The sequence below is a fragment of the Paenibacillus sp. sgz302190 genome (assembly GCF_059820445.1).
This window is the reverse complement of the sequence record NZ_JBZYAO010000026.1, coordinates 1-57671: the sequence shown is the minus strand read 5'-3', so window position 1 is coordinate 57671 and position 57671 is coordinate 1. Positions and strand designations below refer to the sequence as shown.

General features: G+C 52.9%; 45 protein-coding genes, 1 pseudogene and 1 riboswitch (1 of these 47 running past the window's edge). Of the genes and pseudogenes, 14 read left to right on the top strand and 32 right to left on the bottom strand.

Translation table 11 applies throughout. From position 1 onward, the window contains the following. Nucleotides 1–1443, top strand: partial view of a sensor histidine kinase gene (locus tag AC6RNO_RS24675; protein ID WP_474680296.1) — the 3' portion only. Its footprint begins 300 nt before the window's first position; 1443 of the gene's 1743 nt are visible here — the last part of the coding sequence; the start codon falls outside the window, past its left edge; its stop codon occupies nucleotides 1441–1443. Between the two features lie 112 nt (nucleotides 1444–1555). Here AC6RNO_RS24675 and AC6RNO_RS24670 read toward each other — a convergent pair whose 3' ends face one another. The 6 genes from AC6RNO_RS24670 to AC6RNO_RS24645 all read right to left on the bottom strand — a co-directional run bounded on the left by AC6RNO_RS24670 (nucleotide 1556) and on the right by AC6RNO_RS24645 (nucleotide 8524). Further along, nucleotides 1556–3100, bottom strand: a complete 1545-nt coding sequence (locus AC6RNO_RS24670; RefSeq protein ID WP_488434525.1) for a right-handed parallel beta-helix repeat-containing protein — start codon at nucleotides 3098–3100, stop codon at nucleotides 1556–1558. A 181-nt stretch (nucleotides 3101–3281) separates the two neighbouring features. Then, entirely contained in the window at nucleotides 3282–4235 is a 954-nt protein-coding gene (locus AC6RNO_RS24665; RefSeq protein ID WP_497107095.1) for a PfkB family carbohydrate kinase, read from the bottom strand. After that, entirely contained in the window at nucleotides 4232–5533 is a 1302-nt protein-coding gene (gene melA / locus AC6RNO_RS24660) for an alpha-galactosidase (RefSeq protein WP_497107094.1), read from the bottom strand. Before melA ends, AC6RNO_RS24665 begins: the two co-directional genes overlap by 4 nt. Nucleotides 5534–5553: 20 nt before the next feature. Then, nucleotides 5554–6378 carry a carbohydrate ABC transporter permease gene (locus AC6RNO_RS24655; protein WP_474680300.1) on the bottom strand — a complete coding sequence of 275 codons (825 nt, stop codon included), beginning with the start codon at nucleotides 6376–6378 and terminating at the stop codon, nucleotides 5554–5556. A gap of 16 nt (nucleotides 6379–6394) precedes the next feature. Continuing rightward, on the bottom strand, nucleotides 6395–7333 hold the full coding sequence (locus tag AC6RNO_RS24650; RefSeq protein WP_497107093.1) for an ABC transporter permease subunit: 939 nt from the start codon (nucleotides 7331–7333) through the stop codon (nucleotides 6395–6397). 15 nt (nucleotides 7334–7348) lie between these two features. Continuing rightward, nucleotides 7349–8524, bottom strand: coding sequence for an ABC transporter substrate-binding protein (locus tag AC6RNO_RS24645; RefSeq protein WP_488434529.1), 1176 nt, complete (start codon nucleotides 8522–8524; stop codon nucleotides 7349–7351). 361 nt (nucleotides 8525–8885) lie between these two features. Between AC6RNO_RS24645 and AC6RNO_RS24640 the strand changes: the two genes are divergently transcribed. Further along, nucleotides 8886–9917, top strand: coding sequence for a substrate-binding domain-containing protein (locus AC6RNO_RS24640; RefSeq protein ID WP_497107092.1), 1032 nt, complete (start codon nucleotides 8886–8888; stop codon nucleotides 9915–9917). Between the two features lie 1425 nt (nucleotides 9918–11342). On the opposite strand, the gene AC6RNO_RS24635 is transcribed toward AC6RNO_RS24640, so the two are convergent. The 5 genes from AC6RNO_RS24635 to AC6RNO_RS24615 all read right to left on the bottom strand — a co-directional run bounded on the left by AC6RNO_RS24635 (nucleotide 11343) and on the right by AC6RNO_RS24615 (nucleotide 16245). Then, nucleotides 11343–12146, bottom strand: a complete 804-nt coding sequence (locus AC6RNO_RS24635) for a DeoR/GlpR family DNA-binding transcription regulator (RefSeq protein ID WP_488434530.1) — start codon at nucleotides 12144–12146, stop codon at nucleotides 11343–11345. A 66-nt stretch (nucleotides 12147–12212) separates the two neighbouring features. Continuing rightward, nucleotides 12213–13373: a Gfo/Idh/MocA family protein gene (locus AC6RNO_RS24630; protein ID WP_497107091.1), complete on the bottom strand. Its 1161-nt coding sequence runs from the start codon at nucleotides 13371–13373 to the stop codon at nucleotides 12213–12215. Nucleotides 13374–13444: 71 nt separating this feature from the next. Next, a complete protein-coding gene (locus AC6RNO_RS24625; RefSeq protein ID WP_488434532.1) occupies nucleotides 13445–14383 on the bottom strand; it encodes a 1-phosphofructokinase family hexose kinase in 939 nt (312 codons plus the stop codon). Then, on the bottom strand, nucleotides 14380–15246 hold the full coding sequence (gene fba / locus AC6RNO_RS24620) for a class II fructose-1,6-bisphosphate aldolase (protein WP_474680307.1): 867 nt from the start codon (nucleotides 15244–15246) through the stop codon (nucleotides 14380–14382). The genes AC6RNO_RS24625 and fba overlap by 4 nt, the downstream gene beginning before the upstream one ends. Nucleotides 15247–15258: 12 nt before the next feature. Then, a complete protein-coding gene (locus tag AC6RNO_RS24615) occupies nucleotides 15259–16245 on the bottom strand; it encodes an ROK family protein (protein ID WP_488434534.1) in 987 nt (328 codons plus the stop codon). A 472-nt stretch (nucleotides 16246–16717) separates the two neighbouring features. On the opposite strand from AC6RNO_RS24615, the gene AC6RNO_RS24610 reads away from it, so the two are divergent. The 3 genes from AC6RNO_RS24610 to AC6RNO_RS24600 all read left to right on the top strand — a co-directional run bounded on the left by AC6RNO_RS24610 (nucleotide 16718) and on the right by AC6RNO_RS24600 (nucleotide 20006). Beyond that, complete coding sequence (locus AC6RNO_RS24610; RefSeq protein WP_474680309.1) at nucleotides 16718–17761, top strand: SIS domain-containing protein; 1044 nt, start codon at nucleotides 16718–16720, stop codon at nucleotides 17759–17761. A 152-nt stretch (nucleotides 17762–17913) separates the two neighbouring features. Beyond that, nucleotides 17914–18012: riboswitch (purine riboswitch) on the top strand. Nucleotides 18013–18082: 70 nt separating this feature from the next. Further along, nucleotides 18083–19519 carry an NAD(P)/FAD-dependent oxidoreductase gene (locus AC6RNO_RS24605; protein WP_488434535.1) on the top strand — a complete coding sequence of 479 codons (1437 nt, stop codon included), beginning with the start codon at nucleotides 18083–18085 and terminating at the stop codon, nucleotides 19517–19519. 139 nt (nucleotides 19520–19658) lie between these two features. Next, nucleotides 19659–20006 (top strand): LytTR family transcriptional regulator DNA-binding domain-containing protein, encoded by a 348-nt coding sequence (locus tag AC6RNO_RS24600; protein WP_488434536.1) that lies wholly within the window; start codon nucleotides 19659–19661, stop codon nucleotides 20004–20006. Nucleotides 20007–20056: 50 nt separating this feature from the next. On the opposite strand, the gene AC6RNO_RS24595 is transcribed toward AC6RNO_RS24600, so the two are convergent. The 5 genes from AC6RNO_RS24595 to AC6RNO_RS24575 form a co-directional block, all read right to left on the bottom strand. Then, nucleotides 20057–20455, bottom strand: coding sequence for a hypothetical protein (locus tag AC6RNO_RS24595; RefSeq protein WP_474680312.1), 399 nt, complete (start codon nucleotides 20453–20455; stop codon nucleotides 20057–20059). 156 nt (nucleotides 20456–20611) lie between these two features. Then, nucleotides 20612–21880, bottom strand: coding sequence for an MFS transporter (locus AC6RNO_RS24590; RefSeq protein WP_474680313.1), 1269 nt, complete (start codon nucleotides 21878–21880; stop codon nucleotides 20612–20614). Between the two features lie 17 nt (nucleotides 21881–21897). Further along, nucleotides 21898–22368 (bottom strand): MarR family winged helix-turn-helix transcriptional regulator, encoded by a 471-nt coding sequence (locus tag AC6RNO_RS24585; protein WP_474680314.1) that lies wholly within the window; start codon nucleotides 22366–22368, stop codon nucleotides 21898–21900. 597 nt (nucleotides 22369–22965) lie between these two features. Further along, nucleotides 22966–24051, bottom strand: a complete 1086-nt coding sequence (locus AC6RNO_RS24580) for a beta-propeller fold lactonase family protein (RefSeq protein WP_497107090.1) — start codon at nucleotides 24049–24051, stop codon at nucleotides 22966–22968. Between the two features lie 87 nt (nucleotides 24052–24138). Continuing rightward, nucleotides 24139–24813, bottom strand: a complete 675-nt coding sequence (locus tag AC6RNO_RS24575) for a DUF2238 domain-containing protein (RefSeq protein ID WP_497107116.1) — start codon at nucleotides 24811–24813, stop codon at nucleotides 24139–24141. 274 nt (nucleotides 24814–25087) lie between these two features. On the opposite strand from AC6RNO_RS24575, the gene AC6RNO_RS24570 reads away from it, so the two are divergent. Beyond that, nucleotides 25088–25903: a glycosyltransferase gene (locus tag AC6RNO_RS24570; RefSeq protein WP_497107089.1), complete on the top strand. Its 816-nt coding sequence runs from the start codon at nucleotides 25088–25090 to the stop codon at nucleotides 25901–25903. Here the strand turns inward: AC6RNO_RS24570 and AC6RNO_RS24565 are convergent. Further along, nucleotides 25898–26740 (bottom strand): helix-turn-helix transcriptional regulator, encoded by an 843-nt coding sequence (locus AC6RNO_RS24565; RefSeq protein ID WP_474680318.1) that lies wholly within the window; start codon nucleotides 26738–26740, stop codon nucleotides 25898–25900. The genes AC6RNO_RS24570 and AC6RNO_RS24565 overlap by 6 nt on opposite strands. Nucleotides 26741–26860: 120 nt before the next feature. Here AC6RNO_RS24565 and AC6RNO_RS24560 point away from each other — a divergent pair, with 120 nt between their 5' ends. Together AC6RNO_RS24560 and AC6RNO_RS24555 are read left to right on the top strand one after the other, a co-directional pair. Next, nucleotides 26861–27865 carry a Gfo/Idh/MocA family protein gene (locus AC6RNO_RS24560; RefSeq protein WP_497107088.1) on the top strand — a complete coding sequence of 335 codons (1005 nt, stop codon included), beginning with the start codon at nucleotides 26861–26863 and terminating at the stop codon, nucleotides 27863–27865. Between the two features lie 21 nt (nucleotides 27866–27886). Next, complete coding sequence (locus tag AC6RNO_RS24555; RefSeq protein WP_497107087.1) at nucleotides 27887–28831, top strand: aldo/keto reductase; 945 nt, start codon at nucleotides 27887–27889, stop codon at nucleotides 28829–28831. Between the two features lie 51 nt (nucleotides 28832–28882). On the opposite strand, the gene AC6RNO_RS24550 is transcribed toward AC6RNO_RS24555, so the two are convergent. After that, nucleotides 28883–29647 carry a TIM barrel protein gene (locus AC6RNO_RS24550; RefSeq protein WP_497107086.1) on the bottom strand — a complete coding sequence of 255 codons (765 nt, stop codon included), beginning with the start codon at nucleotides 29645–29647 and terminating at the stop codon, nucleotides 28883–28885. 126 nt (nucleotides 29648–29773) lie between these two features. Between AC6RNO_RS24550 and AC6RNO_RS24545 the strand changes: the two genes are divergently transcribed. Further along, nucleotides 29774–30529: a DeoR/GlpR family DNA-binding transcription regulator gene (locus AC6RNO_RS24545; RefSeq protein ID WP_474680322.1), complete on the top strand. Its 756-nt coding sequence runs from the start codon at nucleotides 29774–29776 to the stop codon at nucleotides 30527–30529. Between the two features lie 58 nt (nucleotides 30530–30587). On the opposite strand, the gene AC6RNO_RS24540 is transcribed toward AC6RNO_RS24545, so the two are convergent. The 11 genes from AC6RNO_RS24540 to AC6RNO_RS24490 form a co-directional block, all read right to left on the bottom strand. Then, complete coding sequence (locus AC6RNO_RS24540) at nucleotides 30588–31826, bottom strand: MFS transporter (RefSeq protein WP_497107085.1); 1239 nt, start codon at nucleotides 31824–31826, stop codon at nucleotides 30588–30590. A gap of 112 nt (nucleotides 31827–31938) precedes the next feature. Continuing rightward, entirely contained in the window at nucleotides 31939–32376 is a 438-nt protein-coding gene (locus tag AC6RNO_RS24535; protein ID WP_474680324.1) for an OsmC family protein, read from the bottom strand. A 30-nt stretch (nucleotides 32377–32406) separates the two neighbouring features. Continuing rightward, nucleotides 32407–34128: a methyl-accepting chemotaxis protein gene (locus tag AC6RNO_RS24530; protein WP_497107084.1), complete on the bottom strand. Its 1722-nt coding sequence runs from the start codon at nucleotides 34126–34128 to the stop codon at nucleotides 32407–32409. A gap of 46 nt (nucleotides 34129–34174) precedes the next feature. Then, the gene (locus tag AC6RNO_RS24525) at nucleotides 34175–34369 is read right to left on the bottom strand and encodes a hypothetical protein (protein ID WP_474680326.1); all 195 of its coding nucleotides are present in this window, start codon (nucleotides 34367–34369) and stop codon (nucleotides 34175–34177) included. Between the two features lie 255 nt (nucleotides 34370–34624). Further along, the gene (locus AC6RNO_RS24520) at nucleotides 34625–39820 is read right to left on the bottom strand and encodes a glycoside hydrolase family 78 protein (protein ID WP_497107083.1); all 5196 of its coding nucleotides are present in this window, start codon (nucleotides 39818–39820) and stop codon (nucleotides 34625–34627) included. Nucleotides 39821–40684: 864 nt separating this feature from the next. Further along, nucleotides 40685–41893: an S-layer homology domain-containing protein gene (locus AC6RNO_RS24515; RefSeq protein ID WP_497107082.1), complete on the bottom strand. Its 1209-nt coding sequence runs from the start codon at nucleotides 41891–41893 to the stop codon at nucleotides 40685–40687. Between the two features lie 256 nt (nucleotides 41894–42149). Further along, a complete protein-coding gene (locus tag AC6RNO_RS24510) occupies nucleotides 42150–43904 on the bottom strand; it encodes a methyl-accepting chemotaxis protein (protein ID WP_497107081.1) in 1755 nt (584 codons plus the stop codon). A gap of 136 nt (nucleotides 43905–44040) precedes the next feature. Beyond that, nucleotides 44041–45234, bottom strand: a complete 1194-nt coding sequence (lplT, locus tag AC6RNO_RS24505; protein WP_497107080.1) for a lysophospholipid transporter LplT — start codon at nucleotides 45232–45234, stop codon at nucleotides 44041–44043. A gap of 31 nt (nucleotides 45235–45265) precedes the next feature. Then, nucleotides 45266–47404 carry an AMP-binding protein gene (locus tag AC6RNO_RS24500; RefSeq protein ID WP_497107079.1) on the bottom strand — a complete coding sequence of 713 codons (2139 nt, stop codon included), beginning with the start codon at nucleotides 47402–47404 and terminating at the stop codon, nucleotides 45266–45268. Nucleotides 47405–48238: 834 nt separating this feature from the next. After that, complete coding sequence (locus AC6RNO_RS24495) at nucleotides 48239–48874, bottom strand: stalk domain-containing protein (protein WP_497107078.1); 636 nt, start codon at nucleotides 48872–48874, stop codon at nucleotides 48239–48241. Nucleotides 48875–49026: 152 nt separating this feature from the next. After that, a complete protein-coding gene (locus tag AC6RNO_RS24490) occupies nucleotides 49027–49767 on the bottom strand; it encodes a glycerophosphodiester phosphodiesterase family protein (protein WP_497107077.1) in 741 nt (246 codons plus the stop codon). A gap of 226 nt (nucleotides 49768–49993) precedes the next feature. On the opposite strand from AC6RNO_RS24490, the gene AC6RNO_RS24485 reads away from it, so the two are divergent. Both AC6RNO_RS24485 and AC6RNO_RS24480 read left to right on the top strand, forming a co-directional pair. Continuing rightward, complete coding sequence (locus AC6RNO_RS24485) at nucleotides 49994–50944, top strand: ABC transporter permease subunit (protein ID WP_497107076.1); 951 nt, start codon at nucleotides 49994–49996, stop codon at nucleotides 50942–50944. Continuing rightward, nucleotides 50941–51228: a hypothetical protein gene (locus AC6RNO_RS24480; RefSeq protein WP_497107075.1), complete on the top strand. Its 288-nt coding sequence runs from the start codon at nucleotides 50941–50943 to the stop codon at nucleotides 51226–51228. Before AC6RNO_RS24485 ends, AC6RNO_RS24480 begins: the two co-directional genes overlap by 4 nt. 180 nt (nucleotides 51229–51408) lie before the next feature. Here AC6RNO_RS24480 and AC6RNO_RS24475 read toward each other — a convergent pair whose 3' ends face one another. From AC6RNO_RS24475 to AC6RNO_RS24465, 3 genes are all read right to left on the bottom strand, one after another. Next, nucleotides 51409–51840, bottom strand: a complete 432-nt coding sequence (locus AC6RNO_RS24475; RefSeq protein ID WP_474679233.1) for a universal stress protein — start codon at nucleotides 51838–51840, stop codon at nucleotides 51409–51411. Between the two features lie 5 nt (nucleotides 51841–51845). Next, nucleotides 51846–53078, bottom strand: coding sequence for a CynX/NimT family MFS transporter (locus AC6RNO_RS24470; protein ID WP_474679232.1), 1233 nt, complete (start codon nucleotides 53076–53078; stop codon nucleotides 51846–51848). 216 nt (nucleotides 53079–53294) lie between these two features. Then, a complete protein-coding gene (locus AC6RNO_RS24465; protein ID WP_159881278.1) occupies nucleotides 53295–53855 on the bottom strand; it encodes a helix-turn-helix domain-containing protein in 561 nt (186 codons plus the stop codon). A 205-nt stretch (nucleotides 53856–54060) separates the two neighbouring features. Here AC6RNO_RS24465 and AC6RNO_RS24460 point away from each other — a divergent pair. The 3 genes and pseudogenes from AC6RNO_RS24460 to AC6RNO_RS24450 all read left to right on the top strand — a co-directional run. Next, nucleotides 54061–54402, top strand: a pseudogene (locus AC6RNO_RS24460) (carbohydrate ABC transporter permease); the annotation flags it as partial. A gap of 103 nt (nucleotides 54403–54505) precedes the next feature. Next, entirely contained in the window at nucleotides 54506–55909 is a 1404-nt protein-coding gene (locus AC6RNO_RS24455; RefSeq protein WP_497107074.1) for an extracellular solute-binding protein, read from the top strand. Nucleotides 55910–56049: 140 nt separating this feature from the next. Next, nucleotides 56050–57096, top strand: a complete 1047-nt coding sequence (locus AC6RNO_RS24450; protein WP_497107073.1) for a transposase — start codon at nucleotides 56050–56052, stop codon at nucleotides 57094–57096. The last annotated feature ends 575 nt before the right edge of the window (nucleotides 57097–57671 follow it).

Sequence of the window (57671 nt, the reverse complement as noted above, 5' to 3'; positions counted from 1 at the left end):
GAGCTGGCCGAGATCAGCAAAGATTTGATGGTCGATCACATCACACTTATGAAACGCAGCGGCGACGACATTATCGGCTACAAATCCTCCGATCCCAAGGAAATCGGCATGAGCACCAAGGGATGGGGCGACGACTGGTTCATAGCTTTCAACGAGCTGCTGGATACCGGGAATACGCAGGTAAAATCGGGACAAGCCCTGCCGCATTATTGGTCCGGACCGATCAACACCTCCATGACCAATCCGAAGTATGTCGACAAATGGGGATATTACTACGACGGACGGACGAACTATATCCTCGACCCTTTCGTGCACGATACCTTTTTCCGCGATTACCAGCGGGATACCGGCATTGACGCTTTCATCAACGAAGTTATTCATAGCGAATCGGTCAACGGGGCCAAGGAAATTACGGTGTACAACCCGCCGATTTTTTTGAAGCAGCAAGCGCAGTATAAAAAAGGAGGCTACGTCTGGTTTTCCGACCGCGAAATTTTGTTCGGGTCGTATTTGATGCAGGACGGCCGGGATGCCGAGTATGTGGGCAAAGTGATGCAATCCAAGCAGCGGCAGCAGTTTTTGACAACCGTGGACGGGAAGCCTTATCTGAAAATGTTTATCCCGCTGCAGCTTGATTTTCCGGTGGTGATCGGACTTACCGCCGATTATGAAAAAGTGCAGCAATGGCTTCAACATCAGCAGTCCAACCTGCTTCTGCTCATAGGTTCCACCGCCATGATCGCCTTCTTGATCATTGTCATTGCGATCCGTTTTGTGAACCGCAACCGCGAGGCGACGGCGGAAAGCATTCAGGAAGTGTACGTCGATAACATCGACTCTCTCTTCCGCTCCATGAAGGAGCAGCGGCACGATTTTAACAACCATGTCGCGACGATCCACTCGCTCGTTCACCTGAAGGAGTACGACGAGCTGCAGCGGTACACGAAAGAAATTATCGGCGAGACGAGCGCTCTCAACGATATTATCCAAATCAACGTTCCGTCCTTAAGCGCGATTGTGCAGTCCAAAGTCATACAATCGCTCGAACGAAAAATCAATTTCCACCACGAAGTTGATAACCTGGGCGGCATTCAGCTGGGGGCTCTGAAAGCGACGGATATGGTCAAAATCGTCAGCAACCTGATCGATAATGCGTTCGAAGCCGTTGCCGAGTCGAATAAAAACGCCGATAAAGAAGTCCGGCTGATCGGCCGGATCGAGGGCAATCAGCTGACTTTCGAAATCATCAACAACGGAGAGCCGATCGCTGCGGGGATAGAGCAAAAAATATTCGAACCCGGCTTCACGACCAAGCCGACAGGCGGCAAAAACTCCGGTTTGGGTTTGAATATCGTGAAAAAAATCGTCTCGACGTACAACGGCATCATTCAGGTAAAAAGCAGCGAAACCGAAACCCGGTTCAAAGTTTACATTCCGATCTGATGCGGAATCAACGTCAAAAAAAGCGAATACCGGGACTTCCCCGGCCATTCGCTTTTTTGTTTGCAAAGCACGTCGCGGCTTCGCGGCTTGGGCGCTTTCAGTTGCTTGACCCTTATTCGTCTGCGCCGATGTTAACCGCCGCTCCCTGAACTCTGGCCTGGCCGTCGATATCGTAATTCCCGATGATCGCCGTATCCGTCGATCCGGCATCAATCGCCGGGGATGTCGCTTGAAGGTGGAAATTATTGGCCGACGCATTGACAAATAAAGGATCGGCGAACAAAGAGTGCGCATCGTTGCCGGTTCCTGTTTTGTAAGCGGAAAAACCGGTGTACGCTTTGTTTTTCCACGTCCAGGTCGCATTCGAGCTGCCCCCCGGGGCAAAGTACAAATTGTAGTCGACGACATTGCCCGAGTTTTTCGTGTACTCGTTATAGATCAAGACATCGGACGAGCTGGCTACCATAATATTGTTTTTAATAACGTTGTTTTTCGTGTCGTACTGCACGTACAGTTGGCCGCTGCCGTCGCCGAGCGTATCGTTTTTGTACAGCGTGTTGTTGACGATTTTGCAATTTTCGGTCGAGCCGCGCTTGGTGTCGTAACCGCCCATGGCGATGCCCGTCAAACGGTTGTTGTACACCATGTTGCTGCGGATCGTAATGTTGCTCGTCGACTTGCCGGCGTGTTCGGAAGCGATTTCGATGCCGATGTCGTTATTGTAGCTGTAGTTCTGCTCGATCACGCTGTCTTTGCCGCCGTCGACGTAGATGCCGTCAGCCGCGTTGCTGTTGTTCGGCAGCGTTTTGCCGTAGGACGGATTATTGTTGGACGTAATGTTGTAAACCTTGTTGCCCTTGACCAAGCCGTTGCGGGCCTGATCGTAGGCAGTATTGGGAGATTTGCCCTCAAAGCCGATTATATCAATGCCGATGTTGTCATTGTCGTGAATAACGTTGTTGGTGACGGCGAACGTATCGACATTGCCGTTCAATACAAGCGTCTCGCTGGAGCCGAGCACGTTATTGTACAGCTCATTGCCGTCGATGGTGATGTCATGAATCGAATCGGGCGCCTTCGTGCCGTACACGGCGATGCCGTGCGCATCTCTGCCGCTCAAGGCGCTGCCTGTCGGAGTCGCCGTATTTTTGATATCATGCACTTTGTTGTTCAGCAAGCTGATGAAGCTCCCGGAACCGTGCACGTAAATGCCGACCGGCATGACGCCGTTCGTCGTCGTCGTATAATTGCGGATTTCGAAACCTTTGATCGTTATGTAGTTGGCGTCTGTAAGATCGACGATTCCTTCCGCACCGCTGACGGAAAGTCCCGTTCCGTCAATAATCGGAACCTCGGAAGCATAATTGGTGAACGTGATCGGTCCTTGCGCAGCGGAACCGGAGCGCGTTATTTTCAGCTTCTGGTTGTAGACGCCTCCCCGCACATAGATCGTGCTCCCCGGATCGGCTGCGTCCGCCGCATGCTGCAGCGTTTTCCACGGCGCGCTGCTGGTGCCGGCATTCGAATCGCTGCCTGTCGCGGATACGTAATACTCCGGCCCGGAGGCGGAAGCCGACGACGGACGAACCTCTCCGATTATAAGGCTTAATGCGGCGATACTCATGCCTATAATAGCACTTTTCCCAATTTTCAACACGAACCATCATCTCCCTGATCAAGTATTTGGCCTTGCGCTTTCAAATCAAGCGAATTTCTTGAGGCTGCAGTACCCGAAACCTTCTCGCATCACCCCCTTTCCGAAGCGGAACCGTCATTCCAGGAGTCTGTCACAGGCAAAATGAAAGATGCTGTACCGTTTGTGCAATCCGGATGGGCGCTCAGTCAGCCGCCTGCAAACCGGCTACGCCTTCCGCCGTCGGCAGACTGCCCGTGCCGCCGGACCCCTGAGTCGATAAAGCGCCGCAAGCGTTCGCGTATTGAAGCAGCTGCCCGGCTCTATAGCCTTGCAGATAGCCATAGATCAGACCCGCGTTAAAGCAATCCCCCGCTCCGGTCGTATCGACAGGCATTACGCGGTATGGTCTCGCTGTTAACGGCGCTTTTCCAGGCTCGCGCAGCGTCGCCCCTCTGGAGCCCTGCTTGACGGCGACGAGCCCTGCGTCAGGCGGCAGCTTCGCGAACAAGCCGTCGATCGAATCGGTTTCGAAAATACGGAAAACTTCCTCTTCGCTCGGGATAAACAAATCGGTATGCGCGAGCAGTGCGCAAATCCCTTCGCGGTCCCACGCATTGCGCACATCCCATCCCGTGTCGAACGAGGTGCTGACGCCCTGGCTGCGCGCGTTCCCGAAAAGCGCCTTCCAATGCGGCCTCATCCCGTCCTGCAAATAGTACGAGCCGAAGTGAAGGTGGTCCGCTTCCTGCAGCAGCTGCTCCGGGAAGTGCTCCGGCGCGAGCAGCGGGATGCAGCCCGGGTACGTCAGCAGCCCGCGGTCCGACGGCGTCGAGAACGACAGCGTCACGCCGGTCTTCACACCGGACAGCGGCTTGATATGCTCGGTGTCTACGCCCATGCGGCGCAGCTCAGCCGTGCAAAACGCTCCGAAGTCATCGTCGCCGACTACGCTGACGAACCGGACATCCAGGCCAAGACTCGCCAGCGCGCACGCCGTAATGGCCGAGGAAGAGCCCAAGACGACGTGGAAGCCGTCGATTATTTTTTCGCGGTTCCATTCCGGCACGACGTCGCTGCCGGACAGGATGATGTCTACGTTCAGCTCGCCGGCGACAATAACGGTACGGGGCCGGGCCCCTTGGCCGGCGCGCATCATCGGAGAGCCGGGATGTAATCCCGCTCCGCTTCGTACAATTGCTCGAACATGTCGCTGATTTCGGCCAGCGAGCAGACGGCCGCAGAGAGCGGATCGACCATGAGCGCATGGCGGGCCATTTCCTTGTCGTTGTTCAACACGGCGCCCACGGCCAGCTCGAAGAAGGCCATATTGCTGCGGCACAGCGCCGCCAGATGCTCCGGCAGCTCGCCGAAGCGGCAAGGGTTGACGCCGTTGCGGTCAACCATGCAGGCGACTTCGACGACGCCGTTTTGCGGCAAATTATGAATAAGTCCTTGATTCGGCACGTTGCCGTAGATCACCTTCGTCTCGTTTTTGAGCATCGCTTCGATAATGACCGCAGCGTATTCGTTGCTGGATTGCAGCTCAAGTGGCGCCGTACCCTCCAACTGCTGCAAGATTTTCTCGTCGTTTTCCTTGCGCCAAATCGGCCAATTCTCGGCATAGTAGCCGGTAGCGCCATTGTAGCCGGAATTGCAGTGCAGATCAATCAGCTCCTGCCGCTTGCGGTAGTACGGAATGTACTCCGAGAAATGGCCGCTCGATTCGGAGACGAAAGCGCCCAAATATTTCATCGCGTCGAAGCGCACGGGATCTTTGTGCAGCAGGTCCGGATTTTGGATTTTTTCCCGCAGCACCGGATACAGATCTTGCCCTTGATGCGTCAGCTCCACGAACCAGGACATGTGATTGATCCCCCCGGCTCTCCACTGAAGCTCGTCGTACGGAACGCCGGCGTATTTCGCCAACTGGCGGGACGTGTTCTGAATCGAGTGGCACAGCCCGACGACCGGAATGTCCGTAATGCGGGAGGTCAGCAAAGTTACCGCCGACATCGGATTCGTGTAGTTGAGAATGATGCTGTCCGGACATAAGTCCTCGATGTCTTTGACGATGTCCATCCAGCTGGGGAGCGTGCGCAGCGTTTTGAACAAACCGCCGGGGCCCAAGGTGTCCCCGATGCATTGGTTGACGCCGAATTTCAGCGGAATTTCGTATTCGTATCTGACGGTTTGCAGCCCGCCAACTTCAATCTGATTGATCACGAACTGCGAGCCCGCGAGTACGTCCCTGCGCTCGACAGATGCGATAACGTCCCACTTTTTGCCCGTCATCTCTACGATTTTGAGCACCAGCCGTCTGGCGATATCCAACCGGCCCGCATCAATATCTACAAGGGCAATCGTGCCGCCGTCCACTCCTGCAATATTCAAAATGTCCATTGCAATCTCCTGCGTGAATGCGCTGCCTGCGCCAATGATCGTAATTTTCGTCATATGCTTCTCCTTATATGCATTTATTTCATGCCCGTCATCGTCAAGCCTTTGATGAACTGCTTTTGGAAAATAAGGAACACGATAATAACCGGAATCGTAATGAGCACGGCCGCCGACATGACGACGTTGTAGTTGACGACATGCGTACCGTTGAAATAGACCAGTGCGAGCGGAACCGTCATTTTGTTCATATCGTTGAGCACAATGAGCGGCCACAAATAATTGTTCCACGAATTCATGAAGGTGAAAATGCCCAGCGCCGACAGCATCGGCAATATGAGCGGAGCAACGATGCGAACCATCAGCTTCAGCTCGCCCGTACCGTCGATCCTGGCCGCATCCAGCAAGTCCTCGGGAATATCCTCAATGAACTGTTTGGCCAAAAATACGCCGTAGGAGCTGACCAGATTCGGTAAAATGACTGCCATCAAGTGGTTGATAAGTCCGAGCTTCGCCGTAATCAAATAAGTCGGAATCATCACAACCTGAAACGGAATCATCATCGTCGCCAAAATGAGCAGAAACATAAGGCGCTTGCCCTTGAATTGGTGCTTGGCGAAAACGTATCCGGCAAGCGCGCTGGTGAACAGCGTCGCCGCCGTGATGATGACGGAAGTCAGGGCGCTGTTGAACAGCCATTTGCCGAAAGGAGCGTCCCGCAGCACGGTGCGGTAGCCGTCCAGGCTCGGATGCTTCGGCCAAAAGCCGCTTGAGCCCGAAATGATGTCCATGTTGCTCTTGAGCGAAGAGAGCGCCATCCAAAGATAGGGCGTAAGCATGACGGCAGCAGCCGCTATGAGGACGACGATGACGAACGTATCGATCCAGACACTTTTGCGATGCATAAGCTCCAGCCTCCTGTCAATATTCCCATTGCGTGCGGCCCCATCTCAGCTGCAGCAAAGTGACCAATAAGATGATGACGAGGAACACGGCGGCCATCGCCGACGCATAACCCATATTCGAGTTGGAAAACGCCTGGTCGTAAATGTGCAGCGCAAGCACTCTCGTCTCGTTGAACGGCTCGCCTTTGGTCATGATCTGGAACTGCGGGAACGCCTGGAAGTACGAGATCACGGTCGTGATCGTCACGAACAGCGTCGTTCTTCTTAGAAGCGGCAGCGTGACGTGTCTAAACAGTTCCCACCTGTTCGCGCCGTCCAGAATGGCGGCCTCGTAATACATATCCGGTATCGAATCCAGCCCTGCCATGAACAGCACGATATTGTAGCCGATATCGGCCCACAGCGTCATCATGATGACGGAGAGCAGGGCGTAACGCGGGTCGCTCAGCCATTGAACCGGCGCAACATGCAGCTGGCCGAGCAGCATATTGAACAGGCCGTTCTGGTAATTGAACATCGTGCTCCACACGATGGCGGTTCCGGCCAGCGGTGCGATCGTCGGCAAAAAGAACAGCGTGCGGAACAAATCTTTCAGCCAGCGCACCCGCACCCGTTGAATCGCCATGGCAATGAGCAGTGTAACGACGATGTTGACAGCGACGGTAATGATGACGAATTTGAACGTTATCCAGAGCGATTTGAGAAAAACCGCGTCCCCCAGCATACGGACATAATTATCCGCGCCGGTGAAGATCGCATGATCGCTGAGCGGATTATATTTGAACAATGACAAAATCAAGCTCCAGGCAATCGGAAGAAAGGCGAATATCCCGAACAGGAGCAGCACAGGCGTAAGTGAAATGAATACAAATCGTTTCCCGCTGCGGTATCGGACAGGCGCTGCTTCCGCTGTCTGCATGCGCCTATTCTCGCTAGTTATCGTACGGTTGCTCATGTCCTAACACTCCGATCACTTATGTTGATCCTGGCTATCGTTAATCGCTTTCTCGATTTTTTTAAGCCCGTCTTCTACGCTCTCCTGCCCCGTCGCCATCAGTTGGAAATGGTCGTTGACTTGTTTGAAGAAAAAATCGCGGTCGGCTACCGGTCCGATCCACTGACCGTACGGCAGAACGCCGATCGGCGTTTTCATATACGGATTTTGCTTCAAAAATTCCGGGTCTTCAGCCACTTCCTTTTTGGCAGGAACCGTAAACGTGGCGAGATTCCATGTGCGCAGGTTGTCTTTGGAAGCCATGAACTGAACAAAGTCGAGCGCTTCCTTCTGCGCTTTGCTCTTTTGTGCCACAATCGTTCCCCAGCCGGATTCCGCTGCGAAGTACGGTTTTTCCGAAGTGAAGGAAGGCATGGGCACGTATTCAAAATCTTTCGCCTTGTAATTGTTCAGGCCGGCGGCGATCGTCCACGGACCGCGGTAAGTCATCGCGGAATTGCCGCGGAAAAAATAATCGGACGTATCCAGCTCGCCGCCAAACGTTGTCAGGTCTGCGACCTTGTCGTCGGCGACCAGCGTTTTAAGCGCCGTCATCGCTTTAACCGCTTCCGGAGTCTGGAAGTTTACGTGGCCGTTGTCGCCCCAAATTTTGCCCTTTTGCTGCAAAATGAACGAAAGGAACGTGAACGTAATATTGTCGCCGGAAACGAAATCGAAGCCTTTCACCTTAATTCCGCCGCCATCGCGGACCGTCAGTTTTTTCGCCGCATCGACAAGCTCCGGCCATGTCGCCGGTGGGCCGGCAATGCCTTTGTCCTTCAGCATTTGCGGATGAATCAGCATGCCCCCGTTCTCGATGTTGTACTCCATCGGCAAACCATACAATTTATTGTCCCATGTGTATCCGCCGAGCGGAGCTTCATAGTACTCCTTGCGCAGTGCGTCGCCGTTCGGCAGCTCGGCAAGCAGGCCGTTCTTGGAATACTCCGGCACCCACGTACCGAAAACTTCGGCAATATCCGGCGGATTTTTGGCTGAGAAGGAAGCTTTCAATTTCTGGTTATAAACGTCGTAGGGAAAAGTTTGATAGTCGATCTCTACGCCCGGATGCACGGTTTGGTAGGCTTCGATCATCTTTTTGTAGGCGTTTATAAAAGCGTCTTCCTGGTGGCTCCAAAAAACGAGCTTCACTTTCCCTTGCGCTGCGGACGATCCGGCCGCCGTCGGTTGAGAATTTGCATCGCTGGAACAGCCAACTATTGCAAAAATTACGCAAACAGATGCAAAAACAGCAAAAAACTTCGAGAATCGCATAAAAATAACCCCTTCCGAACGTATGTATAAGTTCATTTTTATTGCCGATATGAAAAATATACCGCAAAAAATAGGTGCAGTCAATGCATTTTTCTCGTTATTTTGCCGCAAATTTTACAATCATTTTGCAATATTTTCACCCAAATTCAAGTTGACCTTGCGCTGCTTTTTACTTAACATAAAGAGTGAGATTTTGCGGCAAAAAAAATAAGAATGTTGAAAAAGGCAGGTTATCGTCATGACCACTTTAAGAGATATCGCTGTTCGCGTCGGCGTCTCCATCTCCACCGTATCCCGCGTGCTGGCTAATGAAGCCAACCGCACCGTGAACAGCGAGACGAAGCAAAAAATTTGGGATACCGCGCGCGATCTCGGTTATCATATCAAGACCCCTGGCCTGGTAACGGCAGCGGCGGCCAAAAGCATCGGATGCATTGTGTCGACGATGCAAAACCGTCATTACCATCCTTATTTCTCCGTCATTTTCGACGGAATTGAGAAGGAATTGTCCAGAAACGGCTATAAAATCGCTTTCACGTATACGCAGGAAGATTTGAAAAAAGCGGAAATTTTGCGCCAAGTTACGCTTGAGGATCAGATCGAAGGGATGATCGTAGTCGAAGGCATCGATCCCAAAATATACAACTCCTTGAAAAAGCACACCAAACATATCGTCGGCATCGACGTGTCCGACCCGGACATTCCCACCATTTCCTACGACCGCGTAGAAGCGGCGCGCATCGCCGTCAAACACCTGGTCGACCAGGGCCACCGCGACATTTTGTTCATCGGCGGCACCGGCTTGTCCGGCGAATTCGACCGGGAAAAAAGGTACCGCGGCTACAAGCAGGCGCTGGAGCAAGCCGGTCTGCCCGTATCGCCGCACCATGTGATCAACGCCGAATGGGAGCCGGATCATGCCTACAGGCTGATGCTGAAATACTTGGACGAGCACCGCGGGCAGCTGCCGACAGCCGTGTTCGCCGCCAGCGACATCATGGCGATGGCCGCCATGCGCGCCATTGCGGAGAAAGGCTTCCGCATGCCGCAAGACTTCGCGATCGTCGGCTTCGACGACAACGAACCTTCGCGCTACACGGTGCCGCCGCTGTCGACGATCCACATCCCGACATTCGAAATCGGCATCGTCGCCGCGAAAACGATTTTGCAATGCATCCACTCGCCCTACCCGCTGCCGATCAAAATCGTGCTGCCGTTCGAGCCGATCTTCCGGCAATCGAGCGATTGGCCGGTCACACGGCCGCAGTGAACGCCCACGGCGGCGGGGCGCAGCGCGACGGCGGGTGTCGCACGATAGAGCCGGCGCGGCGCTGTGACGCCTGGGGCGAGACGCGGCGCGATGGCGCGGGCGGGTGCTGCGCGCTCCCGCCTCCGCTGCGATGCGGCGTGTACGCACGCTGGAGCCGGCGCGGCGCTGTGACGCCAGGGCGAGACGCGGCGCGATGGCGCGGGCGGGTGCTGCGCGCTCCCGCCTCCGCTGCGATGCAGTGAGTCCGCTGGCTGGAGGCGGCGCATTGCCAGTAAACCCGCACGCCAAATGACAGCACATCCCCGTGCAGCGCGTAAAAAGCCTGCAAAAGTGCAGCTTTTTGCGCTTTAATGCGCTGCCTTTGAGAAATTCCTGCAAATGTGCAGGTTTTTCATCGAACACATCGGCTCTTGCTCATTTTCCTCGAAAATTCCTGCACAATCGCAGGCTTTTCCCAAAAATGAGCCACTTTCACGGAAAAAGCCTGCACTTTCGCAGGTTTTTGCCCCTTGCCGATGCCAAGTCGCTTTACAAACCGCGCACCTGCTTTAGGCGGAATTAGCACGAAATTGCGATCAACCGTTCAAATCACCGTAGCATCTGTTGGCTTGGCATCCAGTTGCTTGTCCGAGACTTTTGAATCAATTTGCGGCGACGTAAGAGCTGCAAGGTTTTCGCCACGCAGCTCCCACCTCCGCTTCGACGCGGCGAGCCCGCATGCTGGAACCGGTGCGGCGCGGTGAACGCCCGGGCGAGACGCGGCGCGATGGCGCGGGCGGATGCCGCACGCTCCCGCCTCTGCGGCGATGCGGTTAGCCTGCACGCTGGAGCGGTGCATTACAGTGACGCCCGGGCACGCCACGGCGCGCTGGTGGATTCCGCACGCAGCGCGTAAAAAGCCTGCAAAAGTGCAGCTTTTTGCGCTTTAAAGCGCCGGCTTCAAGAACTTCCTGCAAATGTGCAGGTTTTTCATCGAACACGTCGGCGCAGACTCATTTTCCTCGAAAATTCCTGTACAATCGCAGGCTTTTCCCAAAAATGAGCTACTTTCGCGGAAAAAGCCTGCACTTTCGCAGGTTTTTGCCGACTGCTGATGCCAAGTCGCTTAAAGAACCGTGCACCAACTATAATAGGCGGCAGGAGCACGAAACCAGCCGTTCAAATCGGCGCAGCATCTGTTGGCTTGGCATCCGATTACTTGTCCGAGCCGCTTACGATTTGCGGCGGCATAAGCGCCGCAGAGTTTTCGCCGCGCCGCGCTAGCGCTGGCGCTGGCGGATGCCGCACGCTCCCGGCTCCGCAGCTCTGGCGGCGAGGCCGCCCACTGGAGCCGGCGCGCCGCGTGCCCCGCCCGCAAAAAAAGCGCCTCCGGAACCGCGGAGGCGCTTTTCGCATGTCCGCAGGCGCTGCGGCCAGGCCAGAGCCCTACAAAGGCAGCGCGGCATCGTCCGCTGCGAGATGCACGGCGACTTGCCGCTCCCGGCAAGCCTGCTCGAACCAGCTCTCCGGCTGCTTGTTCGTAATCACTCCCGTCGCCCGGCTCAGCGGGATAATCGTGAACAGCGCCGCTTTTTGCAGCTTGCTGTGGTCAAAAACTGCATACACTTGCCCGGAACGCTCGATCAGCAGCTGCGCGATGCGCGCTTCCAGCTCCGAATGCATCGTAAACCCGTGCTCCAGCGAAACGCCGTCGACGCCGAGAAACATTTTGGTGACGTTGATTTTGTCGATCACACTTTCGGCCAGAGGACCGATCAGCTCGTAGCTTTTGGCGCGCATGACGCCGCCGATGACGACGACCTGCACGCCTTCGGCATCCGCCAGCTCCGCCGCGATATTGACCGCATTGGTCACAATCGTAATGTTGCGATGCTGTTTCAGCGCTCTGGCGATAAAAAACGTCGTCGTCCCCCCCGTCAGGCAGACGACATCGCCCTCTTCGACAAGCTCGGCCGCCACTTTGGCGATGCGCTCCTTGCTTTGGCGCTGAAAAAAACGCTTGTCGGCAAAAGGAAGCTCCGACGAGGTCTGCATCAGCGCTCCCTCATAAATTGCGCCGCCGATGGTGCGAATGATTTGGCCCGATTTTTCCAGCATATCGAGATCGCGTCTGGCCGTAGCTTCCGAGCAGCCGATGGCCTCGACGATTTCCTGTACCGTGATTTTGCCGTGCAGCTTGATCAGCTCCAGCGCCCTCATTCTCCGCAGCTCGCTCTTTGAATGTTCCATAACTCTCTCCTTTTGAGGAATCCGCATCCGTCTTCCGTGGTATTCCTAATTTTGGAGGATAAAAGACTAGATTGCAAGCGGGCGTGGAGGAATGGTTATCTTCTGAAAAGAGGACGTCGCCGCCGACTCGCGCGCCCTGAGGCACATTGCTGCGCTGACGATGCCCGCTTCAAGCGGCGCCTCGGATTTCGCCCGCCCGGCGATCACATCGACAAAATTCGCGGCCAGCGCGGTGTCGCCGCCGCTATGATTCAAATTCCCCGTGCTCAGATCGTACGTCTCCACCCGCGCCGTGTGATGCATGAAAACTTTGACCGCGTTCGTATAAAAATCGAACTCCAGCGTGCCCTTGTAGCCGAGCAGCCTGGCACCTCGGGCAGCGGCAGCGCCGCGGGCGAAAAAATTTTGCGAATACGCGGCATGCATGCCCGTTTCGTAGCGGATCAGGGCAGAACCGGAGTCTTCATTGCCGGTATCGACTGCGAAACAGCACTGCTCGCCCTCGGGCTCCCGCCCTTCCCTGCGCTTCCGCACAGCGCTCTCCGGGCATGTCGCATGATCCGCGCAGTCGGGGCAAATCAGTCCGGCCGGCTTGTCGCCTTTAAAAATTTGCTTCGAGGTCATCGCGCAAATTTCCGTCGGAGCAATGTCCAGAATCGCATTCAAATAATCGAAATCATGCGTCGCTTTTTGGAGAAACAATCCGCCCGTTTCTTCTTCGTCCCGGTACCAATTTTGGTAATAAACGCTGCCGTAGGGCACATTGTTGACCAGTTGCGCGTGTTCGACGCGCCCGATTTTGCCGGACTGGACGATCTCCTTCGCAAGCTTGACGAGCGGCGAGAGCCGCAGCGGAAAGCTGACGACGACCGTACTGCCGCGCTTGCCGCCGGCCGCTTGCAGCAGAGCCAGATCATGATCGCTGGTAGCGACCGGCTTTTCGAGAAATAAGGGCAAATTCGTCGGCAGCACTTGCAGCGCCATTGGCGTGTGCAGCGAGCAGCGCGTCCCGATCATAACGCCGTCCAGCGAATCCGACGCAGCAAGCATTTGTTCCACGGTGTCAAACAAAGCGGGAACAGGCCGCCCCGCTCCTTCGAACCGCTCGCGAACCCGCTCCGCCTGCGGATCGCAAACGCTTGCAATCTGCGTATCGGGAGCAATTTGCATAATCTCGTTGATCATGGAGCGTATTCTTGTCCCATATCCGACAACACCAAGTTTCATAACCATTCCCCCTCTCCCGGCAAAAAGGAGCACCCTCGCCGCGCGGTGTGGCGGCGCATGACGGCGATCCTTTACAGGGCCGTGACCCGTACCTGCTCCATATACGATTGAAATAGCGCGTAGTCGATGTGACCCGCTTTTTCCGACATCGCATTGGCTGCAGCGGCCGCTGCGGCAATGCGCAGCTTTTCCTCGGCGGACGCGCCGCGCTCCTCGGCAAAAGCCATCCCGGCCACGAACGAATCGCCGCAGCCGACCGTATTGACCGCCGCCGGGATGACCGGCGGGATAACCCGATAGCCGCGGCCGTCGATGACAGCTATCGCACCGCGACCGCCCATCGTCACGCACACTTGGGCGATGCCTTCGTCCGCAAGCTTGGCGGCGGCCTCCGCCCCGTCGGTCTCGCCGATGGCGCTGGCGTCAACCCCGAGCCATTGCGCAAGCTCCTGCTCGTTGGGCTTTACAAAATGCGGCCGCGCTCGCAGGCCGCTGCCGAGCGCCGCACCGCTGGTGTCCAGGAAAGCGCGCGCGCCCGCAGCCCGAATGATGCCGATGAGGTCGGCATACAGATCGGCGGGCGCGCCCGGCGGCAAGCTGCCGGACAGCACGACGACGCCCGATTGCAGGGCGAGCCTGCGAATCGTTTGCTTCATCTCCCCGATGTGCGCTTCGCTTACGGCGGGGCCTTGCTCCAGCAGTTCCGTCGATGTGCCGCTGGACTCGTCGATGATGTTCAGGCATACGCGCGACTCGCCCGGCACGCGGACGAACGCTGTCGCGATGCCGCGTTCCTCAAGCCGCTCCGCGATGAAAGAGCCGCTGCTTCCCGCGATGAAGCCGGATGCCGTTACGTCGCCGCCCAGGAGCCGGGCTACTTTGGCGACGTTGTTGCCCTTGCCGCCGGGCTCGGCGATTTGCCGGGCGACGCGCTGCACGACGCCCAAGCCGAATTGCGTGACATAATATGTCTTGTCAATGGCCGCGTTCAGCGTGACCGTCGTAATCATCGCAGATCGCCGGCTTTGCCGATGCAGCCGCACAGATACATTTTTTCAATCGCCAGACGTTTGACCGCTTCTTTGGCCGGAACCATATATTTGCGCGGGTCGTTCTCGTCCGGATGCGCGGCAAATACGTCTTTGATCGCATTCGAGAAAGCGATGCGCAGTTCGGTCGCCACGTTCATTTTCGCCATGCCGAGCGACACCGCCCGCTTCACCTGCTCGGCCGGAATGCCCGAACCGCCGTGCAGCACGAGCGGAGCTGCGACGCGCGACGCGATTTGCTCGATCCGTGCAAAATCGATGTTCGGCTCGCCCTTGTAAATGCCGTGCGCGGTTCCGATAGCCGGAGCCAGCGTGTCGACGCCGGTCCGCTCGATAAACAGGCTGCACTCCTCCGGATCGGCCAGCAGCGCGTCGCGCTCGTCGACGACGATATCGTCCTCGACGCCGCCGACTTTGCCCAGCTCGGCCTCGACGTTCACGCCCGCTGCCGACGCCACTTCCATCACGCTGCGCGTGCGGCTCACGTTTTCTTCGAACGGGTGCATCGAAGCATCGATCATGACCGATGTATAGCCCGCGCGGATGCACTGAACGATGAGTGCAAAATCGGTGCAATGATCGAGGTGCAGCGCAATCGGCACTCCCGTGCGGTTCGCGGCGACCGTCGCGGCCGCAGCAATGTAGTCCGGGCCCAGATGTTTAACCGTGCCGACCGTAGACTGAATAATTAGCGGGGAATGCGTCTCCGCCGCCGCCTCAACGACGGCTTGCAGCATTTCCAGCGTGTGGACGTTGAAAGCACCGACGGCGTATTTGTTCTTTCTGGCGGTTTGCAGCATTTCTGTGGATGAAATAAGCGGCATATAAGTTCCTCCCTAATGGTTTGTAATCATCGTTGACTTCGGCCAACCGCCGCGGTGCAGCGCCCGGAGCGCGCTGCCGACAAGGCCCGCATCGTCGTTCAATTCGGCGGTTTTGACGGCATACTGGCCGCGGTAGTCATGAAGCAATGCGCCGTCCAGTTCGCGCTTCATCGGCTCTATGAGCAGGCCGGCCGCCAAAGCACCCCCGCCGCCGATCACGATCGCATCCGGTGACAAAAGCGGCACGACCGACGAAAGGGCGCGGCCGAGCGTTTTTCCGGTATGCGCGAGAACGTCCAGCGAAAGGGCGTCTCCTTCGGCGCCGGCGCGCGAAACGTCGACAGCCCGAATCGCGGCAAGGTCCGGGAACCGGGCCAACAGGATGCTCTGCTCCCCTTTGGCCAGCCGTTCTCTGGCTTGACGGGCGATGCCCGTTGCCGATACGATCGTCTCCAGACAGCCGATCCTGCCGCAATTGCACATCGCATGTCCGCCCTCCGCTTTGACATGCCCGATCTCTCCGGCCATAAAGCGGTGGCCGCTATACGGCTCGCCGCACTGCACGAGCGCGGCGGCCAACCCTGTGCCGATCGTAATGCCGTACACGTAACGATAGCCGCGCCCTGCGCCGGCAACCGCTTCGCCATAAGCGTACATGCGCACGTCATTGTCGATAAAAACAGGCCTTCTTAACAAGCGCTGCATCTCCGCGGCAACGGAAACCTGCTCCCAGCGCAAATTGACCGCTCTGCGGCTCACTCCCGCTTCCGGGTCGACCAAGCCAGGGATGCCCAGCCCGGCGGCAACCAACTCGTCTGCGGCAATTTCGGCTTCCTCTCGCATGTCTTCAATTTGTCCGGCAATTGTTTCCAGAATGGAAGCCGGGCCTTTCTCGGGAGCTGTCGCAAATTTGCGTTTGATCAGTATCCGGCCCCTCTCGTCCAGCAAGCCGCAGACGATATTCGTACCGCCAACGTCAACCCCTGCCGCATACTTCACAAGCATCTTCCTCCTAAAAAGCTTCGTTTGGAGCAAATCCGCATCAGGCGGCTCCCGCCGAACAGTACGGAGTCCCGTCTTCGTAAGCTGCGGTCTCCGGCAAAAGTCAGGCAATCTTGTATCGCTTTGTTCACTACTAATGAAACCGGCAGCCAGCGGCGCACGGTGTTCCGATGCATGGCGGCGGTCGGTCGACCACATGGCCGAGCACGCACCCGCCATCCGGACATCCGGCCGCGCATATGCTGTTTCATTTGATTTTTTATTTCATCTTTGTGATTATGATAATCCCATTAAATGATTTTTTCAATCTTTTTTTGATCAAAATTAATCGATATTCGACAATAATCACTAATTATAGATTTTCAAATTCCATATATTGATCATAAAAATCATTTTTTGATTGAAAAAATCATATCTATGCTTTAAACTATGTTTACGATACATCTTCATATTCGGGAGGTCATCATTTATGAGCTTGACTTATAACGAAATTGTTGCGCAGTACTCCGCCTTGCGGCAAACCTACGACTACTTGCTGTCCAAAAGAGAACAAATCACAGCGTTCGCCCGCGCCGGGTCCGCCGCATCGGTCACCTTCGTCGGGTGCGGCTCCAGCTACTGCCTGAGCGAGTCCGCCGCTTTCTCCGTGCGGCTGCGCGCAGGCTTGCCGGCCAGCGCACTTGCCGGAGGCGACCTGCTGCTGAACCTGGATCGCTACCGCCCGCTTATCGCGAGCACGCTGCTGGTCGCGCCATCGCGCTCCGGCTCCACCACAGAGGTGGTGGAAGCCGTCCGCTTGATTCAAACCGGCCAACGCATTCCCGTTATCGCGCTGTCCTGCGTAACGGATTCTCCGTTGTCGAAAATAGCCGACCTGTCGCTTGAGCTGCCTTGGGCGTTCGACAACAGCGTCTGCCAGACGAGAACCGTGACGAACCTGTACGCTGCGAACCTGCTGCTGGCGGCCTTCATAGGCGGCGACGAGAAGCTGATCGCCGACATCGGGAAGGCGATCGAGCAGGGCGAAGCTTATATGGCCCGCGTAGAAAGCGGAATACGCCAAGCGGCCGGCTTCGCCTGGACGAATGCCGTCGTGCTCGCCGACGGCGAACTGCAAGGGCTTGCTTCCGAAGGCGCAATCGCCCTGACGGAAATCGCCAACGTGCAGGCTCGCTCCTTCCATCTGCTGGACGTGCGCCACGGCCCGATGGTGACGATCGGCGCAGATACGCTCGTCATCGCGGCGCTGTCCGGCGAAGGCACGGAGCATCAGCGCAACCTGATGCGCGATATTAAAGCCAGAGGCGCGCGGATCATCGCCTTCGCCGACCGCGCCGAAGCGATCCCGGCCGAGCACGTCGATCTGGCCGTCGTTTCCGAGAGCGAGCTCGACATTGCGGCGCAGGGCATTCCTTTCATTTTCATCCCGCAAATCGTTGCCTTGAGCAGCGCCGAGCGGCAAGGCATCAACCCCGACCAGCCGGATGGCCTGGTTGCTTGGGTCAAACTGTAGCGGCATGCCAACCACTCTGTTCATAGGCTCCCGCTGGGGGGGGGCGATGACAGAGTGGTTTTCTTTCGTGCATTTTTCCGCTAATTTACGAACATTCTTTTATTGACACATTTCAATCATACGTATTATGATATTTATGAAACGAAATAACAGTCATCACTTCAAATAACGTTCGTATATCCTTAAGAATCGGCTTGAGGGTCTCTAGAGGGAGCCATAACTTCCTAGCTACGATCGGGTACTGCTTTCGCATACCCGGGTGGCTGGGATTTTTTGTGTTCAATTAGCCCAGCGGGGCATAACGCACAAAGGAGACTGAACATGAGCGAATATGATTTCATTGCGGTCGGCGCAGGCCCGGCCGGAATTTTTGCCTGCTACGAGATGACCCTTCGCAAGCCCGGGGCAAGAGTGCTGCTCGTGGACAAAGGCCACGATATTTACCGCCGCAGCTGCCCGATTTTGGAAAATAAAATCAAGCTGTGCCCGCCCCCGGCGGGGAAAAAAGATTTCTCCGGCTGCCTGCCGGCCTGCTCCATTACGGCAGGATTCGGCGGCGCCGGCGCTTACAGCGACGGCAAATTCAACATCACCACCGAGTTCGGCGGGTGGATGACCGATTATTTGGCTCCGTCCCAGGTGCTGGAGCTCATCCATTACGTCGACGGGATCAATTTGCAGCACGGTGCGGCGCCGGGCATTACGGATCCGACGACCGAGGCCGTCAGAAACATCGAGCAGCGCTCCTATGCCGCAGGGCTCAAGCTGCTGCGCGCACAGGTCCGGCATCTCGGCACCGAGCAGAATTTGCTCATCCTGCAGTCCATTTATGAATATTTGAAACCGCGCATCGACATGCAGTTCAAAACCGAAGTGGAAGACATCATTACGGTCAAAAGCGGCAGCAAGCACGAAGTCCGGGGCATTCGCCTGAAAGACGGTACGGAAATACACGGCAGCCACGTCATGCTCGCCCCGGGCAGAGACGGTTCCGCCTGGCTGACGCAGGTGTTCAAGCAGCGCCGCCTGAGCATGCACAACAATCAGGTCGACGTCGGCGTGCGCGTCGAAACTTCCGATGTCGTCATGCGCGAAATCAACGAGCATTTGTACGAGGGCAAATTTATTTTCAACACGTCCGTCGGTACGCGCGTCCGCACGTTTTGCAGCAACCCGTCCGGTCACGTCGTCGTCGAAAATCACAGCGGCGTCATGGCCGCTAACGGCCACTCGTTCAAAGATCCGGCGCTCGGGTCGGGCAATACGAACTTCGCGCTGCTCGTCTCGCACAAATTTACCGAGCCGTTCGATAAGCCGAACGAGTACGCCCGGGAAATTTGCAAGCGTGCCAACGATTTGTCCGGCGGCGGTGTCATCGTGCAAAAGTTCGGCGACATCCTGCGCGGCCGCAGATCGACCGTCGATCGCATCCGCGAAGGCTTCCTCGAGCCGACTCTCAAGGAGGCCGTTCCCGGCGACCTGGGGCTGGTGCTGCCCTACAACACCATGAAAAGCCTGATCGAAATGATTCATGCGCTGGAAAAGGTCACGCCCGGCATCGCCGCGGAGCATACGCTGTTCTATGGCGTCGAGGCGAAATTTTACTCGGCGCGTCCGCGATTAAGCGAGGAATTCGAGACCGAGATTCAAGGTTTATTTTGCGGAGGGGACGGCGCAGGAATTACGCGGGGATTGGCCCAAGCAGGCGCAGCAGGCGTCTGGATCGCACGGAATGTGCTGAAGCGATTTTCGGCATAAGCAGTTTCGTAAAACGACAAAGCCTTCCTCACGGAGGGCTTTTATATTAGGTGAAAAGCCCTTTTACATTACTGAAAAATGTGCTAAAATGAAAGCGTTAACATTTGAGTCGTTCACATTAAAATGAGGGGGAATACACATGAATGTAGCGCTCAGTTCAAGAAACAGTTATGAAGACTTTGTTCTGGAAAAAGATATTATGTTTTTCCGCGTCGGAGAACACGGTCTCGTCAGCTTTCACGGCAAAAACTATAACATAAAAAAACGCATGTCCACCGAGCAGCTCAGCGCGCTGATCGGGAACGCCGCATTTTTCAAAGCGAACACAGACTGTTACGTGAATATTAAAAAAATCGCCGTCGTTCAGGAAGGCAAAGTATTTTTCGAAATGAAAGGCGCGGATTCCAAGTACGCTCCCATCACGAAGCTGCGGCAGCACCGTTTAAAAGAAATATTGCAAAGAAATGCGGAGCCCCTCAATTTGTAAAAAAGCGAAGGAGCCGGCGAACTAGCGCCGACTCCTTTTTGCTATCTATTTTATGAGATTTTCGCCATTGTTTCGTGCTTGTGCTCGCGCAAAAGGAACCTGACGTATTCCACGGTCGTATCCTTGACTTTCCTCGCTTCTTCGATCGTCGCAAAGCCGTACTCCGCATGGTCGGTCGCCCCGTATTTGCGCAGTTCCTCGGGATTCATGCCAAGTGTGGAAAAATTGTTCACCAGCTCAAATTGCGTGTTCGCATCCGCATGTTTCACGAAGATGTCCTTCGTAAAAAACGAGCCCTGCTTTTCCACCTTAAAGATGACGCGAAAAGGCTTCTCCTTGTCCGAAACGAAACATTTAATGACAACGTCGATTTCCATCGTTCTGTAATCATCCGCCGCCGCAGGTTCCTGCTTCGATGGTTGAAACATTTTCTTCAAAAAATCAAACATGGTCTTTCCTCCGTTTCCGACATGAATCTACAGCCTATTGTAGAGGATTCGGACAAATTTGACAACCCAAAAAATGGATCGGTCGCAAAAAACTTATTGACCGCTTCTCTTGCCCGTTCAGTCTGAAAACGCCAGCAGGCTTGCTTGCAGCTTCTTCTAGGCGTGCTTCGCTTCCTCAATCAGCGGCTGGACGCCGCTTTTTCCGCGGTATTTCAAAATAATTACCAAGCTCAGCACCGCGCTCAAAATGCCGCAGCAAAGAAACGCGCCGCCCGCGCCGAATCGGTCCGCCACATACCCTGCGATCAAATTGCCGATAGGCGTCGATCCGGCGAATACGAGGGCATAGACGCTCATCACCCGCGCCCTGAACTCATCTTTGGCATGCATTTGCAGCGCGGAATTGCTGTTGGTCGAAAACAAAATATTGAAAAATCCCGTCATCGCCAGCGCGATCCCGCACAACACGACGGATTTGCTGAGCCCGTTCAGCACGAGACAGCCCGCTACAACCATGCTGCAAATAATGCTGAGCGTAAGACGCGGCCCTTTTTTGCTGCGCAGCGACATCGTAAGCGCCCCGATGAAAGAGCCTGCTCCGAGACAGGACATCAAAGTTCCGTACGTCGTCTCCCCGAGGTGCAGCACATCTTTCGTAAATACGGGAATGAGCACATTGAAGTTAAAAGCAAGCGTTCCGATTACGGTAACGAGCAGAAGCGTCTGCGACAGCAGCGGGTCCTTCGCGATGTAGCGGAGACCGTCTTTAATTTCTTTAAGCACGTTTTCGCTTGATTTCTTTTCGCGCACATAAGGGGTCGCCTTAATTTGCAGCAAACCGTACAAAACGGCAAGAAAGCTGAGCCCGTTGAGCAAAAAACACCAGCCCGCCCCGAAGAAAGCCATCATGACCGCGCCGATCGAAGGGCCGACGATTCTGGCCATATTAAACGTAGTGGAATTCAGGGCGATTGCGTTCATCAAATCTTCCTTACCGACAATTTCGATGTTGAACGCCTGCCGCGTCGGCATATCGAACGTGTTGTTCAGACCCAGCAGCAGCGCAAGCACCAGGATGTAGCTGTACCGCACGGTATCGGTAAATACGAGGATCGCCAGCGTAAAAGCAAGCAGCATCGAGATCGTCTGCGTCACGATCAAAATGTTTTTCTTCGGGAACTTGTCGATGACAACGCCCGCGAACAAGGAAAACAAAAGAATCGGAGTGAATTGAAAAGCGCCCACAAACCCGAGCAGCAGAGGGGAGCCGGTCAAGGTCAGCACGAGCCACGACTGTCCGATATTTTGCATCCAGGTGCCGATCAGCGAAACGCATTGTCCGAGCCACAAGTAACGGTAATTCCGGTGAGTCAAAGCATGAAAATGCCGGTCAATAATCGAAGCCCCGGTAAGCCGAATATTCATTGCGAACACCTGCCCTGCTAGCTTGATGTTGATTTTTCGGGGGAATCCGAACATTCCGCGGCAAACCGCGCCGCATTGTTCCCCATTTTTTCCAAAATCGTAAGAGCGAGCTGCTTCTCTTCTTCCGTCAGGCCGAAAGTCAACCTCTCCCTCCAATCCGTCAAGACGTTTCGCACGTCTTCCTTAATGCCGAGCGCCTTCTCGGTCAGGTGGACATGATTGCACCTTTTATCCTTTTCGCTGACGCTCCGGGTGATGTATCCCTGCTCTTCCAGCTTTTTGAGCGCTTTCGCCGTTGTACCTTTGTCGATCTTCAAGTAATCGGAAATCTCTTCCTGCGTCAGGCCGTCTTCCTTGTAGAGCGCGTTGAGAAAAATATGCTGCCCTCTGCCGATGTCGTAATCTTTCAGGCGATCGCCTATATACATTTGGCCGTAGCGGTACAACAGCGATACCCATCGCGGTATCGAATTTTTGGCGTCAATCATACGTTCCCTCCTTTCACCGATTAGTTGCACTTGCCACTAATTCAGCATACGCCTGATTAGTTGTAAATGCAACAGATATTTTTACAAAAAAATAACATTTGGGCGTTTTAAATGACGGTTATGCTAGTCTGAGCCTATGTATACGATGAAAAACCTGCATTTTTGCAGGAATGTTTCGCTGCCAGTGTATCGACGAGCAAAAAACTCACTTTCCAGGCAGCCCAAAAACCCCGCGTCAGAGGCGATAACCAGAAACTGCCTGGCTGCACGAAGAAAACCTGCAAAAATACATGAATTTGCGTCCTTGATCGCTGGCCACGAACAATTCCTGCAATTGTGCAGGTTTTTCAGCGGGGATAGGGGTTCAGGCTCAACTTTCAGCGAAAATCCCTGTACTTTTGCAGGCTTTTCGTCCAAATAAGCCATTTTCAGAGGAAAAACCTGCGCTTTCGCAGGTTTTTCCCTACCACGAGTTACCACGGTTTCAGTCGGTTTACCACAATATAGGGGCGTCTCGGTTCGTTACATGCAGAAAAGCCTCTGAGGAGCACGTTTAAGACTTGAACGGTTCTTTACAGTTTGAGTCGCATCCGCGCGCTACAAAAACTTGATGCATACCGGGTGCGAAATGCCGAGCGACTGACCGGTATCGGTCAGCCGGCCTGTTGCCGCATCGACGCGGAACACCGTGATGCGGTCCGAGTCCTGATTCGCCGCGAGCAGGTAATCCCCCTGCGGCGTCAAAGCAAAATTGCGCGGCGTCCGCCCCAGCGTCGCCTGCACCTGGACGAGCGACAGCGCGCCCTGCCGCTCGTCCACCGCGAACACCGCGATGCTGTCATGCCCGCGGTTGGACGCATAAAGAAAGCGGCCATCCGGTGACAGATGGATGTCCGCGCATATGTTCTTGCCGGAGAAACCGGCCGGCAATGTCGAAACGCTCTGCAGCGGGATCAGCGTGCCCGCTGCCGCATCGTATTGCAGCGTCGTCACGGTGCAATCCAGCTCATTTACCGCATACGCGAAACGGCTGTCTGCGCTGAAAACGAGGTGCCGCGGCCCGGCGCCGGGCGTCAATGCCGCTTCGCCGTGCGGCTCCAGCTTGTGCCCTGCCGCGTCGACGGCCGAGATCACGAGCCTGTCGAGGCCCAGGTCGGCCGAGATCGCGTAGCGGTTGTCCGAGTCCACTATGATCGAGTGGGCGTGCGGCGCTTCCTGACGCTCGGCGTTCGGCCCGAGCTCGCCCGCGTGCTTGTGCAGCTGGCTGTGGGCCATCAGGCTGCCGTCTTCCGCAACCGGGAACACGGTAACGCTGCCTCCCAAATAGTTGGCGACGTACACGTTCCGGCTCGTCCGGTCCACGCTGACGTAGCACGGCGCCGCGCCATGCGCCGGCTGCTCGTTCAGCTTCGTCAGCCTGCCGGTCCCGACGTCGATCTTGTAAGCGGCGGCAGCTCCTCCGTACATGCCGTTGTACGTTTCCGTTTCGCTGACCGCATACAGCCTCGACCGGCGATGATCGACCGCCAAAAAAGAAGCGTTCGGCAAATCGTCATAAGTCTCCAAAATGCCAAGCTCGCCGGTACCGGCATCAAACGAACACAACGTAATTCCGATCCTGCTGCCGGCATCCGTATAGGAGCCCGCGTACCATTTATACACGTTTTCATTCGATTCTGCCATAAAGCAGCCTCCCAGCCTTTGTTCCATTTTGTCCCAATCATACAAACCTGTCACTCATTATATCCGATATCGCTCATAAATGCTTCTTTACAGCCTAGGCCGTTTCTTATCGTATCCGCCCTGTATTTTCCGCCCGATTCGTCCGCACATTGCCGTAATGAGCATCGCTGCGATCGAGCCGTACAAGGCCAATTCCATATCGTGCTGAGCGTCCCACGGGTCGCCTTGGGTTCCCAGGAACAAGGTCCCGATTTCCGGCGCGACGATGTTCGCCACCCACATCTCGATCAACTCATAAAATGCCCCGCTGGCCAGCACGATCGTACAAGTCAGCGTATACAGCCATTCTTTGCCGAGTCCTGTCCGCGCTTTCAACACTTCCCGAATCGGATAAGCCAGCAGCAGCCCATAGCTAAAATGAACCAACCGGTCGTAGTGGTTGCGTTCCGTATGAAACCACTCTTTCATCCATGCGCCGGCCAGCGTTTCATTATAAGCATAATGGGCGCCCCACACATGAAGAAACAAAAACAAGGCGATCAACACATAGGACAAATTGGAAAAAACGAACCGACGGTAAGTGCCTGCGAGCAGCAGCAGTGCGGCCCAGACCAACAAATTTTCCAAAAACCAGTCAAACCTGCTGGAAGGCTCCGCGGCCAGCCATGTCCATACTGAGACAAATACAACGATGACAGCATGCAGCATCCAGTTTACTCTAAACGGAATTTCCCGGTTCAGCCATACTCCGCGCTTCGGCATCTGTTTCACGGTTCGGTCCCCCCCTGCTCTGAAGTTCTTAAGACAAGGGTACCCCGCCGGTCCGGGTTGCCGGAAGTACTAACTTTTAGTAGTACTAAACAGGAAGCTGCAGCTTATCCATGCCAAACAGCCTGCGGCCGTTTGGGCCAGGCTGCTTGCCGATCCTTATGGAACCTCTGTCTATCCACGGTTTCGCTGGCATATTGCAAAAGCGTTGACTATAATGAAACTGAACCGCTTCACAACCAAAGCCCTAACAGGAGGTGCTCCGCTTTTGCCGTCCGCAGAACCGTTAGTTTCCGTCATAATACCAACTTACAACCGGCCCCTGGAGCTGGCTGAACTGATCGAATCGTTATCTGCGCAAACTTATTCGAACCTGCAAATCATCGTTGTCAACGACTGCGGGGAGCCGGTCGATTTCATTCAAGGCTTGTACCCGGAGCTGCACATTGAAGTTGTCAACATGCCCCGCAATCTCAAGCACGTCCATGCCCGTAACCGCGGGCTGCAGGAAGCGCGCGGCGATTACATCATGCTTTGCGATGACGACGACGTGCTGCTGCCCGTTCACGTAGAGCGAATGCTGCAGGAAATCGCGGATTGCGATCTTGTATACACAGATGTCGAGATTTTCGACTATGTAATCGAAGACGGAATCCGCCGGCCGACCAGCCGGTTCGTATTCGCCTACGAGTTCGATGTGCCGGCGATGCGCAGGTTTTCCACCTTTTTCTCGTCAGGCTGCCTGTTCCGCCCGCAGTTGATCGACGCCCTGGGCCCTTTTGACACCGAAATGTTTCATTACTGGGACTGGGACTTTTTCCTGCGCGCCGTAGAGCGGTTCCGCGTCAAGCGGGCGCCTGTCGCCAGCGTTCTCTATGCCTTCTCCCAGCAGGGCGGCAACATGTCCGGCCAGCTTGACAATATGCGGCCTTACCTGGACAAGCTGTCCGCCAAGCATGGGCTCGGCGAGCTCCCGACCAAAAACTTTTTCCTGCTGCTCGAAGAGCCGGAAGTCAAGAGCCGCCAAGCGGCGACGGAACTGCTTTGGGACGGCCGGCCGATCCGGTCTCGCCTCCGCTCATAGCCGCTTCGGATACAAACTTCGAAATTCGCTGGGCGTCATCCCCTCATGCTCGTGAAAGCGCTGGTTAAAATAACTGGCGCTGGGATACCCCGCTTCTCTGGCGATATCCTTGACGCTGCAATGCTCCTGCTCGATCAGCCGCTGCTTCGCGTACTGCATGCGGCAGAGCGTAATGAACGAAAGCGGCGTCATCGAAGTCGCCTTGCGGAACAGCTTGCAAAAATAGTGCGGACTGACTCCCGCACGCTCCGACCATTCCTCCAGCACAAACGGCTCGCACGCTTTTTGCTGCATCTCGGACAGCAGCGCCAAAATCCGGTCGATCGACTCCGTTCCTCTATTCGCTCCCGTAAGCGGCGCGGCATAGCTCATAAATTCGGCGAGAATCGTATACGTGAGCGAAGTCAGCTTCGTCGTCCGCAAAATGCTGTTCGCCTCCGCTTCCAGCAGCAGTTCATCCATCGCCTCCTCCAGCTCGCTCCACCGCTTCAACGTCCAAAGATTGCGAAAAAAACCTTTCTCCAGCAAAAACTCCTTCAAATGATCCCCGTAAAAATGCACCCAGCGCACGTCCCACGGGTCTTCCTTGCTGCTGTAATAGTTCTGCTTCTGCAGCGGATAAAACAAAAAGGCGTCGCCCCTTTGCAGCGTATGCGCCGTACCGTCCAGTACTACGTATCCTTTGCCGGCGGTCACGAAGTGCAGGCTGTAGCTGGCCCACGCGCCTTCAGCACGATCCACGATATGATTCGGCACATTTCTGTACCATCCGACGGATTCGGGAAAAATAAAGTATGGCGAGTTTTGCAGCGTTGGCAGCATCACATGTCTGGACATACATCCTCCTGATGACAATATTACGCTATCTAATGCAATATATTATTATATTCATTTTAATCAACTGCTTTTATAATGACAATATAACGCTATCAAAAAAAGAATGGAGTGTTGTTTTTCATGTCAAAACTACGCTGGGGCATTTTGGGCTGCGCCAACATCGCCATCCGGGCTTGCATTCCGGGCATCCGCCAGTCGGAAACGGGCGAAGTAGCTGCGATCGCAAGCCGCGATTTGGACAAATCGCAAAAAAACGCCGAGTCTTTAAACATCCCGAAAGCTTACGGCAGTTACGAAGAGCTCATCGCCGATCCCGATATCGACGCCGTGTACATACCGCTGCCGAATCATTTGCATAAAGAATGGACCATTCGCGCCGCCGAAGCCGGCAAGCATGTGCTTTGCGAGAAGCCTGCCTCGCTTACGGCCGCTGAAACGGAAGAAATGATCGCCGCCTGCGCCAAAGCCGGCGTACATTTCGCCGAAGCGTTCATGTACCGGCACCATCCGCGCTACGAACGGATCCGCGAAATTATCGCATCCGGCGAAATCGGCGAGGTCCGGGGCATTCACGGCACTTTCACGTTCAACAACCCCGGAGCCACAGGGAACGTCCGCTTTGACAAGCAAATGGGCGGCGGCTCGCTGTACGATGTCGGCTGCTATCCGATCAGCGCGGCAAGACTCATTCTCGGACGAGAGCCGGAAGCGGTTACAGCTCACGCCTTTTTCTCGCCGCAGCATGACGACGTCGACATGGTCATGTCCGGGCTCGTCGAGTTCAGCGGCGGCGTCGCGCTGACGTTCGATTGCGGCATGTGGGCGAATTTCCGCAACACCGTGGAAGTGCTGGGAACGACAGGCCGCATCGAGGTTCCGTCCGCCTTTATTACGCCTACGGAGGAGAGCGGGCATTTCATCGTATGGAATGCCGACGGCCGCCGCGAAGAGAAAGCCCCGTTCCTGAACCAATACGCGCTCCAAGCCGACGATATGGCCTATGCGGTATGGGGCAAAAAGCCTCAGCGCTTTGCTCCTTCCGATGCGGTCCTGAATATGAAAGTGATCGATGCTTGTCTGCAATCAGCCAGGGAGCGAAGCCGAATCGTTCTCTCTCACTCATAATCGGAAAGGTTGGGAAACGCGATGAAACATATCCAAATCAACGGGCTGAACAAGCCTGTCTCCCAGCTCATCATGGGCTCGGATTTTTTCAGGCTGGACAATGGCGACGAAGTGAGTCAAATTTTGGAGCATTATTTGGCGATCGGCGGAAATACGATCGATACGGCCTTTATCTACTGCGGAGGGGAAAGCGAGCAAGCCCTCGGCATTTGGCTGGACGCGATGAACAACCGCGAACAGATCAATATTTTTACAAAAGGCGCGCATCATGACCAGAACGGCCCGCGCGTGAACCGCGAGGCGATTCGCAGCGATTTGCTGACGAGCCTGGAGCGGCTGCGCACCCCTTACGTCGATTTGTACGCTCTGCACCGCGACGATCCAGCGACTCCGGTCGGCGCGATTATCGAAGCGCTGAACGAACAGGTGGAAGCCGGAACGATCCGCGCATTCGGCGGTTCCAACTGGACGCACCAGCGCATTCAGGAAGCCAACGAATATGCCGCACAGCACGGTCTGATCGGCTTCAGCTTCAGCAGCCCCAACCTCAGCCTCGCCAAGGCGAACGAGCCGTTCTGGGCAGGCTGCGTGTCGGCCGACGAGCACACCTTGCAGTGGCATGCGGCGAATCAGTTTCCGCTGCTCTCCTGGTCTGCGCAAGCGCGGGGCTTTTTCAGCGGCAGGTTCACGCCCGACATCCGGGACAATGCCGATCTCGTGCGCGTATTTTACAGCGATGCCAACTGGGAACGGCTTCACCGCGCCGAGCAGCTGGCTGCCGAGAAAGGCGTTACTACGATTCAAATCGCGCTCGCTTACGTGCTGAACCAGCCGTTCCCGGCGTGCGCGCTGATCGGTCCCCGCAGCGAAGCCGAAATGCTGTCGTGCAACGCCGGCGCGCAGCTGGTATTAACCCCGCAGGAGCTCGCATGGATCGACTTGACGCAGGAAGCGTTAAAAGCGTGAAACAAACCGCCCCGGATTGCATGATTCCGTGCAATCCGGGGCGGTTTTCCGTTACAGCCTAGCGAGAATATCGTTTTTGAACTGCTCGACAGCTTGATCCGTATCGATCGTGTAGCCGCACTCCAGTCCTACAAAACCGTCGAACCCTGTATCTTGAATCGCTTTCAAAATATTCACGTAATTGAGCTCGCCGGTTCCCGGCTGCTTGCGTCCCGGATTGTCCGCAATATGATAATGGCTAATGCGCTCCCGGTAGGCTGTCGCGTTGCGAATCACGTTGCCCTCCGTTATCTGTTGGTGATACACGTCGAACACCAGCTTGACCCGCTCGCTGCCCACGGCGTCAATCACTGCCGCCGCTTCGTCGGAGCGCTGCAAATAATGGCCTGCGTGATCGACCAGCCCGTTGAGCGGCTCTATTTCCAGCACGATGCCCGCGTCCTCAAGCAGCGGCACGCACTGCTTCAGCGTCTCAATCATCGCTTCCCGCTGCAGCTCCCTGGGGACGCCGGCTCTTTCGCTGCCGGTCTGGGTAATAATCGCCGGGATGTTCAGCCGGCGGCACGCTTCGATCGTCTCGCGAAGAGCGCTTACATAAGCTTCTCTGTAAGCCGGATCAACCAGATTGAACACCTTTGTGCAGGTGCTGATGATGCCCACGCCGATCCGCTCCTGCTCCGCAGCAAACCGCTGCAAATCGCCAAGCCCCCACCACTGGTACAGCTCCAAACCGTCAAACCCGTGCTCCTTAACCTTTTCCAAATGATACACTGCATCTTTACCCGGATACGCTCCGATGCAAAGGGAATACTTCAATGCCCGACACCCCTTTCCCAATCTATCTACAGCTTATCCGATGATGGACGTTTTATCAATCGGCATGATAAGATACAAGTAAGCGTTACCGCTATTAAGGAAAGCTGTTACTCTTTAGGAGGGCCCATGGGAAAGACTGACATTCGCCGGGATGCGATTATGCAGATCATTAAAGATAAAGGCTCCATCGCGCTGACCGACATTGTGCAGCAGTTCGCCGTTTCCGAAGCTACCGCCAGGCGGGACCTCGAAATTCTCGAACAGGAGAAACGGTGCATCCGCACTTTCGGCGGCGCCGTACTGGAAAGCTTGAAGGTAGAAGTGCCGTTTTTTAAAAAAATGGACCTGTATACCGAGGAGAAAAAAGAAATCGCCGAGAAAGCGGTCCGCTTGATCGAGGACGGTGACATTATCGGGCTGACCGGCGGCACGACGACGACGTTTATCGCCAAAAAGCTCAACCAATTCAAAAACTTGACCGTCATCACCAATGCGGTCAATATCGCATACGAGTTGATCGGCACGCCCAGTCTGCAGCTCATCGTTACAGGCGGCGTTATCCGGACGCAGACGTTCGAGCTCTCCGGCCCGCTGGCTAATGCGACGCTGGACAATCTCAGCATCCGCAAAACGTTTCTGGGCGTAGACGGGGTTTCCTTGTCCCGCGGTATGATGATTTACAACGAGCTGGAAGCGGAAACGAACCGCTGCATGATGCGCAGGTCCATGGAAACGTATCTTGTGGCCGATCATTCCAAATTCAGCCGCAGCTCCTTGTTCGTCATCGGCGATGTCCGCGAGACGACCGGCATTTTGAGCGACTCTGCCGTATCCCGCGAGATGATGGACGCTTACCAGGAAGCGGGAGCGCCTTTTCTGTAAAACAAAAACCTCGATCTTCCACGGCCGATGCCGTCGAGATCGAGGTTTTTTCAATTTTTTAAGATGCCGTCTGCGCTTCCGGACTTCCCTCGCTCTGCGATTGAGGCCTGTATTTCAACGAAGGCAGCATCACGATGACACCGATAACAAATAAAGCTGCGGAAGCCAGATAGATCGAATTAAGCGGAAGCAGTGCCTTCAAATAACCCGCCAAGCTCATCGTAATGACCATCGCTCCCATAAAGAGCGGGTTCAGGATGCCATTTACCCTGCCAACAAAAGCTTCATCCGTGTAGCCGAGAATCATCGTACTGATGCCGATTTGAATGGCCGGCATGACGAAGCCCGAGCAGAACTGGGCGGCAAGCGCAAGCCATAACAGATGCGTATTGCCCATAACCGAGATCGTAACGATGCTGACGACCATGCCTGCGACAAGCATCGCCTGGGGCGTCATTTTTTTGCTGAACCCCATCGTCAAAGCGCCGCCCATAATCATCGCGACGCCGTTAGTCGCAATAAACCATTGCAGATTCTCTTTGGGCAGGGACAGATTTTCCGTCACGATGTAAAGACCGAGCGGACTGATCAGTCCGAGTCCCAGTCCTGCGACGGCGAAGCATCCGCCAAGCATCAGCAGTATTTTGCGCTTGAACACGTACCTGAAGCCTTGCGCCATCTCATTGAAAATATGCGTAGGCTCCTGCTTTTCGGAAGATTCGGTTTGGCGGTCCGGCGGCAGAAAAGTAAGAACGAGGGCGGAGATCAGAAAGCAGACGCCCATAATGCCGACGCCGACTTCAATGCCGAAATGGAAGTAGACGAAGGTGCCCAAGATCGGACCGAGTATCATAAATATCGCGAACATCGATTGGTACATGGACATGCCCAACTGGATTTGCGATTCCGGCACATGGAGCTTGAACAACTTCATACCGGACGGCTGGGAAAATTGCGACAAAATCGAAGATACGAGCGTTGCAAAGAAAATCGCTTTCCAGGAACCGTAAGCGAGCGTGAACATAACGACGAACACCGAAACCGCGCTAAGTATATCGCACCATACCATCGTCAGCTTGGGCCGCCAACGGTCGGCAAACGTTCCGCCGATGAATGAGAACAAAAAGATCGGTGCATATTCGGCGACGGAGATTAATGAAACCGCATAAGGATCATTTCCCGTTTGATCCGTAACGTAAAGCAGTACGGCAAAATTGCGGACCCAAATGCCGATCTGGAGGAACAGGCCTGACAGCAAAATCGCCTGGACGAAACGGTTGGCAAAAAAAGTACGCATGCTTGGCGCCTGGGTTGATGCAGACTGTGACATAAATGAAAAAGCACCCCTTTCCATCCCAGTCTATCCAATGAGGGGGGCCAGCGTCTAGTGAATGAAGTCATATGACCGGTCACATGAAATGCAGCTCCGGTTCGACGACGATGTCGACGTTTCCTTTGAGCGCCTTGCTGATCATACAGGTTCGCTCCGCGCGAACGGCCGCTTTGCGGAGCTTATCCGCCTGCTCCGGCATAAAACCTGCAGGGACGGCGATAACCGGTTTGTGGACGATTTTGTCGACCTTCATCGCCGGGTTTGCGGCTACAAACAGCTCCGATACAAGCTCAAGCCGTTCAATTCCTTGCCGCTGCACGAGCGCCGCCAGCGAAATGAGATAGCAGGCCGCGGCCGCTCCGAGCAGCAGCTCTTCCGGATTGCTTCCGACGCCCGGACCGGCAAGCTCCGCCGGTACGGAAATTGCGGTGTCCAGCTTGCCCGAAGCAAGCTCTCCGGCGCCATGCAAACCTCCCGACCAACGGGCCGCCAATTCAAACCGATGAATGCCCATACTTGCCGCTCCCCCCTGTCCCTGTAGACGTTAAACTTTAAAACGATCGATCAGCTGTCTGAGCTCCGCCGACATCGCTTTGAGCGAATCCGCGGATTGGCTTACCTCGTTCATGGATACCAGCTGCGAGCCGGAAGAGTCCGCGATTTCCCGGAAATGCTGTGCCGCGTGCCGCGAAATGCGCTCCAGCTCGTCGACGGACGCGGCCGCTTCTTCGGAGCCGGCCGATACTTCCTCCGACGCGGCGGAGACGTCCTGGAGCTGCGCGGTCATCCGCTCCAGCCCGGCGACAATGTCGCCGAACGCGCCGCCGGCGTCCCGGACGATGCCGAGGCCGGCCTGCACTTCCGCCGAGCTCGCCGCCATGCTGGCAGACAGCGAGGCCGTCTGCTCCAGGATCGCCTCGATCAGCTCGGCGATCCGCTGTGAGGAAGCTTGCGACTGATTCGCAAGCTTCCTCACCTCCTCGGCCACGACAGCGAAGCCGCGGCCGTTCTCGCCCGCGCGCGCCGCTTCGATCGCCGCGTTCAGCGCCAGGAGATTGGTCTGCGACGCAATCTCCGCCATCATCGAGACGATCTCGCCGATTTCGCCGGATCGTCCTTCCAAATGCTTCGTTGCGGCGGCCATGTGCGCCGACGTCGTCACGATCGCCTCCATCCGGCTGACCGCCGTGACGATGGAGGCGTTGCCGCGGTGCGCATCCCGGGTCGTCTGCTTCGACACTTCCGCGACGATGGAGGCCGATTCGGCGATGCGCTGCATCCCGGATGTCATTTCCTCCATCGCCTTGGTCATTTCCGCCGCGTGCCGCACCTGCGTCTGCGCGCCTTGCGACGCCTCCCGGATGTTCGCCGCGATCGCATGGCTCGCCGATGTCGTATGGCGCGCGTGATCCGCCACGCCTACCGATGCGCCGAGCAGCTTGTCCGAGCTGCCGCGAATCCCCCGGATCACCGTCCTCGTGTCGGATACCAAAAGCCCGAAAGCCGCCGCCAGCCCTCCGATCTCATCCTTGCAGTTCACTGGGATTTCGACCGTCATATCGCCTTCGCCGACTTTGGCCACCTGCGCAGTCAGCCTGATTAACGGCCGCGTCAAGTAGCGGGCCAGCCCGAACACGACCAGCATGCTGACGGCAAAAACGCCCGCCGCGACGCCGATCATCGTCTTCCTGGAAGCATCCATCAATGCGTAAACTTCCGTCGCATCCAAATCGGCCCCGACGACGCCAAGCAGCTTGCCGTCCTTCCCTTTAAACGGCACATAGGCGGTAATCGTCGCTCCGAACTCATCCCTGGACAAATCGCCGATCATGACCTGTCCTTCCTCGAACGCCTTGATCATCCCCGGATAGCCATGCCCCTCTTCGCTCCCCAAAGGCGAAAAATCCCCGTCCTTCGCATCGGCCGGAGCCCCGTCCACCATATAAACGTAGGAGGCTTTCCCGTCTTTTTCCGTTTTTCCGAGCGTGTATACATATTTGAAGCCGTTCGTTTCCCGCAATGCATTAAGCTCCGCACGCAGCTTTTTATAATATTCCGTTTCCGCTCCGGACTTGAGGCTCAGGCCCGCATACGCTTCCGCATCGATCAGCTTGGCCGCGCGTTCCGCTACGGCCTTTGCCTGAAGTCCCATGGAATTTTCCACCAACTTGCCGGAAGAGCGGTACAGCGTAAATCCGAGAACCGTTCCCGCAATCAAAATAAGACCCGAGAAAAACAAAACCATGCGTGCCAACAAACTGTCCAACCTGCAAAACTCCCCTTCCTAATCCCTTATGCTTTTTGACATTATTCTACATGAAACCGTTCTCTTTGCCCAATGTTTTTTGGAAATTTCCGGCATCAAAAACATACTTCCGTATAGCAAATAAAAGCCGCTTCTTCATCCTGCCGGACAAAGAAACGGCCTCTTTATAAAGTTGATATTCATGAATTTGCATAAGAAGCGTGTCTGAATCAAAACAACGAAAGCCCTGCCTCTCTTCCATCCTTGCGGCTCCGATGACCGCGCCAGTGAGAATTGTCTAACAAACGCCTGCCGAAACACCGTAACGCCTGCCTCGGGTTTACCTGTAAATGAGCATCTTGCGCGTAAGGAGAAAGAAACATGGAAGGGAATTGCTTTCATCTCGCTAAACATTTTAAAGGGGTAAATGAGGTTTTGGTACGAAGTGTTTATATACTTCATTTATATCAATTTATATATAATACTACGTACCATATGCAATTGTCAACACCCTCATTCATTGAACCCGATGAACGCCAACGGTTTTGTTTGCGCTGCCGATGATACGGACGGCAATATCCTCCGTTCGCACGACTCCGTTCATGTAACGGATTTGAAAATGAATCGTCTGCAGCCCTTCAGGCAGCCCCGCGGTAAGAGAAAGAAATCTTTCATCGAACAGCTGCCCTCTGAATGAAGCAGGGTCGGCCGGATCGGGCGCTAATTTGGCGGATACATACAAAGAATGGCCGTCCTGCCCTGTCGTATCAATCCAGGCCAAAGCTTCGGCAACCGGAGCCGGGGAGCTTCGGGTCGAGACAACGAATATTTCGCCCGAATAAAAGTCCTTCGGATGCTCGGTCGTTCGGTGCCCTTTGCTTTCATGGTAGGCGAGCCATCGATCCGTATAAGTCACATCCGATTGAATCGTTAACGGTGACGCCGCGACGATTTTTTCCGCGTGAGCCGACGCATATCCGTCGGAAACCGTCAACGATACTGTGTAAGGACCCGGTATGCCAAAAAGATAAGCTGCGTGCTGTGTCCTGAACACGGCAACGTCTCCACTTGGAGTCGAAATCTTCCATTCGTAAGTTAACGGATCGCCGTCGGCATCCGACGACAGATTCGTAAAATGAACCCAATCCCCTTCCCATACGGGCTTCGGCGACCAGTCAAAATCAGCGGCAGGAGGCCGATTGATGTACATCCAGGTCTGTTCGGAGTACGGGGACCAGACATATCCGTCAAAAACACGAACGCGAACACGCAGCTTTTGGCCGGCCGGCAAATCCGCAGGCACCGCCCACGTCCCCGTATTGGAAACGGTCCCCTGCCAGTGCTGGCCGGAATCGAGGATCATCTCGTCATTAGCTTCATTCGTCACCTGAATTTGAAAGTACGTAAACGTTGTCCCCGGATCAGGGTCAGTCTGCCGCCACTGCAGCGTCGGCCGCAAGCTGTTAACAATCGTTGGATTGGCTTGCGTTCCATCCGGAACGGTCATCGCCGCCACCGGCGGACGATTGGTAACCATCCAGCCGATATTCGACCAACCGGACCAGACAAGACCGTCATTGACCCTGACGGCGGCTTGATATTTTTGACCGAGCTGCAAGCTTTGCGTTAGCGTCCACTGAGCGGTTGATGCTGTTGTCCCTTGCGGTTGAACTCCGGAAGCGGCGGCGACATTGCCGCCCTCGTCCTTGACGATGACCTCGTACGCTGCAAAAACAGTGCCCGCATCGGGATCCGTCTGATTCCACGTAATCGTAGGGGTCAGCGTGTTCACGTAGCTTGGGCTTGCTTGCGTTCCGTCCGGGAACGTCAGGACCGCTGCCGGCGGATTGTTCGCAACCGGCACGCTTACATTGATGCTTTGATCGTACCAATCGCTCCAAAGCCCATCCTCCTGCATGACGGCTTCGCTGATGACGTAAGTGCCGTTTTGATTCGGCCGGCTCGGGAATCCGTAGGCCGCAGTGCCGTCAGGCGCCGTATACTTCCACAATCGGCCGAAAATACCGCGGCTATTTTCATAGCCGGCTTGAACGTTTGTCGTGCTGAGCCAGTGGTCCGGATCGTAGCTTTGATCCGTATATCCCAGCGTATGGTCCGCGTTTTCATACACCGTAAAAAGGGCAACCGGCAGACGAACCGCCTTGACGTACTGTGTGTACGGCTCCGACAATTTGCTGTAGGAGCTGAACGTTCCGTCCGCATAAGTGTAAGGCCGCGGCGACGGGTCGTCCGCAATTTGATAATCGACCTTAAAATACCCGACGCGATAAAGCGAAGCGTTTGGCGAACCGATGACCTGATTATCGTATGAGTTGGCCGGAGGCGCATCCGAGTAGCCGTCCCCTGCATCAAGATATTTGTATGGCTGCTCATTCGTAAATGTCCATTTCACCGTTTCCGGCCGCGCCGGATCGCCTTCCGGATCGTTGTAATTTACCGAGTACTGTATCGGATTGCCGACGACGACGACGTTGCCCAAATATTTCGTACCCGGTCCGTCCAGAACGGTAACGTTTTTAAACTCCGTACCCGCCTTAGTCGCATAAATCCCGTACATGCCGTTCTCGGCAATTGCCCGGTCGTATACATCGATGATCAATGCCCCGTTCACATAAACTTTAATATGGTCGGCAGAAACTTTGATTTTGCCGTTAGCAAAGGTATACGCCGGGATCGGAAACGCCTTCGATTTGATGACCGTCCGAACGCCGTTTACATAAGCGACGAGCGAGGTGGTATTCGTGTCATTTTCAACCCGATAAAAATTCAAACGGTCTTTCATCCGGAAGGAAAATCCGGCCGTCTCGTTCGCCTTCGTTGCACCGGAAAACTTAAACGCGTAGGTGAACTCGCCATTTTGATTGTTGGCCGCCGGGTTATACAGCTGTCCGGACGTGAAATAAGGTTCTTTCCCGGCAGTAGACGTAAGCGAACCGCTATAGTAAAACTCTCGATCATCGTAATAGGTGTGCGCTCCTCCTCCCGACGCCCTTGACTGCCAAATCGTGTGCACTTGCAGTACCAATCCGCCGTCATTGACGATGTTCAGAGCTTGTATGTACGTCCCAACGTCCCAATAATCGCCGGCATCATTGCTTCCGTGTGCGAACGAGCCCACAGTCATAGTTTTGGTTAAAGTGCCATTGTTTAGATTGATTTGGGTTAATTGAACGGTTCCCCCGGTAGCCACGGCACAATATAGCTGCCCGTCTTTTGTTATGGCATAAGCTCCATGATTGCCGGCTGTAACTTTGCAAGCGTTGGCAGGGACCGACCAAACGAGATTTCCGTCCCAATCGTATGCTTTGCCTCCCGATGTGACAATCAGATTCTTGTACGTTCCGGCAATGGTTTCCCTGTAAGTCAACTGAGCTTTTTGCAGGCGACTGCCATCGGAACCATTTCGGATATACAACCAGGATTCCATGATAGTTGGTGCATATGTCGGTTGATCTGTTATGACATAAGCGAACTTGGACAAGTCAGGACTCACGGCTGTAATTTTGCTTGGCGTAATATGGTTGCGAACATCGCCGAAGTTCCAATGATCGGTATCCGTCGATAAAACCGCCCATTGCTGAACACCATCGACGTTTTTGACGTAATAGGCGCCGGAAACAGAATAAAACGGGATCGCTCCGCTGTGGTTGTCTGAGCGCAAGCCGGATGGATCGTTGTAATTTGATGCTTTATCCGCACAAAAATTGGAGCATTCCCATTCTAATTTTGCAGAACTTGCAACCGTGTAGGGCTGGCTCAAATCAATTCCGTTATACGGGACATTGTTATTAGTCAAAATCGGTACATCGTAGACAGCCGCGTTCTTTAGCGTTCCGCTGCTTGTTTTATACCAGTTGGAACCGGTCGTCATATCGCCATCTAACGAAGTTCGCGAATACCCGAGCAGCGCGTCTATAGAGATCGGCGTCGGCAAGCTTAGTGCCGGAGGATTGTACGCCCCTGCCATCGTAAACGTGGCATTCGGTGAATCATTGTCAACTTCGAAGTAGACTGTCTTCGAAGCGGATTTTTTATACCCCAAACCTTCCTGAATAAATATATCCATCTTGCACTTGCCCACCCGCGTTGGCGTATAAAAAATATATCCGCTTGCGTCCTTGGAAACCGTTATAGACGTTTCATCTGCATAGGAACCGTCATTGTTCGTATCACAGGTGATCTTATTCGTATGGACTGCGATCGGATCATCGTCCGGGCTGTAACTGGTATCCTGAAATACCATTTGGTTTCCGCGCATTCCTGTGCCCGGGTTCACGATCTGAACGATAGGCGGCAAATCGGGCTGCACGGGGAGAATTTTGACAGCAGGTGCCAAAGAGCAAAATCCGGCACTATCGCAAACATCCAATTGAATCGTATAATCGCCGGGGCTTGCATAATAAGTCGAGTACGTGCCGTGCCAATCGAAGCTGACGATTGAATTTCCTTTTGGGCTGTAGCTGGAGACTCCGCTAATGAGCGGAGTAAATGTTCTGCCCTCTACGACTTTGGGCGGAATAGAGATTACAGGTATCGGATTCGGGTACGTCACATCCACATTAGCCGTTACTTTTGACGTGTTGCCGCAATAGTCCGTCGCATAGACATCGATGGAATGCATACCGATCTCAGCTGCCGTCAATATCATGCTGAAGCCAAAAGAATAGCGATCATCGTGCGTGTACGGGCTGCCGTATAGGTCCACATATTTTTTTAGCCATGCATCTTTTGCCGCTGCGCTGGCCCAATCCCATGTAAAATAAAAGGCATCGCCGTCCACATCCCGCGGATACGGAGGGTCCGACTGATTATCGTAAATGATTTGCAAGTCCAGCCAATCGCCGGGAAACGCTTTTGTGACCGCATTCACTGCCCCGCTGTTCCCGTGGTTAACAAAGCCCGCTTTGAATACCGGCGGTTGATTGGAAGGGGTGCATGAAGCCGGCGTAGTAATCGTAAACGTCTTCGGTCCGATTGTTTGGACGGTGCCGCATGACGTTACAACCTTGAGTATAACCGAGACGGTTCCTACTCCGATCCCTCCGGGATAAGGCGGGCCATTAAAGCCTTGGTTGCTGGCTTGTGTATTTGTGACAGACCAAGTTGAACTTCCTTGCGTGACGGTCCATGTGACGGTCTGGAGCGTGCAATCTTGACCGCCTGTTATGGAAACCGTTGGATAAAAGGTATTGGATTGACCGAAAGGCATCGTGGATTTTTCGATGGTAAAGTTGGCCGTTACAACCTCAGGGCCTCCCCCTCCGCCGCCTCCACTGCAAGAAGCAGCGGGTGTAACCGAATATGATTTGCTGTTATCCGCCGTATCGCTCTCTCCGCTTACGGCATCAATGATGACAGCTACCGAATAGCTTGACGTTCCTCCGAATGTCTTGGTAAAAGTTTCAGTTTTACTCGATGACGCTGCTAACCCTGAATAACTAAACGTTTTGAACGTCAATCCGTCAATCAGTACTTTTACGTTGAAGGAAGAAGTTACGTTCGTTCCACCCGAGTTGGAAAAGGTGAAAGTAAACGTTGCCGCTTTACCCGCTTCAACACAGGAGGGCAAAGCCATATGAATATTGCCCAAGTTCGGAGGGCCTGTTGCGTTCTCATAAGAAATTTCAATATGATCGGGATATTTATAGGTTTTTGATTTTAGATTGACTGTGAATGCGGCGTAGTAAACCATTACCTTTGCTCCGGGTAAAGCTAATTGCTTTACATAATCGGATTCGTAATTCAGATCTTGTTTGTAAAAAACTTCATAATAATCTGATGTTATACCTTTCGTTTCAACATAGTGGGTTGTTGTTAGATCGGTAAAACCACTTGGTATTCCTTCAGGACCATCAATAGCAATATTACTTAATACATTCGCAGTTGCCTTAATATCAGAAACATTAACAAGTGTTGAAGGAATTTCTGTCGAGCTATTTTCAATTTTATAGGGTTTTATTCGATTAGCTTTAAGTGATAGTCCGGCTCCTGCACAATTCGGACTTGAAGGCATTAGATACCCATTTACGTTTTCCGTGTAATCACGGCCCGAGTGGTTTACACAACCAGTTGCCCCATCCTGATACCAATCTAATGTTCTTCCTGGACTGTTAGGAGCATATCTGTACCAGGCAAAATATCCTTGCGCCGTATCATTACTTTTCGATTCTACTATTACAGGTGCACCTAAAAAATTAACTCCATGAGTACTCCATGTAGGGAGACCAGCAGCCTCTTCAATGATCTTAATTTTCTGCCCGTCTCGATAGAATGCTAATTCTTTAATAATTTTTCCTGCTGGTGCAGTTATAGAAAATGGGTTCGTATTCGCTGTTTTTGAATCACTATAAACAGCTTTATCACCAAGCTGAGAATTTACTGCATACGTCATATCCCTTGTTTCATCTGGTGATGTATCCGATGCGGCTTTTACAAATGGCCATTCAAGATACTGTATTGGGAAAATTTGAATAGCGAACAAAAACAAAACCACAATACTTATATACCTTACTTTAATTCGCATTTCCCCCCTTCCCTTATGTAACATTCCTAGCTTTTAATTTTTAGGGATCAAGCTATGAAAAATTTCTTTATTAAAGTTTGGTGCCGGTGGTATAGCTGGTGCGCTAATTGACAAGATCAAATCATCAGTTGGAAGGGCTTTTTTTGAAATTATAAACGCAGGAAAATCACCAGCTTGATTTATAAAAAGAGGAGCCATACTGCTCAGGATTCCATTAATTCTATCTGTAGGACTATTATCATTAAGCCCATATAAATTGAATCTTGGCTCTTTACTAGTTTCCTTATAAATCGCGGTATCTTTGTTATAGTCAACATGCCCCTTAAAATACAGCACATAACTACTCAAGTATCCATCCCTTACAAATGGGCTGGTTTTAGCTGATCTGCCATTATGCCATTTAATCTTACTGATATCCCCCAACAATCCCAGATTCGGATCATTTGGATCTTCCAAGTCAATAGCTACGATTTGATCGATCGTGCCCTTGTACAGACCGTCCCCTGTTTCCACCGACAAATTTTCAGGATTCCACGGTACACTTTGTTCCCCTCTAAAAATTTCAGGCATAACCGTGAAAATGTTAGTCTTTTTCAGTGCCAGCTCGGCATTGTTCACAGCATACTTGTCCACTTCCAGATTTCCGCCCGCGTTCACGGTCAGTATCCTCTCGATGATTGTTACGCTTTGCGCTCTTGTCGTTGCTTTATCCGTTCCCAGTTCCCCGCCGGCGAGTCCCTGGATCAGTCCCGTTTTCGTGGCGTTGTACATGAAAGATTTATCATCCATGTGTACGGCTGCATGCTGCAAGTCTTTGGTGGTGGCGCGCACGGCGAGTCTCGCCATTTCCAGGCGAGTTATCGGGGTGTTCCAGTCGCCTGTCGTAAAGTCGCTCCATCGGTGGATTCCGGCTTTTACGGCTGAGTTGATGTAAGGCGTATACCAGCTATCTCCATTTTCCGGTTTGGCAGCGTCAAGCTTTAACGCGGTTACGGCCATTTTCAAAAACTCGGCCCGGCTTATGTTAAGCTCCGGCCTAAAAGCGGCGTCCTCGTAGCCGTCTACGTAGCCTTTTTTGACGGCGGCTGCAATTTGCTTTTCCGCCCAGTGCCCGCTAACGTCGCTTAACGCAACGACTGCGGGCGACTGCGCAGCCGCTTCCGCCGCGCCGGTAATTTCGCTGGCTTCACAGCCGGCGCTGCAAACCGACATCAGTACTGCGAAAGAAATTATTTTTTTCATAAAACGAATCTCCCCTTTTATAAATGTGTGCTGCCTGGCGGTCATTCAAAATGTGACTTCCTGCCATAAAGTATGACACAGCATTTCTGTGAGCGTCTACCATTTTTCTCCAAAATCATCCAATTTAACGCAAAAACGCCCACGTTGTCGTTATAGCTTCATAAGCGACAACATGGGCGGTTCTTCCGCACACATTCGGTATTCTCTTGAACATTAAAATACCATATTGTAACAAAATAATCAATGACTACTTATCTCAAACGATAAATTTTTGCAAAGAAATTTGCAGTTCTTCGGCTAGGCCTGCCAGCGATTTCGCGGAGTTTGCGATCTCCTGCGTCGCAGCTTGCTGCTGCTGACTGGCCGCCGACGCTTCCTGGCTAACGCCGATTCCCGTTTCGGATACGCTGCTCACGACATTCATCACTTCTTCGATCCGCCCGTTCGAATCGGCAAGCTCCCGGATGGCCTGGTTCACGTCTTCCACCTTGGCGTTTACTTTTTCAACCGATGCGGCGATGTCGGTGAAAGACTCTTGAGCCTGATCGGAGACGGCCAGTCCCTGCTCCGCTTTGTTCGCCCCGGCCGACATCGACACGACTGCGCGACGGATCTGAGTCTGAATCGTCGCGACCAGGGTCGTGATGTGCCTCGCGGAGGCCGAAGACTGGTCCGCAAGCTTGCGGACCTCCCCCGCGACAACCGCAAAGCCGCGACCCGCTTCCCCGGCGCGGGCAGCTTCGATCGCCGCATTGAGCGAAAGCAGATTCGTCTGCGCGGCGATTTCGTTAATGGCGCTGACGATGTTGCCGATTTCATCGGCGTTCCGGCCCAGCGCCTCAATGACGGCGTTCACTTCCCGGACGGAGTCGGCAATTTCATGCATTTGTCCGGCTATCGATACGACGGACCGCTTGCCGTTTTGCGCTGCAGCCGTAGCTTCTTGCGCCAGAACGGCGACTTCCTGCACCGAATGATCGATCCTTTTGGTGCTCATCGTCATTTGCCTCACAGCCTCATTCGCCTGGATGACGCCGGCAAACTGCTTCTCAAAATCTTGCGAAAGCCGCAGGCTGGATACCGCAACTTGTCTGGCCGCCTCCGCGCTCTGTCCGGAACCGGCAAGCAGCTCCTCCGAACTGGCGGACAGCGTGATCGCGTTATCTGCCACTTGGGCGACGAGGATTCGCAAGTTTTCCGTCATCGCATTAAAAGCGCCCGTCAGACGCCCGATCTCATCCTTGTACGGATAGTCGCCTTTAACCGACAAATCGCCGGCAGCCGCTTTCTCCAGTTGAGCCTGCAAACTGCCGATCGGCTTCGTCAGCAATACGTTCAATAACAGAGCATTTCCGGTCAGCACGAGAATCGCCACGATAATCGTAACGACAATGATCGCATGCGCGCGGGCGGAATCTTTCGCATTGCTGTTCCGGAACTGTTTGGCCGCTTCTTCCTTCAATGCCGCCAACTCATTCAGCGCGGCCAAAGTTTGCCCGCTTTGCGGGGAAAGCTGGTTGTTGTACACCTGGTATGCAACCTGATTATTTTTCGTCGCATGTTCGATCGTTGCGGCAAGCAGCTCCCGGTATTTGGCGTTCAACTGCTCAAACTTTTTAAAACCGGCCGACTCCGCTTCATTCAAAGGAACTTCGGACAATTTCGCAGCCAATTCGTCATTGGCTTTTATCGATGCGTCAAGCTGAGCCTGCAGTTTGCTTTTGTACTTCATATCGACGGTCAGCATCATTTCCAAAATTTCCGATTCGGTTTCGTTAAAGCTCGATTTCAACTGGTTGATCCATTGTACGGAGAGCAAGCTTTCCTCATACATGCGGGACGAGTTTTCCGACATTTTATCCATGAAGTAGTAGCCCGTGGAACCAACAATGAGCAAAAAGCCGATCGCAAAGCCGTTCATAAGCATTAATTTAAAACGAAGCCTGAGATTCCGCAGCCCGGACAAACGAAACGCCGCACCGCCCGAAAATAATTGAAACTTCTCCCCCAAAATCCCATCTCCCCTTCCGAATCGCCAATGCGCCAGATGCATGTGAGAAAACATAACACCTTTAATTGACCTACGGTTTATTCTACAAAAACGAATCGGGACTGTAAAGAAAAAACTGGGAGAGAAGCACTAGGGATTATTCCATCTGTCCGGTGTAAGCCGTTTTCAACTGTCGGCGCTGAACCATCAGGTAGGCTACGAAAGCCGCCAAAATTGCGGCAATTCCGGCGATGGACAAGTCTGCAGAAATGCCGGCCTTGGAAATTTGGGTGTAGGCCCCCACCCCTGTCAGCATGAGCCCATTTTCCACAAAATTTTGCACAGCGATCGTTTTGCCGGCTCCTACCATGCCCTGCCCTTTATCCTGCAGCACCGAGTTCATCGGAACGATAAACACACCGCCGCTGAAGCCGACGAGAAGCAGCAGCCCGATCGTCAGGTACAGGTTGGAAATGACCGTAAACAGCAGGATCGCACAGATCATCAAAATGCCGAATACGTAGGAGTTGTAATATTTGCGGGCCGGAATCAGCTTGGGCGTCATTAAGGCGCCGATCATGATGCCGATGCCGGTTACCGCGACGAGCATCGATATTCGGTCAACCGATTGAATGCCCAAATGCGCCGGCACCCAATCGATAATAGCCAAACGAACGACGGACGACGCCATCCAAAAGGAGCCTGTGCCCACCAGCGAAAACCGGGTCGTGCGGTCCTTCACCAAAACAAGCAGATCGGACGCGAACGCCCTCGCTTCCCGCATATATTGAATGTGCGGATTGCCGGCAATTCTCGGAATCAGAAGCGTCATGCCCAGCGAAAGGAGATACAAGGAAAGGCAGACGGCAATCGAGCCTGTCAGCGACATTTTCGCTGCGATCCCTCCGCAAACGGAACCCATCAAAATCGCCAGGATGGTGTAGCCTTCGATTTTGGCGTTAGCGCGCAGCAGCTCCGTTTCGGAATGCGTCAGCGTCGGCAGGATGCCGTACTTTGCCGGCGAATATACGGCCGCACCGATACCGACAATGCCGTAGCACACCGCCGGATCGAGATGCGCGAACAGGGCGACGATCCCGGCCGCTTTGATCGCATTGCCGACCAGCAGCACGTGGGCCTTCGGATTTTTATCGGCGAAAGCTCCGACAAACGGGGACAAAATGACAAAAGCCAGAAGAAAAGAAGCCTGCACGACACCGATGTAAAAGTCGGGATACGCATTTTGCTGAACAATAGCCAGCGTAATGAAAAGAATCATGTTATCGGCAAAAGCGGAAAGAAATTGCGTCAGGTACAAAGTTTGCAGCGGTTTGATCCGTTTGATGTTCATGCCGGTTTCGCTCCTGTTCGTAGGTTCCGTTTTAAAAAGCCATTTTCTTCAATGTCACATAATCGACTTTGCCGCTTCCCAGCAGAGGCAGTTTGTCGACAAACCTCAACTCCGAAGGCATATAAATGGGCGACTGCCCCTGCTGTTTCATAAATTCTTTTACTTGCTGGATTTGAGCGCCGGGATCGTTATGGTAGACGACAATCCGCTCGCCCTTACGCGTATCCGGAACGCTGACGGCGGCGCAGAGCGCCTGCGGCATTGCTGCCGAAACCAGCTCCTCTACCATGGGAAGCGACACCTTTTCACCGCCGATTTTGGCAAAAGACTGCAGCCTCGCCTGAATCGTGATGTAGCCCTGCTCGTCGATCTGCACGACATCCCCGCAGCTGTACCATTCCGGGCTCGGCACAAAACCTTTTTCATGAATCAGATAGCCTTTCATCACGTTCGGCCCTTTCACTAACAGGTTGCCCCCTTGCTCAATTCCTTCCACAGCCTCCAAGCGGTATTCCATACCCGGGAGCAGGCGCCCGACGGTACCCTTTTTCATGTGCATCGGCGTATTCAGCGAAACGACCGGCGCTGTCTCCGTCGTCCCGTACCCTTCCAAAATGCGGATGCCGAACTTATCCATCCAAATTTGACGCACTTCTTCTTTCAGCTTTTCCGCGCCGGCCACGACATATTTAAGCGAATGGGCAAAATCGTACGGATGCGCGGTCCGGGCATAAGCCGCCAAAAACGTGGAAGTGCCGAACAAAATCGTAATGTTCCTGTCGTATACGAGCTCGGGAATGACTTTGTAGTGCAGCGGATTCGGGTACAGCACCACTTTCATGCCGGACAAAATCGGCAGCATCGTGCCGGCTGTCAGCCCGAAGGAATGGAACATCGGCATAGCGCCGAGCACGCTGTCGGTCGAATTGAACGCGATGACCGTCCGCGCTTGCAAAATGTTCGCATACACGTTCCGATGTGCGAGCACGACGCCTTTGGGCTTGCTTTCGCTCCCCGAGGTGAAAAGGACGATTTCGTTCCGCTCTTCGCCGACCGGCCCTTTCGCTTGGAGCAGGTAATCTTTGAGCCCGGCAAGCTTGTCGCCCCATGTAATCCCCGCTCTCACATCTTCCAAATAAACCAGGGCAAATCGGCCCTGCGCGGCTTCGATGAAATCGGCCAAGCCCGCTTTTTCCGCAAAAGCTCTGGACGTAAGTATCGTCCGCACGGCAGCCGTTTCGCATGCATCGAGCATCGTCTGCTTGCCTGCGGAGTAGTTCAGGATGGCCGGCGTCAGCCCGAGCCGGAACATCGCGAACAAAGTGATGACATGCGCCGCGGAGTTGGGCAGCAGTACGGCGGCGCGCTGCTGGCCGGCCAGTTCCCGCTTCAGACGGGCAGCCATCGTGTAGGAGCTGACGAGCAGCTTTTTGTAGCTGAAATCGGTGCCGCTTACGAGATCCTCGCAAACCTTGAAAGACTTGCCGTGAACCCCGGCGGCCGCAAGCAGTTCATTGAACAGATTGAGCTGCGGCTTCATCCGGCTTGCGAACAAGTGGTTCTGCATACGGCTGCGGATCAGTTCGGCCGCTCGTTCCTTTTGCACGCGCATCGGAACGCCCTCTTCCGGCTCGACTTGAAACGGCTCGCCGATCTGCATACTGACCGCGGGAAACCAGCGCTGCCTGAGCTTGCCTTTCAAATAAGAAAGCTTCGAAAATTCCAGGCCGTTAATCGCTACCGGCACCATCCGGGCTTGCGATTTTAGAGCGATATAGCCTATGCCGCCGTACACTTTCATCATCGCCCCTGTCGTCGTGACCCTTCCCTCGGGAAATACGACGAGCGGGGTTCCGCTCTGTACGGTTTTGAGCATTTTTCGGACCGAGTACGGATTGAGCGGATCTACCGGAATATGTTCGCGAAACATCAGAATCAAGGAAAAACGTCTGGCAATTTTCGTATTGACGACAAACGCTACTTCTTTCGGCAAAATGAACGCCAGCAGCACCGCATCGAGCAAAGAAACGTGATTCGGGATCAGCACCGTGCGAACGGAAAAATCCAGGCGCTCCATGCCGCTGACGCGGAGCCGGAAGCAAGCGCGAACGAGCGGGTTCAGTATAGGAAGCAGCAGTTTTAAAGCGATATAAAACAGTTGTTTGAACATGATGGCAACCTCCTAAAGGCACATCTTAATACCTGGTCTTAATTCTATTGTATGTATTTCCGGCGCCGCGAGTAGTACTAACTTTGCGTAGTACCTTGATTGCAGCCCGTGGAACCGACTCGCAGGTCGGGCGGGAGTTTGGTTCAGGTTCGCAAAAGAGCTTGCGATTGGTTGTGCATCTTTTCGGCCCTTGGCGATTTTGCAGAATATTCCCTGCAATCATGGAGGGCTTTTGCCGTCCAAGACGACATGTGCTCGACCGATCGCCGTCATGCAGCGCAATACCGTGCGCTGAGAACTGTGCGCGATGCGGCCGTGGTCGTCCGTTAAGCGGCTTGGCAAGCCGAATGCTTGCGAAAATCAGATTGTTGATAAAGTAACTGAGTAGAGGAACCAGAGGGAACGTTAGGCGCTCTTCGCCAACCTATGCTTCTCCTGCACGGGTTGGGGATCTGCGGGGAGACAAACGCGGCTTGGCAGGCAAAAACCTGCGAAAGTGCAGGCTTTTTCCGGGGAAACGGTTCGTTTTGGCGAAATGCCTGCGATTGTGCAGGAATTTTTCACGAAAACGGACCTCAGCCCATGTTCGCGGCGAAAAGCCTGCACATTTGCAGGAATTTATCGCGGCCAGCGTATCCATCGAGCAAAAAGATGTACTTTTGCAGGTTTTCTTCGCACAGCCAGGCAGGGGCTGCGACCGACACCGGCGTATGGCCTGCCGGCAGCCTAATTTTTGCAGGAATGTTTCGCTGCAAGCGTGTCAGCAAGCAAAAAGCCGCCCGCGATTTCTCGCAAGCGGCCGTCGGCCTATATGGCGGCGGTCACCCCCATACACTATCTCAATTCAATCGGCGCGGACTCCACTCTATTGAAAGTTTCTCCATCAGTCGAGCCGTCGATCAGAAAATCGATCGTCTTGACGTCATCCAGATTCGTTTTCACCGGAACGACAATTTTTCCTTTTCTGACTTGCTGGGTCGTATAGGTGCCGTCAAAATCGTCCGAATAATCGTTAGGATTGCTTATTTCCGCGATTTCGTCGAGGTTCAACCGGATCTGCCCTTTTTTCGGGTACCACTTTAATTTGGTGTACGCATTATTCGTAATCGTAACATCGAAAATAACCGCATTAATCGGTGTCGGGGTTTTGTTGTTGCGGTAGGACGTGTCCAATGTGACTTTCGATATTTGCATCAACAAAGAGCCTGACCATATGACGCTGTTCACTTCAAACGACCTCGTTTTTTTAATATTGATCGTTCTGGACTCCTCGTCCCAATTCACATTCGCGCCCAACGCTTCGGAAACTACCCGCAAAGGCACGTAACTGGAGCCGTCAATAATTTGAACGTCGGCATTAACTTGCTTTCCGTGAATGAACAGCCGGATATCGGATGCGGCCTGCACGCCAATTCCGATTCCAAAGATCAGTACGCCCGCCATACAAGCGGCAATCAGCTTTTTGTTCATCTTCCTCTCTCTCCTTTATACTGGTATTTCCAATAATTCGACAAAAAGCGATTTTTTCCTGCAAAGCAAAAAAAGCCCTGAGCTTCCACATCTCAATCCGTGGATCAGCGCTTTTTTGTTCATGCAAAATGTTTCGGTTGGGCTTGCGGCTGTCACCGCTGTTCCCTGAGCAGCCCCGCCAACCGGGCCGGATAATCCGTGATGATCCCCGACACTCCGGCTCCGATCAGCCTGCGGTAATCCTCCACCCGGTTAACCGTGTACGGATACACTTGAAGCTCCGCCGCCTCCGCGCCGTGCACATCCGCCTTGCCGATCCCTTCAAAGTGGGGGTGCAGCGAGTACACTTCCACACCGAGCAGCTGCGCATAAGCGGCGTGGTCGATCAAATTGCCTACGTACAGCAGTCCGATCCGCGCTTCCGGCTCCGCCTGCTTCAGACGTTTGACGCATTTATGATCGAACGAAGAAATAACAACGTCGTCAAGTCTGCCGCTTTTATGCAAAAAAGCCAGCAGCGCCTGCTCCATCCGTCCTTCATAAGCATGCTTCACTTCCACGTTGATCAGATAGCCCGGCGGAATCAGCTCGAACACTTCCCGAAGCAGCGGCACCCGCTCCTCGTTGTAAGCTTCGCCAAACCATGATCCCGCATCCAGGCGCTTGATCTCCCCGGCCGTCTGCTCGCAGATAAGCCCGCTGCCGTTAGTCGTGCGGTTCAGCGTTGGATCGTGACAAACGACGATTTCCCCGTCTTTGGAAAGATGCACATCCAGCTCAATGCCCTGTGCCCCCTGCTGCAGCGCAAGCGCAAAGGAAGCCAGCGTATTCTCCGGCGCTTCTCCGGCAGTGCCCCTGTGGCCGATGATTAAAGGCTTGTGTCCGCTCATCATCCAACACTCCTGACAAATGATAGTAAACTGCTTTTCTCCAATTATAGTAGAGTTTGCCTTCCTGTGCACAGTTAAGAATTAATAAACGCAATGTACGACGGCAAAAGATACCTAATAATGGGAAAATACACAATTTTTAATATTTTTTTAACACTGGTCAAATATAGGGCTTATACACTAAAAACGGTCAATTAACGAATTGCCGACCTATTCTAGGAGGATGCTAATGAATACGATTGATAGAGATGTAGTTCTCTCACCGCCGGCTGTTCGCGTTCGCCGCAAGGCCGGAACACGATCCGCTTTTAAATGGCAAGATAACCTTCTCGGTTATTTCTTCCTGTCTCCCTCGATCCTGTTGTTTGCGATATTTCTGTTCTACCCTCTTTTGCAATCGGTCTATCTCAGCTTCCATGAAACAGATCCGCGCGGCCGAGTCGCAGGTTTCGTGGGATTGGACAATTTCGTCGATATTTTCACGTCGGAACGGTTTTATACAAGTCTAAAAGTGACCGGCGCCTTTACGCTGCTCACGGTTCCAACCGGCATTGCGCTGGCGCTGCTGCTCGCTGCGCTGACTCACAACCGCCTGAAGGGCATGCGCTTTTTCCAGTTCATGTTTTCCATGCCGGTCGCATTTTCGGTCGGAACGTCCGCTGTGATTTGGATGATGCTGTTCCACCCTACGGTCGGCATGCTGAATTATATACTCAGCCTGGCCGGCTTGCAGCCTGTCGCTTGGCTTACAGATCCGGGCTGGGCGCTGATCTCCGTTTCGATTATGACCGTGTGGATGAACAGCGGCTTCAACTATATCGTGCTGCTCAGCGGGCTGCAAAGTATCCCTGACGACATCTACGACAGCGCCAAAATCGACGGTTCGGGCCCGTTCCGGACTTTTGTGCAAATTGTCGCGCCTCTGCAGTCGCCGACCGTATTTTTTGTAACGATCGTCTCGATTATTAACGCTTTCCAGTCCTTCGGGCAAATTCATATTTTGACCAAAGGCGGTCCTATAAACACGACGGACGTTCTCGTATATTCCATCTATCAGGATGCGTTCATCAACTTCCGCTTTGGGACAGGCAGTGCGCAGGCACTTGTGCTGTTCGCAATTATTTTGATCATCACGATCATCCAATTCCGGGTGTTTGAAAGGAACGTGCACTATCAATGAGAAATCGGACCCAATCGGCGTTCCTCTATTTGCTGCTTGCGGTTTTTGCGGCGCTTATGTTTTATCCGGTGTTTTATACGTTTGCTGCGGCTTTCATGACTCCCGAGGAAGCTTCGGCTTATCCGCCGCCATTTTTGCCCAAAAGTTTGTATATCGGAAGCTTTCTGGCCGTTCTGAAGCTGGTGCCCATCGTCACTTTCATCAAAAACAGCTTCATCGTTTCCACGCTCGTCATGATCGGGCAGTTGTTCGGTGAAAATAAAGTTTTAGACTGGAGTCGTTGATTTAACGTGGTTTTTGAATTGATGAATCGTCAGCTTTTGATAAATAAGTTTTAGACTGATCCCTTAAAAGAAGCAGCGGCGGACCAAGACTTGAAATAAAGTCTTAGACTGCCGCTGTAGTCATTCAAATAACGTATCCTTTAGTATAACAATGCATCATCTCTGCAGTCCCCGAAAGAGTTAATGCACAATGAGGACTGGGCAACTTGATAGCTGTGAAACCTTGTGGCTGACACTTCCAAGCATCATTTCTTTTATGCCACTTAGCCCACGGTTCCCAATAATAATGAGTTGCTGCTCGGTATCCCCTGCATATTTTAATATTTCATGTGCAGGATCTCCCTTAAGATGAACTGTTTCCGGGTTAATCCCCGCAGATTTTAATTTAGACTTGGCTTGTTGCAGCTGTTCCAAACTCGCTTTCTCCATTTCGTTCAATATTTCTTCCAAGAATTTCTCTGGTACATATGTCATGCCATTCGACACATATTCCTGGCTGACATTAACCAAGGTAACTTGAGTTTGTTTGTTTCGGGCTATTTCAATGGTTGCATCGAGGAGTTTGTTCGTTATTTCAGCTTTATCAATGGTCACCATAATTTTGTCAAACATATTTATCATCCTTTCCGTGGCAGCTCGTAACTATTTCGGCTACCTACAAAACGGTTTCTTGCTGCTCCTATACCGACTAAAAAGAGCAAGACCGCAGCGCCAAGCAGAATGAAAAGTGGCAGGTTCCAACTATTTGTCGCATCATGCAGATATCCTATAAGAGCAGGACCGACTGCGGCAAGAAGATATCCGATCGATTGCGCCATGCCAGACAGTTCCGCTGCTTGATGCGCATTTTCAGCACGTAACCCGAAAAACATCATGGACAAACTAAAGGCGAAGCCGCCACCAATTCCGAGCATGATGATCCACAACAGAATGATATCAGAGCTTCCGTAAAGAAGTCCGATCGTTCCCGTCAAAAGCAAAATGGTTGTAATGGCCACTAACATCCGTTGGCTAGACATGCGCCCAGCAATAACGGGGACAATAAAGGCAAATGGAAGCATAGCTAGCTGCATGATCGAGAGGTACCATCCTGATTGGTTTGAGTCAATTCCTTGCTGCTTTAAAATTTCAGGCAACCATGCGATCAATACATAGAAAACCATGGACTGTACACCCATAAACATGGTTACTTGCCAAGCAAGCGGGGATCTCCAAACATTCACATCGTTGCTGGCCATCTTTTGACTCGTCGTGGCTGTTTGCTTCGTTTGATTTCTTAATTGGGGTAACCAACAGAGGATCGATACAAAGCTTAGAATCCCCCATATTCCCAATGCTCCCTGCCATTTTAGACCTGCGTTCAGGGCTAGAGGCACACTGATTCCCGATGCGATTGCTCCACATAAACTCATTGAAATGGAGTAAACACCTGTGATGAAGCCAATTTTATTTGGAAAATCCCTTTTGATTATACTTGGCAATAATACATTACATACGGCAATTGCGAATCCAAGAATTGCTGTCCCAATAAACAGATTAGCTGCGCCAGATAAAGAACGTATTACAATACCTACAGTCAGAAAGAGTAAGGCGATCATTATGATACGTTCAACCCCATACCTTTGTCCTAATTTTGGTACTAGAGGCGATAAAAAAGCAAAGGCAAGCAAGGGTACCGTTGTAATCAGGCCTGCTAATGTATTTGAAATATGAACGTCATCTCTTATGAGACTCACTAAAGGACCGACTGATGTTAAGGGAGTACGTAAATTAGCTGCAATAACAATAATGCCGAGAATGATCAGCCCTATAGAGGATGGTACGGCTTTATTATTTTGTTTGTTCGGCATTCTTAATTTCTCCTTCCTGAATTCTTACGTATTATTTGCTTCCTGCTGATTGAAAAAAACGATACATCCGCGCGAATAAATAAAGTATATTATAGTATATTATTTTTATCAATAATTACTTTATAATATACTTCCGTTCATCTAAAAACAAAAATACAACTCTGAAATTCCCGTCATGGAATTCAGAGTTGTATTTAATAAGTGGAATTTTCGACTTTAGAAACCGTACTTTAAGGATATATGGAGCACTGTTTCGCTATCCGTATGATTGGTATAAGAATGAGGACAATCTGCACGAAAACTGATAGTATCATATTGATTCAATGTGTAAATCTCTCCATTGACTTGAATTTCAATGGAACCAGTCATGACTGTCGCAATTTCAGATGTATTGACATGATGACCTTCAGGCTGATACGAGCTATTTGGCTGTAAGTAAGCCCGACACATTTCAATATCGTTACTTTTAAAGACTGGTTCAATGATCCAATTCTTTTGATCATTAGAAAACCGCAGTCCTTCACCTGCTCGATACAAACTAGCAGAGTCTTCTGATTTGAACAAAGCCAATAGCGGTAAAGATATACCTTTTGAAATTTTCCATATAATCGCCAAAGTTGGATTTGTCTCGCCACGTTCGATATTCCCCAGAGTAAGTTTGCTTACGCCCGTTAGTTCCGATAAGTCGTCTAAGCTCATGTTTTTTTCTTTTCTGTACTTTTTCAAGGCAACACCGATTTGTAATACAATTTCTTTTGATTCATTGATTTCATCCATTAGATTCACCTCAACAAAAAACAGTTATAGCTAGTATATTATTTATCTAGATTCTTTTCCATACGAGTAGTATTTGATGGTGGACTATACTCCTATGAAAAAATAATCTGCCCGTTTAGCTTAATGAAACTTTGTCAGTCTAATACTTTATTTTCTCAGTCTAACACTATATTTTTCAGTCTAGAACTTTATTTTCTTCTAACAGCAGTTGCTTACGTCCAGCATGGCCGCTTACGCGTTCGCCAATATCAGCTTTAGAGGAAAAACGCCGGTCTTTGCCCTCTTCATAGCTACGTTGATGATTCCGTGGGAAGTGACGATCATTCCCAACTATTTGACTGTGAAACAGTGGGATTGGCTCGACAGCCTGCAGGGGTTGACCGTTCCTTTTCTCGCCACGGCGTTCGGGACGTTTTTGCTGCGGCAGTTTTTTCTCCAGCTCCCCCGCGAGCTGTTCGAAGCGGCGCGCATCGACGGATGCGGACACATCCGCTGCTTCCTGCTTCTCGTGCTTGGCCTCAAGCAGCTTGTTCGCGGACTGACCGCAGGTGCGGTCAAAGGCTAGGCTGCGTACCGGATGGCGCTTCCGTTTTACACACGTACAACGGGTCCATATATGAAAATATGTATAAGGGAGAGGAAAGAAAAAAATGAAACAGTATCCACTGAAGTTCTCGCTGCTCGCCATGACAGCATTCGCCATGATGCTTACAAGCGCATGCGGCAAAACGGAAACGACTTCCGGCAGCGCAGCCGACGGCAAAGCCGCCACTGCCAGCCCGACAGCCGAAGCTAAAACGGCCGACGCCCAAAAAACCGCACAACCGGTCAAAGTCATCTGGTGGCATTCCATGAGCGGAGAACTGGGCAAAGCCGTGGACAAACTCGTTGCGGATTTCAACGCCTCCCACAAAGACATTCAGGTCGAAGCCGTGTTCCAGGGAACTTACGACGAGAGCCTGAACAAAATGAAAGCTTCGATGGACACGAAAAACGGCCCTTCCCTCATACAGGTATACGAAATCGGCAGCCGCTTTATGATCGACTCCAAAGCGATTACGCCTATGCAAAACTTCATCGACGCCGACAAATTCGATCTGTCCCAGCTTGAAGAAAACATTCTCGGCTACTATTCTTTCGATGGCAAGCTGTACTCCATGCCGTTCAATACATCCAACCCGATTCTTTATTACAACAAAGATATGTTCAAAGCGGCAGGTCTTGATCCGGAAAAACCGCCGACCACTTACGAAGAAGTGGCAAAAGCGGCTCAGGCGCTCAGCAAAGACGGCAAATCCGGCTCCTCGTTCGCGATTTACGGCTGGTTTATGGAACAATTTTTTGCGAATCAGGGCGCAGAATACGTGAACAACGGCAACGGCCGGACCGCCCCGGCTACCGAATCGCTCGTAAACAGCGACGCAGGCGTGAACACATTGACCTGGTGGAAGCAAATGGTCGACAACAAAACGGCTTCCAACCTCGGCCGCAAAACCGATGACACGAAAAAAGCGTTCGCTGCCGGTCAAATCTCAATGACACTCGACACCACCGCTTCGCTTCGCGGAATCGTCAGCAGCGCCGAAGGCAAATTCCAGGTCGGAACCGGCTTTTTGCCAAAGCCTGCCGATGCCAAAGACGGCGGGGTCATCGTAGGCGGAGCGAGCCTGTACATCTTGAACAACAAACCGGAAGCCGAGCAAAAAGCTGCCTGGGAATTCATCAAGTTCCTGGCAACGCCGCAAACGCAAGCCTATTGGCACGTCAATACAGGCTACTTCCCAATCACGAAAAAAGCGTATGACGAGCAGCTCGTGAAAGACAACCTCGCCAAATATCCGCAGTTCCAAACTGCGATCAATCAGCTTCACAGCACCAAATTGAACAAAGCGACGCAAGGCGCCGTCATGGGCGTATTCCCGGAAGCCCGCCAAATCGTCGAAGGCGCGATCGAAGAAGCGCTGAACAGCAAAAAATCACCGAAAGAAGCGCTCGACGGCGCAGCCAAGAGCATCACTGAAAAAATCGCCGCCTATAACAAAACCGTAAAATAAGCGGTCATAAAAAGGAGCACACAGGCTGACGGCAGCCGGGTGCTCCTTTTTTTTTCTACTACAGCAAGATTAACTAGCGGGTATTTCCAGTCTTCTGTCGAAGGTATTTAGGTCAGAATTTACCCTAGGAGATGACCTTCATGCTTGAGAAAAATAGATTGGGTGCCGCGCCCAGAGTTTACTTCAGACCTGAGTTTAAAAATTGTCCACACTGTGAATCTAAATTGCGGAGAACCCATACAGCATGGGAGAAAAAGATTGTCACAAGAGACGGAATCATCCATGCATGGAGCATGGCTTATGCTTGTAAAAATCCAGACTGCGCACACGCAGGCGTTGCGTATAAATCTGCTGAAGCTGAGATGCTTAGCATGAAGCATTCCTCGTATGGATATGACGTGCTTGCTCTCGTTGGGGAACTACGCTTTAAGCAACATCGAACGGTTGCGGAAGTTGCCGAAGCATTGAACGAACAAGGCATTCCAACGAGTGAAAGACATGCTCAAAATTTGTACGAACGTTATCAAATCTTGCTTTCAGCGAGTTTAGATGATCATGTTAACAAAGTCCTTGCAGAAACAACGGAACAAAATGGAGGCGTCATTCTTTCCATGGATGGGGTTCAGCCTGAAAAAGGCAATGAAACACTTTATGTACTAAGAGAAGTATTCAGTGGAACCGTGCTTGCCGCACAAAATATGAAGAGCGGGACTGCGGAAGAATTGAAAACACTTATCGAACCCATCCTGATGCTAGGGTATCCAATCGTAGGTATTATAAGTGATGGGCAAAAATCCATACGGCTGGCATTTGAAACACTTTTGCCAGATGTGCCTTACCAGTACTGTCAGTACCACTATCTGAAAGACATTGCTAAGCCCATTGTCGACGCCGATCGCAAGTTAAAAATGGAACTCAAAAAGAGCATGCGCGGGATTCGCGACATCGAACGAAAAATAGAGCAAGTTGAATCCAAAGCGCTTGTAACAGAGAAAACGGAACAGTCAGAATCGCAACCTGCTGAAATGACCGAAGCGCAGATTGCTAAGGGATATGTGGCAGCCGTTCGAGCTCTGCTCCTTGAAGATGGAGATCCACCATTGGAGCTTCCTGGATTAATTATTTATGAACGTGCACAAGCCATACAAGCTTCCTTACAAAGATGCTTGAGTAAAAAAAGAGCCTAATTTACTTCAAGTTGTTGTCAGAATATTCAGTAAAATTGAAGAATTAAAACCTAGTTATACAGCCGTTTCACGGCTAGTGAAACCCTTGGAACATATCGCTAGCATTCTCACCCCTGAGGAAGACAAAAGTAGTGAGACGGCTGAGTGGGAACTGTCCCTGCTACTGGAATGGGTGAAACAAACCTACACGCATCAGAGTGACGAGCTAATGGTTAACAATTTACTTAACTTTTCCAGAGGGTTTTGGAAAGGCTTGTTCACTTGTTATGACCATTACTACATTCCAAGAACGAACAATGACTTAGAGCAATTCTTTCGACGGACGAAGGCTAGTCACCGTCGTATTACGGGACTTCGTAATTGGAACAGTTACATCGTACGCAATGGTGAAATGATCGTATTAGTGAATGATGCACTGCGCCAAGAACATGTCATTTCACGACTGCGTCAGTTTGCTTTACTCGCTATACATCTCGAAAAACATTGTGGGATCAGCGTTTAACCAGCGTTATATTACGCAAAAAATTTAATCGCAATAGCGCAGGCTACCTCAACGACTTAGAGCAAAAATGGAA

What these genes read in the sequence shown, in the direction of transcription:
- AC6RNO_RS24665 (WP_497107095.1), bottom strand. Translation starts at nt 4,235, where the DNA reads ATGATGCGCGCCGGCCAAGGGGCCCGGCCCCGTACCGTTATTGTCGCC.
- melA (WP_497107094.1), bottom strand. Translation starts at nt 5,533, where the DNA reads ATGACGAAAATTACGATCATTGGCGCAGGCAGCGCATTCACGCAGGAG.
- AC6RNO_RS24655 (WP_474680300.1), bottom strand. Translation starts at nt 6,378, where the DNA reads ATGCATCGCAAAAGTGTCTGGATCGATACGTTCGTCATCGTCGTCCTC.
- AC6RNO_RS24650 (WP_497107093.1), bottom strand. Translation starts at nt 7,333, where the DNA reads ATGAGCAACCGTACGATAACTAGCGAGAATAGGCGCATGCAGACAGCG.
- AC6RNO_RS24640 (WP_497107092.1), top strand. Translation starts at nt 8,886, where the DNA reads ATGACCACTTTAAGAGATATCGCTGTTCGCGTCGGCGTCTCCATCTCC.
- AC6RNO_RS24635 (WP_488434530.1), bottom strand. Translation starts at nt 12,146, where the DNA reads ATGGAACATTCAAAGAGCGAGCTGCGGAGAATGAGGGCGCTGGAGCTG.
- AC6RNO_RS24630 (WP_497107091.1), bottom strand. Translation starts at nt 13,373, where the DNA reads ATGAAACTTGGTGTTGTCGGATATGGGACAAGAATACGCTCCATGATC.
- AC6RNO_RS24625 (WP_488434532.1), bottom strand. Translation starts at nt 14,383, where the DNA reads ATGATTACGACGGTCACGCTGAACGCGGCCATTGACAAGACATATTAT.
- fba (WP_474680307.1), bottom strand. Translation starts at nt 15,246, where the DNA reads ATGCCGCTTATTTCATCCACAGAAATGCTGCAAACCGCCAGAAAGAAC.
- AC6RNO_RS24610 (WP_474680309.1), top strand. Translation starts at nt 16,718, where the DNA reads ATGAGCTTGACTTATAACGAAATTGTTGCGCAGTACTCCGCCTTGCGG.
- AC6RNO_RS24605 (WP_488434535.1), top strand. Translation starts at nt 18,083, where the DNA reads ATGAGCGAATATGATTTCATTGCGGTCGGCGCAGGCCCGGCCGGAATT.
- AC6RNO_RS24600 (WP_488434536.1), top strand. Translation starts at nt 19,659, where the DNA reads ATGAATGTAGCGCTCAGTTCAAGAAACAGTTATGAAGACTTTGTTCTG.
- AC6RNO_RS24595 (WP_474680312.1), bottom strand. Translation starts at nt 20,455, where the DNA reads ATGTTTGATTTTTTGAAGAAAATGTTTCAACCATCGAAGCAGGAACCT.
- AC6RNO_RS24590 (WP_474680313.1), bottom strand. Translation starts at nt 21,880, where the DNA reads ATGAATATTCGGCTTACCGGGGCTTCGATTATTGACCGGCATTTTCAT.
- AC6RNO_RS24585 (WP_474680314.1), bottom strand. Translation starts at nt 22,368, where the DNA reads ATGATTGACGCCAAAAATTCGATACCGCGATGGGTATCGCTGTTGTAC.
- AC6RNO_RS24580 (WP_497107090.1), bottom strand. Translation starts at nt 24,051, where the DNA reads ATGGCAGAATCGAATGAAAACGTGTATAAATGGTACGCGGGCTCCTAT.
- AC6RNO_RS24575 (WP_497107116.1), bottom strand. Translation starts at nt 24,813, where the DNA reads ATGCCGAAGCGCGGAGTATGGCTGAACCGGGAAATTCCGTTTAGAGTA.
- AC6RNO_RS24565 (WP_474680318.1), bottom strand. Translation starts at nt 26,740, where the DNA reads ATGTCCAGACATGTGATGCTGCCAACGCTGCAAAACTCGCCATACTTT.
- AC6RNO_RS24560 (WP_497107088.1), top strand. Translation starts at nt 26,861, where the DNA reads ATGTCAAAACTACGCTGGGGCATTTTGGGCTGCGCCAACATCGCCATC.
- AC6RNO_RS24555 (WP_497107087.1), top strand. Translation starts at nt 27,887, where the DNA reads ATGAAACATATCCAAATCAACGGGCTGAACAAGCCTGTCTCCCAGCTC.
- AC6RNO_RS24545 (WP_474680322.1), top strand. Translation starts at nt 29,774, where the DNA reads ATGGGAAAGACTGACATTCGCCGGGATGCGATTATGCAGATCATTAAA.
- AC6RNO_RS24540 (WP_497107085.1), bottom strand. Translation starts at nt 31,826, where the DNA reads ATGCGTACTTTTTTTGCCAACCGTTTCGTCCAGGCGATTTTGCTGTCA.
- AC6RNO_RS24535 (WP_474680324.1), bottom strand. Translation starts at nt 32,376, where the DNA reads ATGGGCATTCATCGGTTTGAATTGGCGGCCCGTTGGTCGGGAGGTTTG.
- AC6RNO_RS24525 (WP_474680326.1), bottom strand. Translation starts at nt 34,369, where the DNA reads ATGGAAGAGAGGCAGGGCTTTCGTTGTTTTGATTCAGACACGCTTCTT.
- AC6RNO_RS24520 (WP_497107083.1), bottom strand. Translation starts at nt 39,820, where the DNA reads ATGGTTTACTACGCCGCATTCACAGTCAATCTAAAATCAAAAACCTAT.
- AC6RNO_RS24515 (WP_497107082.1), bottom strand. Translation starts at nt 41,893, where the DNA reads ATGAAAAAAATAATTTCTTTCGCAGTACTGATGTCGGTTTGCAGCGCC.
- lplT (WP_497107080.1), bottom strand. Translation starts at nt 45,234, where the DNA reads ATGAACATCAAACGGATCAAACCGCTGCAAACTTTGTACCTGACGCAA.
- AC6RNO_RS24500 (WP_497107079.1), bottom strand. Translation starts at nt 47,404, where the DNA reads ATGTTCAAACAACTGTTTTATATCGCTTTAAAACTGCTGCTTCCTATA.
- AC6RNO_RS24495 (WP_497107078.1), bottom strand. Translation starts at nt 48,874, where the DNA reads ATGAACAAAAAGCTGATTGCCGCTTGTATGGCGGGCGTACTGATCTTT.
- AC6RNO_RS24490 (WP_497107077.1), bottom strand. Translation starts at nt 49,767, where the DNA reads ATGATGAGCGGACACAAGCCTTTAATCATCGGCCACAGGGGCACTGCC.
- AC6RNO_RS24485 (WP_497107076.1), top strand. Translation starts at nt 49,994, where the DNA reads ATGAATACGATTGATAGAGATGTAGTTCTCTCACCGCCGGCTGTTCGC.
- AC6RNO_RS24480 (WP_497107075.1), top strand. Translation starts at nt 50,941, where the DNA reads ATGAGAAATCGGACCCAATCGGCGTTCCTCTATTTGCTGCTTGCGGTT.
- AC6RNO_RS24475 (WP_474679233.1), bottom strand. Translation starts at nt 51,840, where the DNA reads ATGTTTGACAAAATTATGGTGACCATTGATAAAGCTGAAATAACGAAC.
- AC6RNO_RS24470 (WP_474679232.1), bottom strand. Translation starts at nt 53,078, where the DNA reads ATGCCGAACAAACAAAATAATAAAGCCGTACCATCCTCTATAGGGCTG.
- AC6RNO_RS24465 (WP_159881278.1), bottom strand. Translation starts at nt 53,855, where the DNA reads ATGGATGAAATCAATGAATCAAAAGAAATTGTATTACAAATCGGTGTT.
- AC6RNO_RS24455 (WP_497107074.1), top strand. Translation starts at nt 54,506, where the DNA reads ATGAAACAGTATCCACTGAAGTTCTCGCTGCTCGCCATGACAGCATTC.
- AC6RNO_RS24450 (WP_497107073.1), top strand. Translation starts at nt 56,050, where the DNA reads ATGCTTGAGAAAAATAGATTGGGTGCCGCGCCCAGAGTTTACTTCAGA.